Consider the following 57,671-nt stretch of genomic DNA (forward strand, 5'->3'; position numbering starts at 1 on the left):
TGATAAAAAAGAAAAGTTTTTGGGTGTCGCCTTTTTTTCAAAAAGGCGGCGTTCTTCGAAGCTTTTTGAAAAAGCGTCACCAGAAACTTTCTCTTACGTCCCGAAATAGTTCTGGCGCAGTTCACGCCGCACGAAATCAAGGAAAAACCGCGTGCGCGAGGGCAGGTGCGCGCGCGAGGGATAGACGGCATACAGCGTCACGTCCTCCCATGCATAGGTGCTGAGACATTCGATCAGACGACCGCATTTCAGGTCATCGGCAATATCCCAAAGTACCTTCAGCGCAATGCCCCGCCCGTTTACCGCCCAGTCATGCACGACCTCGCTGCTGGATGTGGCAAGCCGGGGTGTGACGTGGATTTCCTTGCGCACCTTGCCGTCCAGATAGGCCCATTCATTGAATATGCGCTGGCGGCGGATCAGGCAGATGCAGTCATGTTTCAGCAGGTCATGCGGTGTGGCGGGCAATCCCTTGCGCGCGACGTAATCAGGGGACGCGCACACCACGCGGCGGCTGTTGATCAGGCTGGTGGTCATGACTTCCTGATCCGATGGCATGCCGGGGCGGATGGCAATATCCAGACCATCATCGATCACATCCAGTCCCGCATCCGACAGGGTCAGGTGCACGGTGACATCGGGATACTGCCCGACAAAGGCGGCCACCACGCCAGCCAGCAGCTTGCGCCCGATTTCCGATGGCACGCCCACGCGCAGCAGGCCGTGCGGGATACCGGCGCGCGCGGTCAGTTCGGCCTCGGCTTCCTCCACTTCCTGCATGATCCTGACTGCGTGCTCATGCAGGCGCTGGCCTTCTGCCGTCAGGGCGAAATGGCGCGACGTGCGCGTGACCAGACGCGTGCCCAGACGGGTTTCCATGGCGCTCAGGCGGCGGCTCATGGCGGCAGACGACATGCCCATGGCGCGTGCGCACCCGGCAATACTGCCCGATGCGGTCAGGATGCAGAAAAACTTCAGGTCACTGATTTCATCCGGCATAAGGCGTCCCATGATTGCGTCTGGCGTACGGTTGGCGTGCAATCGTATGCCCTACACGAAGATGTGCAGATCCGTATCCTGCGCACTCTTCAACTGTTATCGCAATATCGGGTTCTTATGTCGGATACAGTCCAGTCCACCTGTCACACTTCCCTCAAAACAGCGCTGTCAGGCAGGGAACTTCTGGATTGTCCAGTTCTGAACAAGGGGAATGCATTCGACAGCCGTGAACGTGACCTGTTTGGATTGCATGGCCTGCTACCCGCACGCATTGCAACGCTGGAAGAACAGGCCGACCTTGCCCGTGCGCGGCTGGCGGCGCTGCCGGACAACTTTTCGCGACATATTGCGCTGCGCGAAATCCAGGACAGGAATGAAACGCTTTTCTACGCCATTATCGATCAGGCGCTGGAGGCGTGGCTGCCCGTCATCTACACACCCGCGATTGGCCGGGCCTGTCGGGAATTCAGCCATATCTGGACCCGCCCGCGCGGCCTGTTCCTGAATTACACGGACCGGGGCCGCATTGCCGAAATCCTGTCAGACCCGCAATGGGACGGGGTGCGCGTGATCGTGGCCAGTGATGGCGGCAGCATCCTTGGCATTGGCGATCAGGGGGCCAATGGCATGGGCATCCCCATTGGCAAGCTGTCGCTCTATACCGCCTGCGGCGGCCTGGACCCGGCGCGCGCGCTGCCCATCTTGCTGGATGTCGGTACGGATAATGCCACCTTGCTGGAAGACCCGGAATATATCGGCTGGCGGCACAAACGCGTGCGTGGGGCGGATTATGACGCTTTCATTGCCGAATTCGTGGCAGCCGTTAATGCGCGCTGGCCCGATATTGCCCTGCATTGGGAAGACCTGTCGGGTGCGGACGCGCTGCGGATCCTGCGTCGCTATCGTGGCGGGATGTGCACCTATAATGACGATATCCAGGGTACGGCCGGGGTGACGGCGGGTGCGCTGCTGGCCGCGATCCGTGCCGGTGCGGCCCCGCTGGCGCAGCAGCGGATCGTCATTTTTGGCGCAGGTGGCGCGGGTTGCGGCATTGCCGACCTGCTGGCGCAGATGATGGTGACTGACGGCATGACGCCTGAGGAGGCCAACGGCCGTTTCTTCATGGTCGATATCAATGGTCTCGTGCGCACGGGCATGGACGGCGTGACCGAAGGCCAGCGTCCCTTCGTACAGCCTGCTGATATCGCGGCAACGTGGAATGTGGCTGATCCCGCCCATGTCACGCTGGCCGAGGTGATGGAAAATGCCCGTCCCACCATGCTGATCGGCACATCGGGACAAGGTGGCGCCTTTACGCGTGATATCGTAGCCCCCATGGCGCGGCAGTCGGTGCGTCCGGTCATTTTCGCCCTGTCCAACCCCACCGCCAATATCGAGGCAACGCCCGCCGACCTGCTGGAATGGACGGGGGGACGTGCGATCATCGGCACAGGTGGTCCATTCGCCCCGGTGGAGTATGATGGACGCCAGCGTCCGGTGGACCAGATCAACAATTCCTATGTCTTTCCCGGCGTGGGTCTTGCGGTAGTGGCAGGTGGCATCACGCGCATGACGGATGGCATGTTCCTTGCCGCGGCCCATGCGCTGGCGGGGCTTTCGCCCGCCACCGGGGCGGATGATCAGGCGACAGCGCCCCTGCTGCCGCCCGTATCCGAACTGCGCACCGTGGCCATGGCCGTGGCCCGGGCCGTGATCCGGCAGGGACAGGCGGAAGGGGTTGTTGCCCCCCAGGCATCGCCCGAAACGCTCGAGGCCGCGCTGAATGATGCCGTGTGGACCGCACGGTACCGCCCGTATGAAAAGGCGCCCTCTGCCCGCTAGGCCTGCCTGAGACAATTTTCATGGGCAAACGGCTTCCATAAGGGGAAGTAAAACGTGTCCGCCATGCCATGACGGGCAGGATCAGATGAATATTTCCCGTTTCATGCCCGATCCGGTCATGCGCTGGCCGGTGGGTAGGGACATGCTGCGCTGGCTGTTCTGTCCCACGCCACAGGCGGTGGCGTTCGCGCTGCGCAATACCATTGCCTCCATCGTGGCGCTGGCCATTGCGCTGTGGATGGAACTGGACAGCCCGCAATGGGCGGTCGCCACCGTATGGTCGGTGGCGCAGGTGCGCCGGGGCGAAAGCATGTCCAAGGCGCGATGGCGTATCGTAGGTACGCTGGTCGGTGCTGTCGCGGCCGTGGTGTTCATTGCCGCCTTTCCACAGCAGTCATGGCTGTTCTTTCCCGCCGTGGCGACATGGATCGGGCTGTGCAGTTTCCTTGCCACGTTCTGCCTGAACTTCCGTTCCTATGCCTTCGTGCTGTCGGGCTATACCTGCTCGATCATTGCGGTTGCGGCGGCATCCGCACCGGACAACGTGTTTTTCATCGGCATTTCACGCGCCACCTATATTATCCTTGGCGTGGTGTGCGAGGCGGGGATGGCCATGCTGTTCACCGTCAGCCTGTCCACGCGCGCTCAGGCCACCATGGTGGCGCAGGTGGAAAACGTGCTGCATCGTCTGGGCACGCTGCTGCGCGAAATCGTGTTGCATGACCGTGACACGCTGGTCCATGCCGGTGAGTTTTCGGACATGGTGGTATCGGTCCATCAGGGGCTGGAATTCCCGGCCATCGAAATGGGGCGGCAGGTGCATGCGGGCGATCACGCGCGCGCCGTACTGGCGGAGGTCTCGATCCTTGTCACCCGCCTTGTCGGCCTGTCCGGCGGGGCGGAGCGCGCCATGCTGGCCGATGACGGAGTGTTGGCGGATACACGGGGGCAATTGCTGCATCTATGTGACCGGCTGGCGGCCTGCCGGTTGAAATCCGGAGCGCTGGACGGCGTGCAGGCGCAGGTCACGCACCTGCGCACCCTGTTTGAACGGCGCGCGGCGTATGGTGAACAGGAAACGGCCCGCATTACCCATGGCGTACTTGCGGCCACGATGGATGATCTGGAAACGGCGCTGGATCACTGCCACGCCATTTTCAGCCCGCCAGCGCATGACCGTTTCCGCTTCCATCTGGGTGGCCACCGCGATATCCGGCTGGCGTTGTATAACGGGTTGCGTGGCGCCGCCGCCATCATGCTGGCGGCTTTCGTTTACGAATGCACGGCGTGGCCCGGCGGCATGGGGTTCATCGCCATTACCACGCTGGTCTGCGGGCTGTTTGCCACGCGTGAAAATCCGGTTGTGGGCACGACGCGGTTTCTGTCGGGGGCGGTATGGTCGGCTGTTGCCGCGGGCACCCTTGACCTGTGGATCCTGCCTTATCTTACGGATTACGAGGAATTCGCCTTCGTGCTGGGCATATTCCTGTTCGTGGGCGGGCTTGCCAAATGTAACCGGGGCACGGCGGGGGCGGCTGCGGCCTATGGACTGCTCATGCCCAACCTGCTCATGCCCGGTAACCAGAGCCGGGTGGATGAAATCACATTCTTGAATGGTGCCTTCCACACGGTGCTGGCGGTGGGGCTGAGCGTGCTGGTGTTCCGGCTGGTCCTGCCATTCCGCGCGCGGGACGAACGGCTGCGTTTTGGCATGCATATACGTGGTGAACTGCGGCGGCTGTGCCTTGTGCCCCTGCCGCCATCGCCACAATGGTGGATTGGCACCAGCGTAGACCGGATCGGGCGCATGGTGCGCCATGCCGCACAGGAAAGGGACCGCAGCGCTGCCGCCGGGATCCGGCTCATGCTCATGTTTTCTTCCGTCGGGCTGAATATCCTGCTGCTGCGCCAGCTCAAGCGGCAGCGACGCGATACGGTATCGGACGTCATTACCGAACTGTTGCGTGTGCTGGTGCGCTACCGGCCGGTCAGCCCGCGCGGCATCGCCATGGTCCGGGCCACGCGCAGGCGGCTGGCCCATATGGAAAAGGCCGATCCCGGCAATGCCAGGCTGCTGGAGGTGCTGGCCTGCCTTGACGGGATCAGCCGCACGGCTTCGGCCTGCGTGACCGCCATGGCGGCGGGAGTGGAATAATGCCTGTTATATCCGGGAATGATAAAGGTTTTCTGGGTGTCTCCTTTTGTCAAAAAGGCGGCCTTCCTGGTAGCTTTTTGAAAAAAGCTTCACCAAGAACGTCTTTGTTTTTCAGCCTTTTTTCCGGCGTGGCTGGGGCAGGGGATAACGGCTTTCCCATCCACCGCCCAGCGCGCGATACAGATGGGTGACGGAAGTCGAGACCGCGACATCCGCCTCGACCAGGCGGGACTGCGTATCGAGCAGCCGGTCCTGCATTTCCAGCACATTCAGGAACGCAGCCGAACCTTCGGTGTACTGGCGCTGCGCGGTGCGCACGGCAATCTGGTTCTGCTCCACGGCGGCGGCCAGCCGGTCGCGCTGGTTCTGCGCTGATGACAGGTCGGCCATCGCGTCATCGATTTCCTGCCATGCCTTGAGCATCGTGCGCTGCAGCATGATGGCGGCTTCCTTCTGCTGTGCCTTGCGCAGGCGCAACTGGCCCGTCAGCCGACCGCCCTCGAATATGGGAAAGGTCGCGGTCGGGCCAAAACCGTACTGGCGCGATGCCCAGCTTCCCAGCCCGCTGAACTGCAGCGCCTGCACATCAAGGCTGCCCGACAGCGTCACGCGCGGGAAGAAATCGGCAATGGCGACGCCAATGCTGGCGGTGGCGGCATGCAGCCGTTCTTCCGCCATGCGAATATCGGGCCTGCGCTCCGCCAGTTGCGATGGCAGCCCTGCCGGAATTTCACGCGGCACCGGCGGCACGCCGCCGCCAGGCCCAAGGTTCTGGGTCAGTGCGCCGGGTTCGCGGGCGACCAGAAAGCTCAGGGCGTTGAGCAAATGCGTTTCCTGATCCTGCAGCACCGGAAGGCGGGAGCGGAATTCCTCGTACTGGCCCGATGCATCGGCCACGTCCATGCGGGTCGCGGCCCCTTCGTCCAGGCGGCGCGTGGTCAGGTGCAGCGTATGGCTGGCCAGGTCGATGTTCTGCCGGACAATGGCCATGCGTGCCTGTACGCCGCGCAGGTCAAGGTAATCCTGCGCCGTTTCCGCCATGAGTGAGACCATAAGCCCCCGGCGCATGTCCTCGGTCGCGTGCATGGCGGCGGTGGCGGCTTCGACCTGACGGCGCACATGTCCCCACAGGTCCACTTCCCACGCTGCATTCATGCCGTACTGCGGCAGGTTGAAGGACGGATTGCCGATCGAACCGGGCATGGCCGTGGGACCAAAGCCCTGCGTGCCGCTGGCGATCGTGCCGGCGCCCTGCTGCTCCATGGTGCCCAGCAGGCCCAGTATGCCATTGGTGCTGGCGCGTTCGCGGGCATAGGAGGCATTGGCTTCGGCATGGGGAAACTGGGCCGCACTTGCGATACGGCGTTCGGCCATGCTCTGGGCAAAGCGCCATGATGCGGCTTTCAGGTCAAGGTTGTCCTGCGCCACCTGTGTTTCCAGCGCGGTCAGGGTGGCGTCATTGAAAATGGTCCACCACTGCGCGTCTGTCTTCGCATCAGTGACGTGGCTTTCGGCAGGCGGCAGGCTGTCATGCCATGTCGCAGGCGCTGGCTGGGGTTTGCGGTGATAGTTGGGGCCAACCGTGCAGCCGGTGGCAATCAGTGCGATCATGCCAAAGGTCAGCAGGGCGCGCGGATGGCGTGCGGCGTGCGGGATGTTACTGCCAGACATAGCGGGCCTCCGTCGCGTGGGGGCCGTCAGGCGGGGTTACGGTATCAATGCGGGCTTCGACCGACATGCCGACACGCACCAGCCCCGCCAGCGTCTGTCCGGGGTCGAACACCAGCTTGACGGGAATACGCTGCACCACCTTGGTGAAGTTGCCGGTGGCGTTGTCCGGCTGGATCGGGGCGAAGGCAACGCCGGTGGCGGGGGCCAGGCTGTCCACGTGGGCATGCAGCGGGTGGCCGGGAAAGGTATCGACCCATATGGTCGCGCGCTGCCCGGTGCGGACATGGGTCAGCTGCGTTTCCTGAAAATTGGCCAGCACGTAGGCCGCCTGTGTCGGCACCACCGCCAGCAGGGCCGTGCCCGCATGGACATAGGCCCCCACGCGCACGCCACGTTCACCCACCACGCCTTCGACCGGGGCGGGGATGGTGCAGTAGGACAGGTTCAGTGCTGCCGTATGTTCGCGCCCGCGTGCCTGTTCCAGTGCGCCCTGTGCATGCAGCAGGCGCGCGCGCAGGACCGCGACCTGATCGGCTTCAGCTTCGACCGCGGCGTTGTCGTGGTCAAGACGGGCCTGCGCTTCCAGCAGGCGGGCGGCACTGTCCTGGTTCTGCTCCTGCGTGCCGGACCCGTCCGCCGACAGGTTACGGTACCGCCGCGCATTCTGCTGGGCAAAGATAAGCTGCGCCTGATCTGCGCTGACGCTGGCATGCGCCTGCGCGATCAGGGCCGACTGGCGCACCAGCTCGGCCTCAAGGTTCGCAACGTCGCCCTGTGCCGCTTCCCGCTCACCCCGTGCTGTCTCCAGCGCGGCCCGGTAATCCTCGTCCTCGATATGGGCCAGTTCCTCGCCGGGGTGGACGGCCTCGTTATCCTGCGCGATCACGCGGTCGATGCGGCCGGGCACCTTCGGCGCCACGGTGGTGAAATCCGCCGTGACATAGGCATCATTGGTATATTCGCTGGTGCCGTTACCCGATACAAGCCGGTCGGCGGTCCATGCGGCCGCAACCAGGACAATGACCGTGGCGCCAGCCAGGATGATGGGTTTCTTGTGGGGCATTGCTTTGGACCCGATCATTCAGTGTGCGGCAGGTGCGGGGACCGGCGCACGCGGGGGGTAGATACGTCCGGGCAGGATTGCCGTCAGGACAAGGAAAAAGGCGCAGATCCACATGACCAGCAGATAGATGTCCGCCAGCGCCAGCACGGTGGCCTGTTCATGTACGTAGGTATGGAAGATCTGCAGCGCGTTGCGCGCCACATGCCCCGCATCGGGCGACGTGGCCGCGATCTGCCCGGCAATGGGGTCGCCCATGCCCGACAGCGCCGTGCCGTGTGTGCCATGCAGGTCCAGCAGCATGGTAGAATGATACTGCTCGCGCCGGCGCAGCATGACTTCGAACAGGGCGGTGGCGATGGCGTTGGCCATGCCCTTGAGCATGTTCACCATGCCCGAGATCATCGGCCCGTCCGCAGGCCCCAGCCCCAGCGCTGCAAGCATGAGGGTGGGGATGACCACCATCGGCTGCCCGAAGACCTGCAGGATCTGGATGACCATGAAATTGTCGCGCACCCAGTCCGGCGTCAGCCACGTGCCCAGCCATGCCGCAACACCAAGGCAGATTAGCCCGATGGCCAGCACGTACCGGCAGTCCACCGCGCGGAGATTGCACAGTGCCGCCGTCAGCGGCAGCAGGATTAGCTGCGGCAATGCGACCACCAGCGCCACGGGTGCTGCCTGAATGGGCCGGTAGCCACGGATATCGGCAAGGTAGGTGAACGGGATTTCCGTCATCAGCCCGCAGATCATGAGTGACGCCACCAGCGTCAGCAGGGATGCGGCGATATTGCGGTTACCCCAGAACTGGATGCGGAAGAACGGGCTGTGGTGGAACCATTCATGCGCCAGGAAGGCAATGAACAGCGCCCCGCCCCAGAATGTCAGGTGCGTGATGACGGGGGAGCGGAACCAGTCCAGCCGGTCGCCCTGATACAGCACCGTCACCACGCACATGATGGCCGGAACCCCCAGCATGAACCCACGCCAGTTGAAGTTGCGGAACCGTTCCCAGTGCGACGGATCGCGCGGCAGCCCCCAGCCGATCATCAGCACCGCCACCGCGCACAGCGGCAGCGTTTCCCAGTACAGCCACCGCCAGCCGACATGTTCGAACCACATCGCCTCCAGCGGGCCGCCAAGGTTGGGGCCAAAGGTCGCACTCATGGCATACCCGCCAATGCCGAACACCCGCAGCGGGGCAGGCAGGTATTTGAGCATGACGGTCATGAGGATGGGCGGCAGGCACCCCGCCGACAGCCCCTGTGCCGCGCGCAGGATGCACAGCGTGGTCATGTCGGGCATGTAGGGTGCGGGAATGGCCAGCAGTCCCAGCAGCGCCGTCATGAACAGGGTAAAGCGGTAGATGGAAAACGTGACGTAGAACCACGGCGTGAACGCCATCGCCGCGATGTTGAAACATTCATAGATGGAAATGAACCACGTGCCTTCATCGTGGCCGATATGCATCGCCCCACGGATATCGGGCAGGCCGATTTCCGTGATGTGTTCATTGAAACCGGCGACATGCACGGCCAGCAGAACCCCAAGGCACCCCACGACCGTGCGGATGCCAAAGGGCGGGATATAGGAAGGGGCGGCGTGGGCGGCGTTCACATTTATCTGTCCCGATGGGAAAACAGACACATGATCGGCGCGGGGGGCGTGCGCGAATACCCATGATCGCGTAAGGTGACACTTTCATTTTGCGGATTGGTCAAATCCGTTTTTTCAGGATAATCGGGACGGCTGCATTCCGGTTTCAGTGTAGGGAAGACACGCAGGGTCATGAGGAAACGCTACGATCTCGACCTACTGCGCAGTCTTCAGGCCCTGATCGAGGAAGAAGGCGTCTCCCACGCCGCGCGCAGGCTGCAGGTGAGCGAGGCCGCCATGAGCCGTACCCTCGCCAAACTGCGCGTGGTCTTTGGCGATCCCATCCTGGTGGCGTCGGGGCGCAGGCTGGTCGCCACCACCTTTGCGCTGGGGATCCGTGAACGGGTGCAGGCGCTGGTCGAAGGCGCGGATTCCCTGCTGGAGGAACAGAATGCCCCTGACCTTGCCGGTCTGTCCCCCCATTTCACCCTGCGGGCGAATGACCTGATCGTGGGGGCGTTCGGGGCTGCCATCCTTGCGGCGTTGCGGGCCGAATGCCCCGGCTGCACCATAACCTTCGCCCCGGAAACGGATGAGGAACCCAGCAACGACCTGCGGGAAGGGCGGATCGACCTCTATCTTGGCGCATCTGATGACATGCGGTCGGAAATACGCCGCCAGAGCATTTTTCCCACGTCCTTCCGCGCACTGGTGCGCGCGGGCCATCCCATCCTGACCGAGGGGATTACGCCCGCCTCGGTCGCGCGGTACGAACACATAAGCGTGTCGCGCCGGGGACGGCCGCACGGACCGATCGATACGGTGCTGAAGGAACGCTTCGGGCTGAAGCGGCGGGTGGTCATGGTCGTCCCCACCTATTACGCCATGGTGGAAACCCTGCGCATGACGGACATGATCCTGCCGTTGCCGGGTATCGCCATTGATTACCTGCCCATACGGTCCATGCATCTTGAAGAGTTCGAATTTCCCTTCGAACTGCCCCCGGTGCATTCATTTCAGGCATGGCACCCACGGCGTGACAGCGATCCGGTGCATCGCTGGCTGCGCAATACGGTCTATCAGGTCGTGCGCCAGCGCGGGGATGTCCTGCCGGATGGGTTTTCCCCCGCCACGGTGGCAGCGGGGAATGGGACATAAAGGCCGGTCGCAAAACCCGTCTTTGAGATACAAGGCAGAATATAAAGAAGTTTTTGGTGAAGCTTGTTTCAGCAAGCTTCAGGGGACGCCGCCTTTCTGAAAAAAGGCGGCACCCAAAAAACTTTTGTTCTCAAACTGTTTTTACTGCCCGTAGCGCACCACGCCCAGATCCTCGTACGGGATGTCGGGCATGCGGTTCGACATGATGTCAGCCAGCACCCGGCCCGACCCGCAGGCCATGGTCCAGCCCAGCGTGCCATGCCCGGTGTTGAGGAACAGGTTGTCATATTTCGTGCGGCCGATGATGGGCGTGCCATCGGGGGTCATCGGGCGCAGGCCGGTCCAGAATTTGGCCGCTGCGATATTGCCGCCACCGGGGAACAGGTCGGTCACCGAATGTTCCAGCGTCTCCCGCCGCGGCGCGCGCAGCTTCGTGCTGAAGCCTGCCAGTTCTGCCGTGCCACCCACGCGGATGCGTTCGCCAAGGCGGGTGATCCCGATCTTGAACGTCTCATCCATGATGGTGGAAACCGGGGCCTGCTTTTCATTCACGATGTCAGCGGTCAGCGAGTAGCCCTTGACCGGATAGATCGGCAGGTCCAGCCCAAGGCGGCGCACCATGGCTGGCGAATAGCTGCCCAGTGACAGGACATAGGAATCCGCCACCATCTGGCCGCGACTGGTCTCGATCCCGGTAATGCGGCCACCATCATTCGTCATGGTGCGGATGCGGGTGTCGTAATGGAAGGTGACGCCAGCCTTCGCCGCCATGGCCGCAAGGCGCTGGGTGAACAGGAAGGCATCGCCCGTTTCATCACCCGGCAGGCGCAGGCCGCCCACAATCTTGTCCGCCGATGATGCCAGACCCGGTTCGGCCCGCACGCAGCCTTCGCGCGTCAGGACTTCATAGGGGACATTGTACTGTTCCAGCACGCGGATATCGCCTGCGATGGCATCCATCTGCTTTTGCGTGCGGAAAACCTGCAGCGTGCCCTGCTGGCGGTCATCATAGGTGATGCCGGTGCTGGCGCGCAGGTCGCGCATCACGTCGCGGCTGTATTCCGCGATACGCACCATGCGGCCCTTGTTGCGGTCATAGGCGGCTGTCGTGCAGTTTTCCAGCATCTGCACCAGCCATTTCCACAGATGCGGGTCAGGCATGGGCCAGAATACGAAGGGACGATATTTCATCAGCAGCCACTTGATCGACTTCAGCGGCACGCCCGGCCCGGCCCAGGGGGATGAATATCCCGGTGAGACCTGCCCCGCATTGGCGAAGCTGGTTTCAAGGCCTGCTTCGGGCTGGCGGTCCACCACAGTGACCTCATGCCCTGCCTGCGCAAGGTACCATGCCGATGTCACACCGACGACACCGCTACCCAGAACGATGATTTTCATTACACAGATGCCTTCTCTGGCGGGTGGAAACGCATCACGCCGCCTGTGTCAGGTACGCGCGATGGAAACGGGAACCCAGCGCCGTCAGCACTTCATAGCCAATGGTGCCAGCGGACCGGGCGACATCATCCACACTGCGGCGCGGGCCGATCATGTCCACATGCGTGGCCTGCGCCAGCACGTTTTCGGGCACGTCGCTTACGTCGATGGTGGTGGAATCCATGGAAATGCGGCCAAGGATCGGCAGCCGGTAGTCCCCCAGCCACGCACATCCATGGCCATCGGCGCCGTGGCGCAGGAACCCGTCGGCATAGCCGATGCCCAGTGTGGCGATCCGGCATGGTCCCGTGGCGCGCCATGTCAGGCCATAGCCCACGCCGTCTCCCGCGTTGATGGTACGGCGCTGGACAATACGCGCGCCCAGCCGCACGGTGGGGCGCAGGGGGTTGGGCGCGTCGTCATTGGGCGCCAGGCCGTAGAGGGCGGCACCGGGACGCACAAGATCGAAATGGTAATCAGGCCCAAGGAAGATCCCCGATGAGGCCGAAAGCGCCAGCGGGGCCGCAGGCAGGCGGGCGGCCATGGCGCGCAGGCGGTCGCGCTGCATGGTGTTGGCGGGGCTGGCCGGGGTATCGGCGCAGGCAAGGTGGCTCATCACCAGTTGCGTGTCGAGTCCATCCAGCAGGTCCGGGTTTGCCGCCAGTGTGGTGACATCCTGCCCGGACAGGCCGAAGCGGGACATGCCGGTATCAACCTGCAGGGCGGCGGGCAAGGGCTGTTCCATCCTGCCCGCATGCATGCGCCATCCGGCCACCTGTTCCATGCTGTTCAGCACCGGCAGCAGGGCATGGCGCGTGAACTCGGCTTGTGTTCCCGGCATCGGGCCATGCAGGACAAAAATGCGTGCGGTGGGGGCGACATGCGGCCGCAGGCGGATGCCTTCTTCCAGATGAGCGACAAAAAAGGTACTCGCCCCGGCCTGTTCCAGCACGGGGGCAACCCGGTGGGCACCCAGCCCGTAGGCATCAGCCTTGACCACTGCCGCGCAGGTGGTGTTGCCCGTGCGGGTATTGAGCAGACGGTAATTCGCCGCGATCGCATCCAGGTCAATTTCCAGCATCGCACCCGCACCCGGTGCGGCCCAGCCGGTAATGTGCGGGAAGGAAGGCAGGTCAGACATGGGGCGTGTACTCCATCGGGCTGGCGGGACAGGCTGATCGTACGCTGACTGAAACAAAATGTCCTGTCGTTTAACGCAATTTTATGCAATTAAGAATTGTCTGTACGCAATCATATACGAAAATAAGCGGAAAATTCACCATGGCATTCGATCGTCTGACAGACGCCATATTGCGCAACCTTCGCCATGACGGACGCATGAGCAATGCCGAACTGGCGCAGAAGGTCGGCCTGTCCCCCTCCGCCTGCCTGCGGCGGGTGCGTATGCTGGAAAAGGACGGGGTGATCCGGGGCTATCGCGCGCTGGTGGATGAGCGTTCGGTCCATGGCATGACCACCGTGATCGTACAGATCACGCTGGAACGCCAGACGGAGGAATGCCTGCGCCGGTTCGAGGCCCGCGTGCGCGAATGCGCCGATGTGCGCGAATGTTACCTGATGACGGGGGATGCCGATTATCTGGTCCGGGTCGAGGCACGGGATGCCGCCGATTATGAACGCATTCATAAGGAAGAACTGTCGCGCATGCCCGGTGTCGCCCGGATACAGAGCAACTTTGCCATCCGCACCGTCGTGCAGCGTTAAGTATTAATAAGAAATGAACAAAGTTTCCGGGTGCCGCCTTTTTTCACAAAGGCGGCGTTTCACGAAGCTTTTTGAAACAAGCTTTATCAAAAACTTTTGTTGAATTGGTTATCCGGGGCGCGGACCATTCTGGGTCTGCCCCGTGATGAAACGTAACACCGCCGGGATGATCCGGCGGTGCGAAAAGGAAGGTTATGGGACCGGGGGAAGCACCGCGCCGGCGTGACGCGGAATGAACGGACGGATCAGGAACTGGTAACAGCCCGCACCAACCACGCCGCCCAGCAGTGGACCAGCAATTGGCACCCACCAGAAATTGTCCGCCGAAGGCAGTGCGGAACCGCCCCATCCGGCCAGGAAACAGAACAGGCGCGGGCCGAAGTCACGGGCGGGATTGATGGCCCATGCCTCCAGATAGCCTGAACACGCGCCAATGCTGGCCACCAGCAGGCCGATGATCAGCGCGCTGGAATTGGCCTGCGGTGCGACGGTGTTGTACTCGCAGGTGATCGCGAAGATGCCGCCGACCAGCAGCGCCGTCAGGATGGTTTCATCCATGAAGGCATGGAGCGGCGTGATGAATTCGCCCGGATGGGTGAAAAATACCCCGGCCGCCCCGCCATCGGCGCGGCTTATGCCATGCAACTGGTTGTAATGGTCTATGACCGGCTGGTACAGCGTATAGACAAGGGCCGCACCCAGCATGCCCCCCAATACCTGTGCCGCACAGTAGGCAGGCACCTTGCGCCATGAAAAACCACGGTAAAGCGCCAGCGCCACCGATACGGCCGGGTTGGCATGGGTGCCCGATACGCTGCCGGTCACGTAAATCGCGATGGTCACGCCCAACCCCCATACAATGGAAACCCCCCAGTATGAGAGCTTGTAGGGGCTGGGATCATACAGTGTGTACATGGCTGCCACGGAATCACCGATCAGGACAATGATCATGACCGCGATGCATTCTGATATCAGTTCGCCCAGAAACTGTCGGTTCTTTAGCATTTTAACCCACTTTATTCTTTTATTATCATTCGATGGGAATGGGCTGTCCGCCTTGTGGCGGGTTTCCGGCCCTGCCATGTTCTTAAACGAACATATCTGGGTCGGAAAGGGGGACGTGTGCTGGCCGGGGGGAAAGTTTCTCCTTTTTCCTTTTATTTCATTATATTTCATGAAACCTCTCCAGCCTGGCAGATTCGGGGGCATGCCGCGCTGGTGTGTGTCAGACAGCAGCGGGGGCGGGGCGGTGGCTCATACTGCGCGTTTTCGCACATGCACAAAAACCGCCCACACACATAAATACCTGCATATGGCGAATTTATGTCTAAAACCGGCAATATTTATGCATGAAATATTTCACGGAATACCATGGCTGATGTGCGCTTTCCCTATTGAAACGCGCACGATGTTCGTTTACGAACATGCGTATCAGGAGGAACATCTACCATGGCGTCCAAGGACGAAACATTCCGCACCCCTGCGGCACAGGGCGGCCCGCTCGACCTGCTGGTCGTTGGCGGTGGGATCAACGGCACGGGCATCGCGCGCGATGCCGCAGGGCGGGGCGCGTCCGTCCTGCTGGTCGAGCAGGACGACCTTGCCAGCTACACTTCATCAGCCAGCACCAAGCTGATCCATGGTGGCCTGCGCTACCTTGAATATTATGAATTCCGCCTGGTGCGTGAGGCGCTGATCGAACGTGAGCGCCTGCTGCGCATCGCGCCCCACATCATCTGGCCGATGCGCTTCGTGCTGCCCTATACCCCGCAGGCACGGCCCGCATGGATGCTGCGCCTTGGCCTGTTCCTGTATGACCACCTCGCGCCCAACATGACGCTGCCCAAGTGCAAGTCGCTTGATTTCCGCACGAATTCGGCAGGCAGGCCGCTCAACGGCACGCTGGCGCGTGGCTTTGCTTATTCTGATGGATGGGTGCAGGACAGCCGCCTTGTCGTGCTTAACGCCATGGATGCCAAAGTGCACGGGGCCGATATCCGCACCCGCACCCGCCTTGTGCAGGCCCGCCGCGTTAACGGCATATGGGAAGCGGTGATCGAGAACACGCGCGATGGCAGCCAGACGACCGTGCAGGCAAAGGTACTGGTCAATGCCGGTGGCCCGTGGGTGAGCGAGGTGCTGCGTAAGCGCGCGCAGGTCGATTCCGACAAGAACGTGCGCCTGGTCAAGGGCAGCCATATCGTGGTGCCGCGCCTGTTTGACGGGCCGCAGGCCTATATCCTGCAGAACCCGGACAAGCGAATCGTTTTCGCGATCCCCTACGAGCAGAAATTCACCCTGATCGGCACCACCGACGTGCCGTGGACGCAGGCCCCCGGCCGGGTCGAGATCTCGCCCGAGGAAATCAGCTACCTGTGCGAAAGCGTCAGCCGCTATTTCACCAAGCCGGTCACGCCGGATGACGTGGTGTGGAGCTACGCCGGCGTGCGCCCGCTCTATGATGACGCGGCCAAGAACGCCTCCGCCGTGACGCGTGATTACGTGCTGGATGTGGACACGCAGGGCAATCAGGCGCCGATGCTGTCCATCTTCGGTGGCAAGATCACCACGTACCGCAAGCTGGCCGAACACGCGCTGGAGAAGCTGCAGCCCTTCCTGCCGGTCCTGTCCGCGCCGGGCTGGACCGCGGATCAGGTGCTGCCCGGCGGTGACCTGGGCGAGGGCGGGTTTGATGGCGCGGTCAGCCGCCTTGCGGCAAAGGCCCCGTTCCTTGATGCACAGCTGTGCTGGCGTCTGGTGCGCAATTATGGTTCGCGTGCGACTGAAATCGTGGGTGATGCGCGCAGCATGGCTGATATGGGCGAGCAGTTTGGCGGTGGCCTGACCGCGCGTGAAGTGGAATACCTGATCGCGCATGAATGGGCGCAGACGACCGAGGATATCCTGTGGCGCCGTTCCCGCATGGGGCTGCATGTGACCGATGAGGACGCAGGCCGCCTTGACACCTACCTGCGTGGCCGCCAGCCGGTCGCTGCAAAATCGGCTTCGTGACAAACAGGCCGTGGGCGTAACATCGTCCACGGCCAGAACCGCATCCGCCCGTCAGGGCAGGAGAAGATAATGAACAAGAAGAACAGAATTCTCGCTATCGATCAGGGAACGACCTCGACCCGCAGCATCGTCTTCGATCGTGACATCAATGCGCTTTCTGTCGCGCGTACCGAATTTGCCCAGCATTACCCCAATCCGGGCTGGGTCGAACACGATCCGGAGGAAATCTGGTCCAACGTCCTGTCCACCGCGCGTGAAGCCATTGAAAAGGCCGGTGGTCCGGGTACGATCGCGGGGATCGGCATTACCAACCAGCGCGAAACCGTTGTCGTGTGGGACCGGGAAACGGGAAAGCCCATTCACCGCGCCATCGTCTGGCAGGACCGGCGCACGACGCCTGTCTGCGCGCGCATGCATGAACAGGGGCATGAACCGCTTGTGCGCGAACGCACCGGGCTGCTGCTGGATCCCTATTTCTCGGCCACGAAAATCGCGTGGATCCTTGATAATGTCGAAGGTGCGCGCGTGCAGGCCGAGCAGGGAAAGCTGGCCTGCGGCACGATCGACAGCTTCCTGCTGTGGCGGCTGACGGGTGGGCGGGTGCATGCCACCGATACGACCAATGCATCACGCACGCTTCTGTTCAATATCCATACCTGCGCGTGGGATGATGACCTGCTGGCGCTGTTCAACGTGCCGCGCGCCATCCTGCCCGAAGTACGCACCAACAGCGAAATCTTTGGCGAGACCCGGGCCGAGCTGTTTGGCGAACCGTTGAAGGTCGCGGGCATGGCGGGTGACCAGAATGCCGCCATGGTGGGGCAGGCCTGCTTCAGGCCCGGCACGGCCAAGGCGACGTATGGCACGGGCTGTTTCGCGCTGCTCAATACCGGGACCACACCGGTCCAGTCCGAAAACCGCATGCTGACCACCATCGCCTACCGCATCGGTGCCGAGACGACATACGCGCTGGAAGGGTCGATTTTCGTGGCCGGCGCCGCCATCCGCTGGCTGCGTGACGGGCTTAGCCTGATTACCCATGCATCCCAGACCGATGACATGGCGACCCGCGTGCCGCACAGCCATGGCGTCTATATGGTGCCCGGTTTTGTCGGCCTTGGCGCACCGCACTGGGACCCGGATGCCCGTGGCCTGATCTGCGGGCTGACGCTGGATGCAACGGCGGCCCATATCGCCCGCGCGGCGCTGGAATCGGTGGCGTATCAGACGCTTGATCTCATGGATGCCATGCATGAGGATGGTGGCGAGGAACTGAGCGCACTGCGTGTTGATGGCGGGATGTCGGTCAATGACTGGTTCTGCCAGTTCCTTGCCGATATGCTGCGCACGCCGGTGGAACGGCCCAAGCAGGTCGAGACGACGGCCCTTGGCGCCGCTTTCCTGGCCGGGCTGGCGACAGGGGTATGGAGCAGCATTGCGGAAGTCGAGGGCACCTGGAGCCGCGGGCAGCTGTTCCGCCCCACAATGGACAAGGCCCAGCGCGACAGCATGGTGGCAGGGTGGCATCTGGCGGTGCGCCGCACGCTCAGCGCCACCATTGCTGCGTAACCGACGAATTATAGCAAGAAAACAGGAAAAGAGTGTTTCATGACCTCCACCCGGCATAATCCCTATCAGGTTACGGATCGCAACCTTGCGCTTGAACTCGTCCGCGTGACGGAAGCGGCCGCCGTGGCCGCGTCGGCATGGACAGGCCGTGGCCAGAAGAACGAAGCCGACGGTGCGGCGGTGGAGGCCATGCGTCGTGCGTTCGACACGGTTGCCATCAACGGCACCGTGGTCATTGGCGAAGGCGAGATGGATGAAGCCCCGATGCTGTTCATCGGGGAAAACGTGGGTGCGGGCGGCCCCGGCATGGATATTGCCGTGGACCCGCTGGAAGGCACCAACCTGTGCGCCAAGAACCTGCCCAACGCGCTGACGGTTGTGGCCCTGGCGGAAAGCGGCAACTTCCTGCATGCACCCGACATCTACATGGACAAGATCGTTGTCGGCCCCTACCTGCCCGAAGGCGTGGTGGACCTGGACAACAGCATCGAGACCAACCTGAAGTCGCTGGCGGCCGCCAAGAAATGCGACGTGTCCGAACTCATGCTGTGCACGCTGGACCGTGAACGCCATGAGGAACTGATTTCGCGCGCCCGCGCCGTTGGTGCCCGCGTGACGCTGCTCAGTGATGGTGACGTGGCGGCTGCCATTGCCGCATGTCTGGATGATAGCGAAATCGACATTTACGTGGGGTCGGGTGGCGCGCCCGAAGGTGTGCTGGCCGCCGCGGCCGTACGCTGTGTGCATGGGCAGATGCAGGGTCGCCTGCTGTTCGAGGATGACGGGCAGATCGAGCGTGCGCGCAAGATGAACCCCGGCGCCGACCCGTCGCGCAAGCTGGCGCTGGAAGACATGGCGCGGGGCGATGTCCTGTTTTCGGCCACTGGCGTTACGGGTGGGGCGCTTCTGCGCGGTATCCGCCGCAGTGGCCTGCGCACGGTCACGCATTCGCTGGTCATGCGTTCCAAGTCCGGCACCATCCGTTTCGTGGAAGGTCATCACGACTACCAGACCAAGACCTGGTGAACATTTTATCCGTTGCATAACAACAATAACAGGCAATAGAGAAACGACATGACCGATACAGCGAACGCGGTTTCCCACCGTCTGGGTCTGAAGCCCGGTGTGGTGACGGGTGCTGATTACCGCCGCCTGGTTGAAACCTGCCGGGACGAAGGCTACGCCCTGCCTGCGGTGAACGTCGTGGGCACGGACAGCATCAACGCCGTGCTGGAAGCCGCCGCCCGCAACCGTGCCGATGTCATCATCCAGCTATCGAATGGGGGGGCGCGTTTTTACGCGGGCGAAGGCATGAAGGACGCGGATCAGGCCCGCGTGCTGGGTGCCGTGGCCGCGGCGCGTCATGTCCATACGGTGGCGGCCGCCTATGGCGTGTGCGTGATCCTGCATACCGACCATGCCGACCGTAAGCTGCTGCCGTGGATTTCCGGCCTGATCGATGCGAGCGAAGAAGCGGTGAAGGAAACCGGCCGGCCGCTGTTCTCCTCGCACATGATTGACCTTTCGGCGGAACCGCTGGAGGACAATATCGCCGAATGCGCCACCTTCCTGCGCCGCATGGCCCCGTTGGGCATCGGCCTTGAAATCGAGCTTGGCGTGACGGGTGGCGAGGAAGATGGCGTAGGCCATGACCTCGATGACGGCGCGGACAACGCCCATCTCTATACCCAGCCCGAAGACGTGCTGAAGGCGTATGAAGCGCTGTCCCCGCTCGGGTTCGTGACCATTGCCGCGTCGTTCGGCAATGTGCATGGCGTCTACGCGCCCGGTAATGTCAGGCTGCGGCCCGAAATTCTGCGCAATTCGCAGGCGGCGGTGGCAAAGGTTACGGGGCGGGGTGAAAAGCCGCTGGCGCTGGTATTCCATGGTGGTTCGGGGTCCGAACAGTCCAAGATTACCGAAGCCGTGTCCTATGGCGTGTTCAAGATGAATATCGATACCGATATCCAGTTTGCATTCGCCAGCAGCATTGGCCGCTACGTGCATGAACATGCCGAAGCCTTCAGCCACCAGATCGCACCCGGCACCGGCAAGCCGACCAAGAAACTGTATGACCCGCGCAAGTGGCTGCGGGTTGGCGAACAGGGGATCGTGGACCGTCTGGAACAGTCCTTTGCCGATCTGGGGGCCACCGGGCGCACGGTTGCGCGCGCGATCTAGGTTTTGGATGACGCAGTGGAGTAACAGGCAACGTGTCAGCTGAAGAACGCCACCATGAAATTATCACACTGGTGCGCACCCAGGGTTACGTCTCGAACGAGGAACTGGCCCAGAGGCTGAATGTTGCGGTCCAGACCATCCGCCGTGATGTCAACCTGTTGGCCCGGCGCGGGCTGGTGGCGCGGCATCATGGCGGGGCGGGGCTGGCCTCGTCGGTCGAGAATATCGCCTATTCCGAACGCCAGGTGCTCAACCGCCGCGCCAAGGAAGCCATCGGCCACCTTGCCGCCCGGCAGATACCCGACAATTCATCCCTGTTTGTCAGTATCGGCACCACCACGGAAGCCTTTGCCAAGGCATTGCGGCGGCACAAGGCGCTGCGTGTCATCACCAACAACCTGCATGTCGCCACCCCCCTGTCCGCGCAGACGGATTTCCAGGTGATCGTGACGGGGGGACTGGTGCGGTTTTATGACGGCGGGATTACCGGTTCCGCCGCCAGCACCTTTATTGAACAGTACCGTACCGACTTCGCAGTAATCGGCATAAGCGGGATCGAGGAAGATGGTACGCTGCTGGATTTTGATGCAGATGAAATCAGCGTGGCGCAGGCCATGATGCGCAATGCCCGGCGTGTCTACCTGCTGGCGGACCAGACCAAGTTTGGCCGCAGGCCCATGGGACGGCTGGGACACCTGTCGCATGTCCATGGTTTCTTTACCGACCGGCAACCATCCGAACGCATATGCGCGCTGCTGCGCGAACATGACGTGGAACTGCATATCGCCTGATGGACGGGGGCGGGCGTGACCGCCTGCCCAACGTTCATGGCGTTACTGCGCCAGATACCCGCCATCAACCGGCAGGACCGCGCCAGTGATGAATGACGCGTCATCGGATGCCAGGAACAGGATCGCGCTGGCGATTTCCGCAGGCTTGCCCATGCGTCCCATCGGGTGCATCTCGACCACCTTGCGGATGGCGTCCGCATCCATTTTAGCCACTGCCGGGGTATCGATCGTGCCGGGTGCCACGGCATTGACACGTACGCCCTTGTCCGCAAGGTCGATGGCGAGATGCTTGGTAATGCCCGATGCCACGAACTTGGCCGGTCCATAGACCGCCTGTCCTTTCTGCCCGGCAAAGGCGGAAATGGAGGACAGGCAGACAATCGCACCCTGTCCGGCATGCACCATCTCGGCGGCGGCGTACTTGCAGCTCAGGAACATGCCGCGTGCGTCCACCGCCATGGTATGGTCCCACAGATCCGCCGTGGCGGTGGCCAGGTCGGCTTCAGGAATGACGCCCGCATTGGCGACAAGAATGTCGATCCGGCCGAAATGCTTCATGGTTTCATGGACCACGCGCTTGATATCCGCCTCGCTTGTGACATCGGCGGGAACTGAAATCACGGGCACCCCGCTTTTTTCAAACTGGCTGACCAGCTCATCCAGCGCATCGGTATTGAGGTCGGTCAGTGCCAGTCGCGCGCCCTCTGCCGCGAAGCGTTCGGCCGTGGCCCGACCGATCCCGCTTGCGGCACCGGTAATAAGGGCGACCTTGTCCTGAATGCGTCCATGTGGGGTGGCGGTCATGGTTTCTCCTGCTGTCCTGTCATTGATTTCAGTATGTTGGCATAGCTGTTGCGTCTGCCGTTATGCGGGCTAACGTCGGGAATGGATAGATGTTGCCCGTCATGTCCGCTGCTCGGGGCTGCTGCGCGAGGGACGGGGGTGAGGGGATCTATGACGCCCCGATGCAATAGATCGGGTTCTTTTGATCGCCTGTGCCGATATCCCGTTTTTCCGCGCTCTGGCGCGAAAAATGGGGGGCGTGGATGACAGGTTGTTGCGCCTTCGTATCTGAATCCGTGCCAGCGCATGTTTCGGGCACGGGCTGGATTGCCTATAATCCCGTCAACGTGGTTTGTATGGATGTGGCGTATCGGGGTTTTCCATGTGGGGGCCGGAGCGCCGTGCGAGCGGGTTTGGAGCATTATCGAGATGGCACAAAAGTTTCGGATCGTTATTGTAGGCGGTGGTGTGGCCGGGCTTGCGCTGGCGACACGGCTGGGCAATTCGGTCGGACGCTCGGGGCGGGCGGAGATCACATTGGTGGACAAGAGCTTCGCCCATGTGTGGAAGCCGATGCTGCACTGCTTTGCCGCCGGCACGGCCGCGAATGAAAATGACCGCATAAGCTTCATGTCACAGGCCAGCCGCCATCATTTCGAATTCTGGCCTGGTGAGATCACGGCCCTTGACCGTCAGGCCAAGACCATTTCGCTAGCCCCCATCAAGGATCCGCTGACCGGTGAGCAGGTGGTGGACGCCCGCACGCTGGATTATGACGCGGTGGTCCTGTCCATCGGCAGCCGGGCGAATGATTTCGGCACGCCAGGTGTGGCCGAACACTGCATGTTCATCGACAATCTGGTGGATGCGAACGGTTTCAATGACCGCTTTCGCATGGAACTGCTGCGGGCGTTTGCCAATCATCAGGAACTGGATATCGCCATTGTCGGCGGTGGCGCCACTGGCACGCAGCTGGCGGCGGAACTGCACAAGGCGCTGGATCTGGCATCGCTTTACAGTTTCGGCCAGAAACCGCCCAAGCTGCGCATCACCCTGCTGGAGGCCGGGCCGCGCATCCTGCCGGCATTCCCTGAATCCGTATCGGATGCGGCCGTCAAGCAGCTTGAGGCTATCGGTGTCGATGTCCGCGCGGGTGCCATGGTCAGTGGCGCGGATGAAAACGGCTTTATCCTGAAGGACGGTAGCCGTGTTCCGGCAACGCTGCGGGTTTGGGCTGCGGGCGTGAAGGCACCGGATGTGACAAAGCAGTTTGGCGGGCTGAAGCTGTCGCGTTCCGGCCAGCTTGAGGTCAGGCCGACGCTACAGGTCATGGAAGATGACAACATCTTTGCCATGGGCGACTGTGCCTTCATTGCTGAAAAACCCGTCGCCCCGACCGCGCAGGCCGCCCGCCAGCAGGCGCACCACCTGGCCAAGGCATTGCCTGCATGGATGATGAGCGGCCAGCCGCTGCCCGCCTTCACCTTCCATAACAAGGGGGCTGTCGTGGCGCTGGGTGATTATAATGGCTGGGGCACGTTCCCCGGCGGTACGGTGTTTGGCGGTGGCTGGCTGCATGGGCTGTCGGCGCGGATGGTACATCTCATGCTGTATCGCCAGCATCAGTTTGAACTGTATGGGCCGGTGCGTGGCACGATTTCGTGCCTTGTGGACTGGCTGGATGTATTCGTGCGCCCTTCCGTCCGGCTGGACTGATTGAAAATCATGAGAAGTTTTTGGTGACGCCTTTTTGAAAAAAAGGCGGCGCCCAAAAACTTTTATCTTTTAGAAAATAGCAGTTTATATCGAAAAATTGGCCGGACTGCCGGGCGGGCGCTGCAGGCCACGTGTTTCGGCCTGCCGCACGAAGTCATGCAATGTGACCTTGCTGTATTCGTGGGTCAGAAGACCTTCCATCTGGTCCAGAAAGGGCCGGACAACCGTATTGAACAGCGTGCCCTGACGTCGTTCGGCCGGGGCGTCGTCATGCATCGCGGCCCGGTATATATCCGCCAGCAGGATTTCACCTGCCGGATGGCCCAGCCGGTAGCCCCCATGCGGGCCACGCACGCCCTGCAACAGGCCGGACCGGGCAAGGGATTGCACGATGGGTTCGATCCCACGCCGTGCCAGACCAGAGCGGTCCGCAATATCGATCGTGCTGACCGGCCGACCGGCAATGCTGTAAAACGCCACGTCCAGCATGATGATCAGGGCAGTGGCGGTCCGGTCACGTACGCTGTGCATGGGCATGGCCCCCTGTCAGGTATGGCGCAGGTGATTGGAAATTGCGTTCCCGATAGTTTGTAGCAACGCGACAAAGACAATCAGGACCAGTACCACGAGCGTCATGATTTCCGTATTGAAACGCTGGTAGCCGTAACGGATGGCGACATCACCCAGTCCGCCTGCCCCCACCGCCCCGGCCATGGCCGATGCCCCGGTCAGCGTAATCAGGGTAACGGTCAGGCCCGCGACAAGTCCGGGCAGGGCTTCGGGGATCAGGACATGGCGGACGATCATCCACCGGGTACCGCCCATGGTCCGTACCGCGTCAACCAGTGCCGGGTCCACTTCGCGCAGCGAGACTTCGGCAATGCGGGCGAAATACGGTATGGCCGCAAGCGATAGCGGCACGATGGCCGCCGTAGTCCCAAGCGACGTGCCCACGATCATGCGAGTGACGGGAATAAGGATCACCAGCAGGATGATGAAGGGAATGGCGCGCAGCATGTCAATGACCAGCCCCAGCAGGCGCGCCACGGGCGGGCAGGGCAGCAGGCCGTCCCGGCGGGTGGCCACCATGACCAGCGCCAGCGGCAGGCCGCCAATTACGGCTACAAGCCCCGATATCAGCACCATCTGCGCTGTTTCCCACGTTGCGCGCAGGATCAGGTCAAAGATCAGCCGGGACATAACCAAGAACTTTCAATGAGGGGTCGAGGCCATGGAGGAAATCGTGGATTTCGGCTGGATAATCGCTCAGGCACACAATCATGTCGGTAAAGGGCTGACCCGCGATTTCGCTGGTCCCACCCGCCAGTATGGTGGCGTCCACCCCGAAACGCCGTCCCAGGGTGGACAGCACTGGTTGCCCCGCCACTGCTCCGCCCATGCGCAGGCGTATGACAATGCGCGCGCCGGCGCAGTCTGTATCGACCAGTCTGGCGCGGATGGCGGGGGGTACCTGCGGCTGTGTTTCCGACAGGAGCGCCTGTGTCACGGGCGAACGCGCATCCGCGCCCAGAATATCCAGCGTCGGGCCGTTTTCTACCACGCGGCCATGATCCAGGACGACCAGATGGGTCGCAATCCGGCGGATGACATCCATTTCATGGGTAATCATGATGATGGTCAGGCCCAGTTCGCGGTTGATGCGGGCCAGCAGGTCAAGGATGGATGTCGTTGTTTCAGGATCAAGGGCGGATGTCGCTTCATCACACAGCAGCAGGGCAGGTGCGTTGGCCAGTGCACGGGCGATGCCTACGCGCTGTTTCTGCCCACCCGATAGCTGCGCCGGCCATTTATGGCCATGATCCGACAGCCCGACGAGGGAAAGCAGTTCGGTAATCCGTGCCGCCCGCCGCGCGCGCGACATGCCCGCGATTTCAAGCGGCAGGCTGATATTGCCCGCCACCGTGCGGGAACCCAGCAGATTGAAATGCTGGAATACAAACCCGATCCTGCGCCGCAGGCCAATCAGTTGCGACAGGGGCAGGGTGGTCAGGTCGTGTCCCTCGATCATGATATGACCGGTATCGGGCCGGTCCAGCGCACCAAGGCAGCGCAGCAGGGAACTCTTGCCCGCGCCCGATCGGCCAATCACGCCCAGTATTTCGCCCTGTGCCACGGTGAAGCTTATGTCATCCAGTGCAAGGTGGCCGCCAAAGCTGCGGCTGATATTGCTGACCTGAACCAGTGCTACGTCCATGCTGGCACGACCGAACCGTGGAAGATCGTCTCGATCGCCGTGCGGGTGGACGGCTGGTGGACCGCATTGACCAGTGGCGTCACCCACGGTGCCTTCGCATCGGCCGCATTGACGGCAATGAAGTTGACGTACGGGTTGTCTTGCAGGGATTCCTGCCCGATTTTCTGTTTCTGCAGGTCAATTTCCGCCTTCAGCGCCCAGTTGGTATTGACGACGGCCGCATCCAGGTCGGGCAGGGAGCGCCCGACAATCCCGGCATCCAGTTCATGAAATGTCAGGTTGCGCGGATTGTCGGTAATATCCAGCGGGGTCGGCAGCAGGCCCGCAGAAGGTGCAAGCCTGATCAGTCCCAGCGTTTCGAGCAGATGCAGCGCGCGGCCTTCATTACTGGGATCGTTCGGCACCCCGATCACGGCGTTCCGTGGCAGCTCGGTCACCGACTTCCAGCGTGCCGAATACAGCCCGATGGGCGAAAAATAGGTATTTCCGACTGCAACGATGTCATATCCGCGCGCGGCGATCTGCGCCTGCAGGAAGGGGCCGTGCTGGAAGGCATTGGCATCAATTTCATGCTCGGCCAGAGCTTCGTCAGGGGTGTTGTAGTCGGAAAATGTCACGATGGAGAGGTCCAGCCCCTCCTTCGCGGCGTTGGCGGTGATGACACGCCACAGATCCTCATCCTCGCCCGCCATGATCCCGATGCGCAACCGTCTGGCATCCGCTGCCTGTGCTGCATGGATCATGGGCAGGCAGGTTACGGTCCCCAGCAGGGTAAGGGCGTGTCTTCTTGTGATGGGGGCGTTCAGTTTCATTTCATTCCTGATTCGGATGACTGTTTCTGCCGTGGAAAAACCGGCATTGCGTTTCATACGATGGCGTATGGCAGTCGCCATGGACTGATCCGGGTTTTAGGTAACGTTCCTGCCTGTTGGTGTGCGGATTGATGGGCGCATGAAAATACAATTTTTTATGATGGTCAACATTAATCACGAAATTATAAGTTAATTTCTTTCGGAAAAAGGCTGCTTCCTGATTGCCCAAAGGGACCGGGGCGGTGCCGTGATAGCCATGAATATCATGGCCTACCCATTGAAAATAAAAAATATCGTTATGTTGATGTCGGATTGTCCCGCAAAAAAACACCATCATACAGTGAATAATCTTGAGATACGCAAATGCCCCGTTTTCTATCCTGCCAGCATCCGGTCCGATCATATTTGATGTTCTGGTGTGGCGGGATAATCTGCGCACCATCATGGATCTGGCCCCCTGTTCTTGGGGCAAGAGCGCAGCAATGCGGGGCATCCGGTTCATGGTCTGCCCTTAATTAAGAGATCGTTTGAAACAACGCATGGATAACTAAAATGAAAGGTCTTGGATGTCCCTTTTTTTGCAAAAAGATTTACCAAAAAATTCTTTATAATTGATACGATATTGCAAAGGTTGGTTTTTCAAGCCGTCTCTGAACGGATGTGCGCGGGCCTGCTATAAGGGACGTTTCAGGGATCCATACCCACAGGAAAGAAAGGCGCATTTTATATCGTGGAATAATTCACGAATATGATCGTATGATAAGTCTGTGCCTTCGTTGTCACATACTTCTGGCATAGGGAAGCAGTATGGTTGTCCCTGCCGTTAACGAAGCATGGAGCGGATTGCATCCCGTACAGCCAGAATCATAAATATTCTTTTTATATCAATAGAATACAGGAAAATGTCATTCTGGCGCAGTACGCATGGTACCTGCATTTATGAATGTTTCCATCCCTTTTTGGGACAACAGGGATCTATGATCCATGGCCGATGATGGATACGGGTATATAGTACGATCCTTATCGTTTTATATGCGACAAAAATGTCTCCCGCCATTTTTATGTTCCATTCCAAAAATAAAATATAATGTTTTACAACAGATGGTTAATAGAAATTTTTCCGATATTCTACGTATTTTGAACGCTCACGAAGGGGAATATAAAAATACGTCATTGACGTGTTTTTAATTACATAATACGTAAATAAACAGTGCTTAATGAACCATGATGCCCAGCATATAGCGAAGTGGTATGTGACAATGTTGCCATCCCTGAATTCAGCCGCGACCGTTCGCTACCGTTCCATCCGCAGGAAGGGCGCCTGCACGCATTCCGTGCGGGACGGCAGGAAGGGGACAGATTTCCATGTCCTGGCCATGCTGCTCAGCCTGCCTGCGGGGATTGTTACCATGGGGCAGGGGGCACATGCGGCCGCTCCCGTTTCGGTCAATGCGGCAGGGACAGCCGTACCGGCAGGACAGGCATCACAGTCACAGTCTGAAAACGTGATTGTCCGTATCGGGCGGCGTCCCCCGATACAGGTCTATCCGCATGCCAACCCGGTGGGGCAGCCCCTGCGCATGAGTGGCGCGGAAAACCGCAAGAATGGCCATCAGTATGACTGGGGCGTGTTCAACCGGGGGAATGGGGAATCCGCAGGGTTCGGCCCGGTCGGGACGTATGGCGTGACACCGTGGGCCGAGGACTGGAGCAACCTGCGCGGCAGGAAAAACCATAATGATCCCTTTGACGTGCTGAAATACATCCCGCTGACCCGCAGCGGGAATGTATGGATCAGTTTTTCCGGCGAAACCCGCCTGCGTAACTGGTTTGAAACCCGTCCGCTGCTTGGTACGCAAAAGCCTAATGATTCCGGGCGCTTCGCCGTGCGCAATCTGTATGGTGCGGATCTGCATATCGGTTCGCACCTGCGCTTTTTCGGTCAACTGGTAAATGCCGATGCCGCTGGGTGGGGCGGGTACGGTTATGGTTCGACCTATCGCAAGCGTCTGGATGCGCAGCAGGCCTTTGTGGAAGTACGGTGGAATATGCTTGGCGCCAAAAGTGGCTTCATTTTTGGACGGCAGCAGTTCCTCGATGCGCCATCCTACATGCTGTATGCCCGTGAGACGCCGAACGTGCCGCTGTCATGGGACGGGTTCCGCGGTTACATGGTATGGAAGCGCATCCGTATCGACGGATGGGGTTTCGTGCAGACATATGACAGTGAAAACAAGATGTTTCATGATACTGAAAACTATGCTTCGCGCCTGTACGGTTTCAATACGACATGGGCGCCCCCTGATTTCACCTTCATGGGGCAGAAAGGGTATTCCTTTGTCGATGCCTTTTATATTGGCTACAAGCTGAATGGCGCGGCCGGGGCGATTGCGGGGCCGGGCGGTTCGGTTACCGGGTCCAACACGCGCAATAATTTTGGCATGCGCTGGCATGGCGTGGCGGGGCCGATTGAATTCTCGGTGGGCGGCATCTGGCAGGGGGGTGTATTCCGTCCGTCCGGGACCACGCTGGCGCGCAATGTCAGTGCCTATGCCATCAATTCCTCGGTGGGTTACCGTTTTTCCGAAAAGACGCTGAATACATTCGCCGGGATCCAGACGGATGTGTATTCGGGTGGCAATTCGTCTGACCGGACAGGGACGATTGGTACCTATATTGCCCCCTTCAACCCGCAGACCAACTACCTTGACACGACAACGTACATGACGGCGTCCAACCTGATCAGTTTCGCGCCGCTGGTCCGGATTACGCCATTCAAGTCTGTCAGCATCCAGTTCAAGTATCCACTGTTCTGGCGTGACAGTGTGAACGACCCCATTTACAAATCATCGGGTAATTACAAGTTTTCTGGTAATTTCCGTGGCAGGTTCATTGGCATGGCGCCCCAGGTATCGATTGCCTGGCAGATCAACACGCATGTGTCATGGACGCAGTATGCATCCCGTTTCATGACGTCGCATGCCCTTAATGCTGCTGGTGGTTCCAGTGGAACGTATTACCAGTCAAATTTTGTATTCCGGTTCTGACGATATGCGGCAATATGGATGGGTTACATTGGGAAACCTGTCATGTGCAACGGCCTGCAAATCATCGAGACTATTTAAAAACAACCAATTGATAAAAAACAATAAAAGTTTTTGGGTGCTGCCTTTTTTCAAAAAGGCGGCGTTCTTTTGAAGCTTTTGCAAAAAGCTTCACCAAAAACTTCCTTTAATTTTAAAGTGCTGTCATGTGCTGACTTTTCAAACAGTCTTATAAAGAAGTTTTGGGTGAAGCTTTTTCAAAAAAATCAGGGAATGTCACTTTTTTGGAAAAGTGGCATCCAGAAACTTTTATTATTTCATTCATTCATTATTTATTTCCAACAGTATTTGATAGATTCTTGAATAAAAGCCATCCGGCAAGCAGGCAATCCTGCATGCCATTATGTTATGGATGCATTGCAGTTATCGCCGTAATCGCTGCGTCATGGTGAACCGGGCGGGCGGGGGAGAAATGTGTCCCCCAACCATGCCAGCCCGACGGCATATCCATGGCACCCGGTGTCCTGTCATGGCATGCGCCATCATGTCCCATCCGGACAGCAGATACGAAAAATTAAATATTTTCCTGATTATATTATGGCTAACACACTGATATTTATATATTTACACCATGGTCCTTATGGCACCAGATGCACACCTCACGTTTACGTTACCTATTTTCGGGTTGCGGTCATGCTCCGCTCTATATATCGATGAATATAGATGGTGCCCCGGCAATGACCGGGGTATGGCCAGAGGGCGGTCCGGTTTGAAAGGGGATCATGTTCACGCGAAATGATTGCCGTGCGAACAGGACAGTCATCCAGACCAGATCCATGCCTATGTTTTGGGTTTAGTGTAAAAATCAGGAATGGCGCAGGGATTTAATAAATAATCATACGCATTCCTTCAGGTGTTCCTGATTGAAAAATAATTTCTGGAGTAATATTTCCATGCCGTCAGACAGTATCTCAGCAGCCCCCCCGTTCAAGGCCCGTTATGGCAACTATATCGGTGGCAAGTGGGTGGCTCCCGTTGATGGTCATTACCTGACCAACACTTCCCCCGTTGATGGCCGCGTGCTGTGTGAAGTTCCGGCTTCCACCGCAGCCGACGTGGAACTGGCACTTGATGCCGCCCACAAGGCCAAGGCCGCATGGGGTGAAATGGCCCCGGCTGACCGCGCGCTGATCCTGCTCAAGGCAGCCGATATCATGGAAAAGAACCTCGACCTGCTCGCCCGGGCCGAGACATGGGACAACGGCAAGCCCATCCGCGAAACCATGACCGCCGACATCCCGCTGGCAATCGACCATTTCCGTTACTTCGCTGGCTGCATCCGCGCCCAGGAAGGCACGCTGAGCGAGATCGACGCCACCACCATCGCCTACCATTTCCATGAGCCGCTGGGCGTAGTGGCCCAGATCATTCCGTGGAACTTCCCGCTGCTCATGGGTTCGTGGAAGCTGGCCCCCGCGCTGGTCGCCGGGAACTGCGTGGTCATGAAGCCCGCCGAAAGCACGCCCGCTTCCATGCTGGTGCTGATGGAACTGATCGGTGACCTGTTCCCGCCCGGAACGCTGAACATTGTCAACGGCCTGGGCAAGGACGTGGGTGCCGCCCTGTCCAACAGTGACCGTATTGCAAAGATCGCCTTTACCGGTTCCACCCCGACCGGCAAGATGATCGCGCACGCTGCCGCCGAACACCTGATCCCGGCAACGCTGGAACTGGGTGGCAAGTCGCCGAACATCTTCTTCGCCGACATCATGGACAAGGACGACGATTACCTGGACAAGGCAATCGAAGGCTTCACCATGTTCGCCCTTAACCAGGGCCAGATCTGCTCCTGCCCCAGCCGTGCGCTGGTCCATGAATCGATCTATGAGAAGTTCATGGAGCGCGCTCTGCCCCGCATCAAGGCGATCCGTCAGGGCAACCCGCTTGATCCCAACACCATGATGGGTGCGCAGAACTCCCACGGGCATCAGGAAAAGATCCTGTCCTACATCGATATCGGCAAGGGCGAAGGCGCTGAACTGCTGACCGGTGGCGGCCGTCCCGATCTTGGTGGGGACCTGAACAACGGGTGCTACGTGCAGCCGACCGTGTTCAAGGGCAACAACAAGATGCGCATCTTCCAGGAAGAGATCTTTGGCCCGGTTCTGGCCGTAACGACCTTCAAGACGGAAGAAGAAGCGCTGGCCATCGCCAACGACACCCCCTTCGGCCTCGGCTCGGGTGTGTGGAGCCGTGACGCCAACACCTGCTACCGCATGGGTCGCGGGCTGGAAGCCGGTCGCGTGTGGATCAACTGCTATCACGTCTATCCCGCGCATGCGGCATTCGGCGGATACAAGAAGTCCGGCATCGGCCGTGAAACCCACAAGATGGTGCTTGAGCACTACCAGCAGACCAAGAACATGCTGGTCAGCTACAGCGACAAGAAGCGCGGCTTCTTCTGATCCGCTGATGGGGTGAAAACCCCATAGGGCACAAGGCATGGCGCGGCGGTCGGACTGGTTTACCGGGTCGGCCGCCGCGGCATGTTACCCGGGTCACGCGCGTAGAACCCGGCACAAGGCAGTTTTCGGTATTTCAGGATATGCGACAGGGTTTTTCCCACGGGACCGGGACACTGTGCGGCAGTAGTAAAAAAGAGGCATAGGATGGCACAAAAGTTTCGGGTCGTAATTGTTGGGGGCGGTGTGGCCGGTCTGGCGCTGGCAACACGGCTGGGTGATTCAATCGGCAAATCGGGCCGGGCGGAAATCACGCTGGTTGACAAGAGTTTCGCCCATGTATGGAAACCGATGCTCCACTGCTTTGCAGCGGGCACGGCCGCTAACGAAAACGACCGCATCAGCTTCCTGTCGCAGGCCAGTCGCCATCATTTCGAATTCTGGCCGGGTGAGATTGCGGGCATGGACCGCAAGGCCAAGACCATTACCCTTGCCCCGGTTGTCGAACCGACGGGTGAGGTGATCCTGGATGAGCGCAAGCTGGAATATGACGCGCTGGTGCTGTCGATCGGCAGCCGCGCCAATGATTTCGGCACCCCAGGCGTGGCCGAGCACTGCCTGTTCATTGACAACCTTGTGGATGCCAACGGCTTTAACGACCGTTTCCGCATGGAACTGCTCAAGGCGTTCGGTAACAACGAACAGCTTGACATCGCCATTGTGGGTGGTGGTGCCACCGGCACGCAGCTTGCAGCGGAACTGCACAAGGCGCTTGACCTTGCCTCGCTCTACAGCTTTGGCAAGAAGCCGCCCAAGCTGAACATTACCCTGCTTGAAGCTGGTCCCCGTATCCTGCCGGCCTTTCCCGAAGCGGTCTCGACCGCCGCGCAGAAGGAACTGGAGAAAATCGGCGTGAGTGTGAAAACCTCCGCCATGGTCAGCGGTGCGGATGAAAAAGGCTTCATGCTCAAGGATGGCACGCGCATTCCCGCAACGCTGCGTGTCTGGGCGGCAGGGGTGAAGGCGCCTGATGTCACGCGCAAATTCGGTGAGCTGAAACTGTCACGCTCCGGCCAGCTTGAGGTCCGCCCGACGTTGCAGCTTGTGGAAGATGACAGCATCTTCGCCATGGGTGACTGTGCCTTCATCGCGGACAAGCCCGTTGCGCCCACCGCACAGGCCGCCCGCCAGCAGGCCCATCACCTGGCCCGTTGCATGCCCGCATGGATCAATGGCCGCCCGCTGAAGCCTTTTGCATTCCATAACAAGGGCGCGGTCGTGGCGCTGGGTGATTATAATGGCTGGGGCACTTTCCCCGGTGGCAAGGTATTCGGTGGCGGCTGGCTGCGTGGTATCAGCGCGCGCATGGTCCACCTGATGCTGTATCGCCAGCACCAGTTCGAACTGTATGGCACGTTCCGTGGCCTGATGTCCTGCCTTGTGGACTGGCTGGATGTGTTTGTTCGCCCGTCCGTGCGCCTGGACTGACGCGGCACAGGTTCCCTGATCGCTGCCTGCTGGCTCAGGCAGCGTCCTCTGGCCCGGCCCCGGCATGGTCGGGCCAGAGTGACGCCTGCAGTTCATATGTTTTCTGCAAAAGCGGCACCAGCGCGGGCCGCCCCTTCAGCCGGATCCATTCATCCAGCGCCGTACGGAAAATGGCGATTCCGCCACGTGCCATAAGGCGTGCGGCCATCCGGCGGTTCTTGCGTTCGGTAATCCGCTTCGCCAGCCCTTCCGCCAGACAGTCCTCCCACTTGCCATATTTCTGCAAGCTGACTGTCTGCAGCGAAGGCGTCTTTTCAATCAGATAGACAAAAGCATAGGTATCCTGCCGGTTCGCCGCGATGCGTGGCACCAGCGAGGTAAAGGCATGCATCATGGCGTCCGCCGGGTGCATGTCGGCGGGGCAGGTGGCCAGGGCGTCATTCAGCGTCTGTGTCATGCCCCGCGTCCATGCCAGCACGATATCGCCCTTCGTCTCGAACATGCGGAACAGGGTCCGGCGCGAGACTTCGGCCGCGTCGGCAATTTCATCCACCGTGGTCTGGTCATAGCCCTGGGCGGAAAACAGCCGCATTGCCTCGGCAATCAGAGTGGTGCGCGCACGTGCCTGCTTGCGTTCACGTAAACCCGGCTTGGGGGAAATGGTCGGGGCAACGGGCTTCATTCAATCTCCTCTTGTCCGGGTCATCATGCAGCAGCGCATCGTGAACATTCAAGACGCGAGAAAATGGTGGTTCATGGCCAGAACGGGCCGTTGTGGCCAGCATGCTGGCGGCATTGACAGGTAGGTAATGCGTTCTGCCACGAGTATCAGGCCATGTCGAGGCACGGACCAGACGGTAGCCTGTCATATCCCCTACATTGACCGATAGCGAAGCGGGCCATGGTGCGGTCGGTCTCAGTGTGTCAGGCGTTGTCGTTGCCGACAGGTGGCAGGCTGGTCGTTACGTGGATGGAGGGCATCGTCGATATCCCCGCATGTGACGCGCCGGGTCATGGATGGCAGCCACAGGACCGGGCAATGATCCCTGCGCCTGCCGGTCATGCCGGCCTGTACGGGGAAAGGGATATGTCTGGCGAAATGGTGTTTCATGACCGGGCGGGGGTCATGAAACATTCCCGTTATTTATGCACTGTCACGCTTTCGGGCTGCCAGCCCCCGCCCAGCACGCGGGCAAGCTGTATGGTGGCGGATGTGCGGGCGTCCTGATTGTCCAGCACGCTGGCCTGCGCATCCAGTGCCGTCATGCGTGCGCTCAGCACATCGCCAAAGGTACGCTGGCCGCCGGTGTATAGCCCCATCATGTCACTGGCGACCTGTTCGGCCTGATGCTGTGCACGGGTCAGGTCCGTATCGCGTGCATCCAGGCTCAGGCGGTTTTCATAACCATCCTCGACTTCTGCCAGTGCGTGCAGGATGCTGTTGTCATATCCCGCAACCGCGGCATCAAGCCGTGCACTGGCGGCATGTATGCGCGCCTGTATGCGGTTGGCCGTAAAGATCGGCAGGTAGGTGGTCAGCGCGATCAGGCCACCCGTGCCCGACAGGCCGGGAATGCCATCAAAGCGCAACCGTCCGTCCCCGCCAAAGAATTCCAGCCCGAAGCGGGGCAGCAGGTCGGTCTTGGCGCTTTTCAGCCGGTTGAGCGCCGCATCCACCTGGTCGCGTCGCGCACGGATGTCAGGACGGCGTTCCAGCACCGTGTCGGGCATCTGCCCCACGGGTGGCGCAGGCACGTAATAGGCGGGCGGCGGTGCAAGGGCAGGCAGTCCTTCGGGGGGCTGTCCCGACAGCACGGCCAGACGCCTGCGCACAAGGTCAAGATGTGCAACCAGCACCGGCCTGCGCGCCTTCAGGTCAGACAGTTTCTGGTCAACGCCCGTCAGATCCGCCGCCGTTGCCTGTCCTGCGGCAAAACGGGCCTGACCATACCGGTGCAACTGTTCAAGCATGCCAATGCCGCGATCGGTCAGGGCGATCTGGCGCTGTAGCCCCTGCGTCTGCAGGTAATCATTGGCGGCATCGGCGGCAATGACCATCTGTACGCCGTGGAAGTACTCTTCTTCCGTCTTCATGCCTGCTTTCGCAGCCTTTACATCCGCATGGCGACCGCCAAACAGGTCCGGTTCCCATGACGCGCCAATGCCTGCCAGATGCCCGTCGGTGCCGGGGTCATTGCTGGTCGGCAGGGTGCTGGGATTGCGCCAGTACATGCCGCCACCCATCATGTTCCCCGTTGCCCCAACGGTGGGGTATAGCGCGGATTTCGCGACCGTATGCATTGCACGGGCTTCCAGCACGCGGTCACGCGCGATGCGGATGTCGGGGCTGGCGGCAAGGGCCGTGTCCACCGCCTGCACCAGTGCAGGGTCATGCCATGCTTCCCACCAGCGCGTAAGGTCGGTAGCGGGTAGCGTTGTTGCGGACGTTTGCGAAAACTGTCTGGGCACCGTGACATGCGACGCCGGTACGCGCGTGCGGAATGGCGAACATCCCGCCAGCCCCACGGCCATTGCAACGCCCCCCATGCAGGCGACCCGTGCCAATCTGTTCTTCATTATTCCTGCCTTGCCAACATGGATCTGAAGCGCGCGAGCGCAAATACAAGAAATACAATTCCCGTCACGGTTACGGTCAGCAGGGGCTGGAGGATCGCACCCAGCCCCGCATCACGGTACAGGATGGCCTGTGACAGGTTGACGAACTGCGTGGTAGGCAGGAAGCGCACCACCACCTGCATGGCGGCGGGCATGCTTTCCACCGGTGTCGCGGCCCCCGACAGCAGGTAGGCCACCGCATAGACCGGCACCACCAGCAGCCCGAACTGCGGCATGGTGGGGGCGACCGTTGCCAGCATGATGCCCAGCGCCGTGGCCGAAAACAGGTACAGCAGTGAACATGCGGCAAACAGCGTGACCGATCCCGCCAGCGGTACCCCCAGCCAGACATGCACCACCAGCCACAGCGACACGATGGCCGCGACAAAGATGACCAGCCCGTTGGTGACAATCTTGGCTACCGCGATCTCACTGGCCGTGACGGGCATGACCAGCAGGTGCTCCAGCGTGCCATGCTCGCGTTCGCGTATGACCGCCGCCCCCACCAGCACGATGGACAGGATGGTGATGTTGGTCACGATCTGCATGACCGAGGTGAACCACTTCGATTCACTGTTGGGGTTGAAGCGGATGCGGCTGGGCGCGGTAAAGGGGATCTGGTCCACCAGTGCCGGCGCATGCAGCATGTCGTTGACTTCCCCCAGCATGATTTCATTCAGGTACTCTGTTCCCAGTCCCGCCTGTGTCATGGCGGTGGCGTCCACCCGCAACTGTACGGCGGGGGTGCGCCCGGCCTTGACGTCCGCTTCGAACCGGGGCGGGATGTCGACAACGAAAATGTAATCGCCTTCATCCATGCCATGCAGGGCCTGCGCGCGGTCCACCAGCACCGGGGGCTTGAAATAAGGGGGCAAAACCGCGTCGCGCATCCGGCGCGACAGGGCGGAATTGTCTTCGTCAATAAAGGCGATGGTGGCATTGGAAACTTCCACCTTCACCCCATTGGCCACCAGCAGCACGCCAGCGGTAAACGCAAATACGATCAGCCCCAGCAGCACGCGATCATGCACCAGGCTGCGCAGTTCCTTGCCGCACAGAAGACCAACATTGACCAGCCAGCGCATCATGCCGTCATGCTTCCTGTTTTTTCAGCAGCAGGCGCGCCGCCAGCATGTAGACCGACCCGAAGGCGGCCAGTGCGATGTACATGGGCCAGAAGCTGCTGGTCCCCAGCCCCTTGGTAAAGCAGCCAAGGCTGATCAGCTGGTACCATGAGGCCGGAAAGCCCAGCCCCACGATGCGGCTGATCCCCGTCAGGGTGGAAGCGGGATAAAGCAGCCCGGAAAAATTGACCGCCGGGATCAGGCAGATGATGGACGTGCCGAAAATGGCTGCGACCTGTGAACTGACAAAGGTCGAGATCAGCAGCCCCAGCCCCGTGGCCGACAGAACGAACAGGACGCCCCCGATGGTCAGCCCCAGCAGCGACCCCTTCAGCGGCACGCCCATGACGATCACGGACACCGCCACCAGCATGAAATAGCTGATCGTCGCCAGCGCCACATACGGCGCCTGCTTGCCCATCAGGTACTGCCCCACCGATGCGGGGGAGGCGTAGAGGTTGACGATCGATCCCACCTCCTTTTCCCGCACCACGCCCAGGGCGGTCAGCATGGTCGGGATCAGGATCAGTGCAAGCATGATGACGCCGGGGGTCATGGCGTAGATGCTGCGGAATTCCTGATTGTAGGAAAAACGCGGCTCGATCGTGATGGGGGTCGCGGGCTGCTGCGGCAGTTCCCGGCCCAGGGTTGTCGCATATCCCCCCAGCACGCCGGTGACATAGGCACGCACATTGGCCGCGAGGAAGGGCACGGCGCCATCAATGATCACGCCCACTTCCGGCCTGCGCCCTGCTTCCATGTCACGGGCGAAGCCTGCGGGAATATCCAGCGCCAGCTGCACACGGCCATTGCGGATGGCGCGATCCAGCGTATCGGCATCGGCCACGGGTGCGCGTTCATGGAAATAGGCCGAGCCACGGAAACTGTCGATCAGGTCGCGGCTGATGGTGGTCCGGTCATGGTCGCTGACGGTAAAGCCGATCCCTTCCACATCGAATGAAATGCTCGACGCCGCCACCACCAGCAGGATCAGTGGCCCGATCAGCGCAAAGGTCAGGCGCAGCCGGTCGCGCAGCAGTTCAACCGCCTCGCGCCGGGCAAAGGCCCATGCCCGTGGCAGCCAGCCGCCCCCCAGCCTGCCAAACCGGGTGGCCAGCCTGTTGCTGACGCCATGCCACCATGCGCGCGCGGGTGCTGCGGGTTTCGGTGGCGGGGCCTGCGCATCGGTTGCCGCCTCGGCATCTTCCAGATAGGCGATGAAGGCGGCTTCCAGGTTGGGCGCCCTGCGTTTTTCAACCAGTTCGGTCGGCGTGCCGACCGCCAGCACATGCCCCCGGTGCATGAGCGAGATCCGGTCGCATCGCGCCGCTTCGTTCATGAAGTGGGTGGACACGAAAATCGTCACGTGCCCTTCACGTGACAGGCGGATCAGGTGCCGCCAGAACATGTCGCGCGCCGCAGGGTCCACGCCCGATGTCGGTTCGTCAAGGATCAGGATTTCGGGATTGTTGATGCACGCCGCCGCCAGTTGCAGGCGCTGGCGGATACCCAGCGGCAGGGAAGCCGGGCTGACATCGGCATAGGGACGCAGTTCAAACGAATCAAGCGACTGTTCGACCGCCTGCGTGGCCTTGCCGGGGGGCATGCGGTACAGCCGCGCCTGCAGCATGAGGTTCTGCCGCACGGTCAGTTCCTCATATAACGAGAACGCCTGTGACATGTACCCGATACGCATGCGGGTTTTCATGTCGCCCGCCGTGATCTGTTCGCCAAACAGCTTGGCCGTGCCGCTGGTCACGTCCAGCAGGCCGGTCAGCATCTTCATGGTGGTGGACTTGCCGCAGCCGTTGGAGCCGAGGAAGCCGAAGATTTCACCCCGGCTGATGGTGAAGCTTACGTCGCTGACCGCCGTGAAACTGCCAAAACGGCGGGTCAGGTGTTCGGCCTCGATGGCGGGCGGGCCGCCGGGATTTGTATAGGGCGGAATGATGAAACCGCTGGCCTGCTGGCGTCTGGCATCCGGCAGCAGCGATATGTAGGCATCTTCCAGCGACGTGGTGTGCGTGCGTTCCAGCACGCTATGGGTCCGGTCACTGATCAGGACCCTGCCGCCATCCATGGCTACCAGCCACGCAAACCGCTCCGCTTCATCCATATACGCGGTGGACACGATGACCGTCATGGACGGCCGCTCCTTGCGCAGCTGGTCCACCAGTGTCCAGAACTGCTGGCGCGACAGCGGATCGACGCCCGTGGTCGGTTCGTCCAGGATCAGCAGGTCGGGGTCATGCACCAGCGCACAGCACAGGCTGACCTTCTGCTTCATGCCGCCCGACAGGTGGCCCGCCGCCCGGTCGGGGAAGGGGGCCAGCCCCGTGGCATCCAGCAGGCGCTGGATGCGTGCATCACGCGCCTGCGCATCCATGCCGAACAGGCGGGCGAAGAAATCGATGTTTTCCCATACCGACAGCGTGGGATACAGGTTGCGGCCCAGACCCTGCGGCATGAAGGCGACGCGCGGCAGGAACGCCTCCCGTGCGCGGCGGTCGCCCATATCCGATCCCAGCACGGACACCGTGCCCGACTGCAGCCTGCGCACGCCGGCAATCAGGCCCAGCAGGGTGGATTTGCCCACGCCATCCGGCCCGACAAGGCCGATGGTGGTCCCGGCGGGCAGGTCCAGCGTTACGTTGTCCAGTGCCGTGACCGCGCCATAGCGGTGGGTCACCCCCGTAATGGTGATGCCCGCCGGGTTATGCGGCATATTGGCGCTCATTGCGGGGCATCGGCCACATCAAGCGTTGCGGGCCAGCGGGTGGACAGGTCGGTGCGCACATAGCCATCGCCCGTCATGCCCGATTTCAGCACGTCGCCATAATGCCGGGCCGTTTCGGGGGAGACGCGCAGCTTCACGCGATAGACCAGCTTGTCACGCTCGGTGGCGGTTTCGACATATTTCGGGGTGAACTGCGCTTCGGGTGAAATGAAGGAAATCGTGGCCGGAATGACCTGCTGGTGCAGCGCGTCCAGCGCAATGCGCGCCTGGTCGCCCACGCGCAGTCGTCCCGCCTGCTGTGAGGGGAAGAAGATGGTCAGGTACATGTCCGTGGGGTCAAGCAGGGACGCCACGCGGCCGCCACCGGGCAGCACGGCGCCCTTTTCCACGATCCGGTATTCGATCCGGCCCGCCACGGGCGCGCGGATGGTCATGTCATTGGCTGCGGAGGCCGCTTCCGTAACCTGCGCCTGCGCTGCATCGGCTGCCGCCTGCGCCGCGTCCACGGCTCGGCCCGCCGCATCGGCGGCGGATGTCGCGGTATCGAGATTTGTCTGGTGCTGCGACAGTTCCATGTCGGACACCAGATGCTGGTGGAACATGGTGCGGGCGTGGTCAAGGTCAAGCTGCGAAAGATGCTGCGCCGACAGGCGGGCATCACGTTCGGCGCCCGCGCGGGCGACATCGGCCTGTGCCGCGCGCAGATGGGCGCGCGCCGCATCCAGTTGCGCCCGTGCGGTGGTGTCATCCTCGCGGGCAAGGACCTGGCCACCGGTTACGCTATCCCCTTCGTGGAAGTCCAGTTCCGTGATCCGGCCGGGATACTTGACCGCCACGTCGATGCGGGCCAGTTCCAGCCGCCCGTTGGCGCGCGCAAGGCCCGCAGGCAGGTCGCCACGGTGCTGTACCACATACCATCCGGCCCCGCCGGCCACCACGATTACGGCAATGCCCGCACCGATCGCTGCGTCACGCCACTTCATGCCGCCGGGCCTTCATGCTGTCCCGCGCAGGTCGTGTTAAAATGAAATGACGCGATCATGAATCTTTCCTCGTGGTCAACGCAGGCTGTCCTGCCGTCTGGGTGTATCTTCGATGGGAATGAAAGGTCATGCATTGATCCAGAGGCGGATATCTGAACTTTCCTGATAAAAAACGACGTCCTGCCGCGGATGAAAAAAAGCGGGTACGGACATCCCTTTAATATGTATACGCATAAGTGTATTTTAAATTTAAAAAGGAAAGCAACCCACAAAATATCCGGTTCGGTGTATCTTATGTGTCGGCATATGTCTCAGGTGTGCATTATGCGTGGGCAGTTCATGGTGACCGGCTGCCTACACGCAGGGACTGGCCGCACGATCACGAGGAAAGCAGCAACAGGATGCCAGAGAAGGAATACCCCAGGCCTGCCCGCATGGGCCGTCCGTCCGTAGCGGAGGCAGCGACGCTGTCCGAGAGGATTCTGGAGGAAGCCGGGCGGCTGTTCTTCGACCTTGGGTTCCGGGGTACCAGCATGGACATGGTGGCGGAGGCGGCAGGTGTTACGAAACGCACCCTTTACGCGCGATACCGCGGCAAGCCCCTGCTGTTTGAAGCCGTGGTCAGCACGACCATCGATATCCGGCTGGATGCGCTGGCACTGCTGATGCCGGCGGATGGGGATATCCGCTCACGGCTTGTGTCGATCTGCACGCTGCTGCTGGACTGGCTGCTGACGGATCGCAGCGTGGGAATGTACCGCGTGGTGTCAGCGGAAAGCCGACAGTTCCCCGCACTTGCGCGTAATATCCATTCCCATGGTGCGCGCAGGGCGGCGCAGTTGATCGGTCACGTTCTGCACGAGGGCGTGAAGAAGGGGGAAATCGCAGTTGGTGATATCGCCTTTGCGGCGGATTACCTGACGGCTGCCGTGATCCAGTATCCGTTCCAGCAGGCTGTTCTGGGCCTGATTGCGGCGAGGCTGGATGACGCCATGCGCCGTCATATCGATCAGGCGGTGGAACTGTTCCTGAACGGGACGCGGGTCCACCCATTGCAGGAACGGTAACCGGAAGGTCGGGCCGCGCCCCCGCAAAGGGGCATGGCCCGGTGCCTGCCTATTCCTGATCGGGAGCAGGGGCGGAGTTGAGCTGAATATACTTCTCGATCCCCACCTGACGGATCAGGTCGAACTGACGGTCGAGGAAATCTTCATGCTCTTCCTCGTTGACCAGGATCCTGAGCAGCAGATCGCGGGAGACGAAGTCGCGCACGCTTTCGCAATACGCGATGCCCTCGCGCAGGTCGCCAATGGCCTTTTCCTCAAGCTTCAGGTCGCATCTGAGGATTTCCTCCACATCCTGTCCCACCAGGATCTGGTTGTAGCGCTGCACGTTAGGCAGGCCGCCCAGATACAGGATGCGCTCGATCAGCCAGTCGGCGTGCTTCATCTCCTCGATTGATTCTTCGTATTCCTTCTTGCCCAGCAGGGTCACACCCCAGTGGCGCAGCGTGCGGGCGTGCAGGTAATACTGGTTGATGGCCGTCAGCTCGTTCGTCAGCTGCGTGTTCAGGTGTTCGATAACCTTGGGGTCTTTGATCGGCATGGCGTGACTCGCTATGATAAACTATGGCAGGATTGGATATATTTGACTTGATAGGGATTTGTAAATAAAAAATCATTGCATATCAGTGCATTAATAATGATAATTCTTATTCTCAAATATAAGGTATGCATTTTTTTCATCCACCTGTTATCGCACCTATCCCGCATGGGGGAGTGGCGTGCGCCATTATCAGGGCCATCCATGCCGCGTGGCGGCCGGCATCATTATTCATGTCCGTTTTTTTTCACTGCCTCCATCCGTAAGCCACGGGATAATCAAACTGTATGCTCGCGACCATTATTGCCGCCATGTTGCCTCTCGTCGTGGTTTTCCTGCTGGGCTACCGTGCCGGATGGCATCATGATTTCAATGGGGAGCAGGTTTCCGTCCTGAACCGGATGGTCATGCTTTATGCCTTTCCCCTCAATCTGTTCGTGGGCATTGCGGGCATGCCGCGCACCATCCTTGCGGGGCAGTTGCCGCTGGCGGCGTCGGTATTCGGGATCATGTGTGGCAGTTTTGGCGTGGCATATGTCCTGTCGCGCCATGTGTTCCGGCGGGGGGCTGCGGCCTCCACCCTGCAGGGACTGGCCATGGGGGCGCCATCGGTGCCCTTCATCGGGTCGGCCATGCTGCCGGTACTGGTGGGGCATGCCAGTACGTCCGTGGCCATTTCGGCCGCCGTGTTCGCCATGGTTCTGGTCCAGACGCCAGTCTGCATGGTCATGCTGGCCAAAAGTACCCATGTGGGATCGCCGGAACAGGCCCGGCTCTGGCCACAGATCATCGCATCCTGCAGGGAGCCTATTGTCTGGGCCCCGATTGTCGCGACCCTTCTGGTCGTGGCAGGTGTCCACATACCTCCATCGCTGCTCAGGTCGGGGGAACTGCTGGGCAATGCGGCTGCGGGGGTCGGTCTGTTCGCATCGGGGATCGTGCTTTTCCTGCAGCGGGTTTCAGTGACGTTGCCAGTGGTGGTGACGGTCACCGTGCGTAATATTGTCATTCCCGCCCTGTCCTGGCTGCTGCTGACCATGCTGGGTCTGCCGCATGAGGTGATCCGTACTGCCGTGCTGGCCCTGTCCATTCCGGTGGGAACGGTTGTCGTCATCCTTGCGGTGCGTTTCGGGACGGATGAGCAGGAAGCGGCATCGACCCTGTTTCTTAGCGCCGTGGTGTCGGTTCTGACGATGGCGCTGTTCATTGCCTGTGTAGGATAGGGATGGGCTGTATCCGACCTGTTTTTAAAATGTCATGCCCATGCGGGCGGTCCGGGCCGCGCGGACAAATTATCTGGTAAGGGTGGATGGTCAGTTGCGCCTGTTTCGGATCTCTTCACGACGTAGGGCGCGCAAGTCCATGCCTGCCGTCTCATAACCGATTTCCGCTACCCGAAGGGGAACGATGGTGTCCGCCGGATGCTCACGGCCTGACCAGTTTCCCCACAAGACTTCCGCTGTGAATTTGCGGCCGCGGCATTCGACTTCCACGAAATCACCGACCACAGGAACCGGCCCGTCAAAGCGGTTCTCATTCGTACGAAGCTCGCGCTCGGTCACGATTTCGCCCGATCGAAGCATGATCCGTTTTATCCAGTAGCCCATATCTGAACATGGCAGCCTGCCTTCATCCCTCAAGCCACAAGAGGCTGTTTGAAAAGTCAGATCTGGCAACATCGTGAAATCAGAAGAAAGTTTTTGGCGAAGCTTTTTTCAAAAAGCTTCAAAGAAATCTGCCTTTTTGGAAAAGGCAGTGCCCAAAAGCTTTTATTTTTTTATCAATGAGTTGTTTTTGAACATATTCTAAAGGTAGTATATAATAACAAAAAACTATTATTATATTTTCAATATAAAAATATAAACAAATGATTATTTATTATAGTTTTATTTTTTGTTTTCATTCACGTAGCATACAATTTCACCAAATATTCATATTATATGTCGCGTGCTGCCCTATACCTTTCCATGCCTATGATCTGAATAGGCGTCTGGACAGGAATGGACATCATGAAACAGGATTCCGAACCGAAGTCGCCGCATATCCATGAAGAATGGCAGCCTGCGCTTGTCCTGGTGTGGAAAGACACAAGGGGACAGGCAAAGCGGGCGTTACCGTCCACCCCACCTGAAATGATGGAAGAAGACGAAGAGTATATTCATGACGAATTCTGATGTTCTCCCTTCCATTCATGATAAGGAAACCAGACGGAGATGACCCCCGACATGACCGAATTGCCCGGCAGTGACAAGGCATCATGGGAACGCAACCGCCTGCGTGCGGAAGTTCTGGACGATATTGATGAAGAAATAGAACTTGAACTGGATGATGCGCGTCTGGGTTCGGACAAGGACAATGGCACGCCTGATTTCAGACGGGCCTATTTTCGTGAACTGCTGTCCCTGCAGGGCGAACTGGTCAAGTTGCAGGACTGGGTTAAGGAAACCGGGCACAGGCTGGTGGTGATCTGTGAAGGACGGGACGCGGCAGGCAAGGGGGGCGTGATCAAGCGTATTACCCAGCGGCTGAACCCGCGCATATGCCGTGTCGCGGCATTGCCCGCCCCCAATGACCGGGAGCGCACGCAGTGGTATTTCCAGCGTTACGTCAGTCATCTGCCGGCGGCAGGGGAAATCGTGCTGTTTGACCGTAGCTGGTATAACCGCGCGGGCGTTGAACGGGTCATGAATTTCTGCACTGATGATGAATACGAGGAATTCTTCCGCTCGGTTCCCGAATTTGAACGCATGCTGGTGCGTAGTGGCATACAGATCGTCAAATACTGGTTTTCCATTTCCGATGATGAACAGGAACTGCGCTTTCGTGCCCGTATGGAAGATCCATTGAAGCAGTGGAAACTCAGCCCCATGGACCTGGAAAGCAGGCGGCGGTGGGAATCCTATACGCTGGCCAAGGAAATCATGCTGGAACGTTCAAATATTGATGAAGCGCCATGGTGGATTGTTCCGGCTGATGACAAGAAGAAGGCCCGGCTTAATTGCATAAGCCATCTTCTGTCGCAGGTACCCTATCATGATGTCAGCAAGCCCGAAGTGCGGCTGCCCGAGCGTGTCTACAGCCCTGATTATATCCGCCAGCCCGTGCCCGATACCATGATCGTGCCGCAGAAATACTGAATGTGGAAATAAATAATAAAAGTTTTTGGACGCCGCCTTTTTTTAAGGCGGCGTTTTTTTTAGATTTCTGAAAAACAGTTCCACCAAAATTTTTATGATTTACATGATTTATTGCAGGTATTTTTATGAAACTGTCTGCAATATCATACCATTATTTATATAAAAACCGGGACCACATACCATGTGGTCCCGGTTCTTTTTTTGCGGAATATCAGACAGGATCAGGCATTGAGGATATAGAACAGTCCGGCCGCGATCGTGATGGTGACCGGCAGGGTGCAGACCCACGCCAGGGCAATCTTGACCAGCATGCCACGGTTGATGCCCGAACCGGACCCCAGCATGGTGCCGGCAATACCGGCGGTGATGATATGTGTCGTGCTGACCGGCAGGCCGGTATAGCCCGCGGTGGCGATCAGGCCCGCGCCCACCAGTTCGGCCGATGCACCCTGCGCTGGCGTCAGGTGCGTATTGCCGATCTTTTCACCCAGCGTATGCACGATCCGTTTGTAACCGATCATGGTGCCGATTCCCAGGCACAGTGCGCTGAGCAGGCGCACCCACCACGGCGCGTATTCCACCACCGGGCGCATCTCGTTACCCAGCACCTTGGCCTGTGCGCGTTCGTGGGTCGAGGCGGCAGGATTGGCTGAAACCACCTTCAGCCCCGCGACAACTTCATACATATCCGCACGCAGGACAGAGGGGACAATATGCTCCGCATCGGTCCGGGACAGGCGGCTTACCGCGGCAATCGCCTCGTCACGCAGGCCATCATGGTCGTACTGATCGATCAGGGGGGCTGCACTGGTGGCGTATTCCGCAATATGGGGAATGCGCGGCGTGCTGTCGGGGGCCAGGGCAAAGGTGGCGGGCAGGATGCCGATGATGGTCAGCATGATCAGGCCGATGCTTTTCTGTCCGTCATTGCTGCCATGGGAAAAGCTGACGCCGGTGCAGGTCAGGATCAGCAGTCCCCGGACCCAGCCGCGTGTCGGCCTGTCACCCTGCGGCGGCTGGTACAGTTCGGGATCATGGACAAGGTGCTTGATAATGAAATACAGCCCGCCCGCGCCAACCAGACCCAGCAGGGGCGAGATGGCCAGGGCGCGCAGGATTTTCCATATCTGTGACCAGTCAACGCTGTTGCCCAGGTCACGCGTATGCAGAAGCGCATCGCCAATGGCGATTCCGATCAGCGCGCCGATGACGCAATGGGAACTGGAGTTCGGTATGCCAAACCACCACGTAAACAGGTTCCATGCCAGCGCCGTGCCAAACAGCGAAATCAGCATCGGCACGGCGGGGTCGCCATTGGGGGGGGACAGGACATCCGCCGGCAGTAGCTCAACCAGCCCGTAGGCCACGCTGATGCCGCCCAGCAGCACACCGACAAAATTCATGCACCCCGACCAGATGACGGCGGTGCGGGGTTTGAGTGACCTGGTATAGATGACGGTCGCAACGGCATTGGCCGTATCATGGAAACCGTTTACGAATTCAAAGACGCAGACAAGCGCAAAGCATATGACCAGTGCGATGATGGAGAAAGCCGAATATGGCGCGAAGTGGAGCATGAAACAATACACCAGTAAGTTATTGTTATGCGCACCATAAATAAGAATAAATTAAAATATAAGATGAACTGTATTTGTTTAATATAATATTCATATTTGCAATGGAATGCGAAAATATTGCCTGCGATCCACGCGGGGTGGGGTTTCAGGCCCGCAGGCGTGTGGTTTCCATCGCGCGCGGGGCCTTGGTGCGACCAAGCCGGAAGCGGCTGCGGGCCTGTGCCACGGCAGCTTCGAACGTGGGCAGGATGTCCCCGTCCATCTGCGTTACGCGTTCATGCATGGCGCGGAATTCATACGGCTCATCGGGACCGTTGTGGAAGACGATACCAACAAAGATCCCATCGATTTCGATAACGCTGGATTCAAACATAAGGCTGTTTCCTGCCTGTTTTTCCGTAAGGGGTGATGTATGCAACACCGTCCCGTTGCGGGTGCTATGCAGTAGTTCGCGTGCGCGGGCAACCGGAAATAGATGAACTTTCTATGACAGGCGCAAATATACACGCGTATGTGCATGTAATGGCTGGTGTCATAAAAACTTCATACAAAACAGATCAGGTTATTATTGCCATTGCTCACCATGGCGGCCTAGTTCTGCTGTTGTGACATATACATCAGGAATTACATGATGGAACTTCCATCCACCATTACGGCCGGCGATGGCGCCGCAATGGACAAGAATACGCGCGGGCGGTTTGGCGATCTGGTTTTTGGCATGATCGCCCGCCTGGCGGGATGGTTCATCCTGCTGGTCATGGCGGGTATTGTCATTGTGCTGGCCAGCGGGGGATGGCGGGCATTTTCCACCTTTGGTCCCGGTTTTTTCACCAGTACGGCATGGAACCCGATTTCAGATCATTTTGGTGCCGCGACCTCCATTTTCGGTACCCTGGTCACCACCCTGATCGCCCTTGTCTTTGCCGTGCCGTTTGCATTTGGCGTGGCGTTCTGGCTGGTGGAAATGGCGCCACCGGCACTGGCGCGGTTTATTGAAACCGCCGTGCAACTTCTGGCGGCCGTGCCCTCCATCATATTTGGCATGTGGGGTTTTTTCATCGTGGTGCCGTTCATGGCCCATTACATTGAACCCATGGTGACGCATTACCTGGGCCACGTGCCCGCAATCGGCCTGCTGTTCCGTGGCGCGCCCTATGGCACCGGGTTGCTGACTGGCGGGCTGATCCTGGCCATCATGATTACGCCATTCATCTGTTCGGTCATGACGGATGTATTCGTCTCCATCCCCGCCGTGCTGAAGGAAAGCGCCTTCGGCCTTGGCGCCACGCGGTGGGAGGTGATGCGTCAGGTGGTCCTGCCGTGGTCGCGGCAGGCAGTCATGGGCGGCATCATGCTGGGGACGGGGCGTGCGTTGGGTGAGACAATGGCCGTGACCTTCGTCATTGGCAACAGCAACCGCATGGGCTGGTCGCTGTTCGCGCCGGGCAACACCATTGCATCACTGATTGCGCTGGAATTTCCCGAAAGTTCGGCAGGCAGCCTGAAACTGTCGGCCCTGCTGGCCCTTGGGGCGATCCTTATGATCATTTCGTTCATTACCCTGGCCTGCTCGCGCATTTTCCTGCAGCGCGGCACGTCAAGTTGAGGAAGTCCATGATGTCGGCTCCCCAATCACAATCCACTGACGCCGGTGGATGGCAGCGTGGCGGCGCGCAGGCCGTGCGGCGCAGGCTGGTTGAACGGTTTGTCAGCCTTTTGTGCAACATGGCGACGGTTGTCGTGCTGTTCGTGCTGTTTTCAATTTTATGGACACTGATCACACGTGGGGCAGGGGGGCTGTCGCTGCCGACCTTCTTGCACAGCACGGCGGCCCCCGGCAGCGGTGGCGGTCTGGCGAATGCCATTATCGGCAGTTGCGAACAGACCGGCCTCGCCGCCCTGATCGGCACGCCGATCGGCATGATGGCGGGGATCTACCTGTCCGAATTCGGTCAGGACGGGCGGATTGTCTCACTGGTCCGGTTTGTTTCGGACATGCTGCTGTCGGTGCCGTCCATTCTGGTGGGGCTGTTCATCTACCTGATCATTGTGGAACCGGCGGGGCATTTTTCCGGCATGGCAGGCACGCTGGCGCTGGCGGTGCTGTTCATCCCCATCGTCGTCCGCACGACGGAAGACATGCTGCGCCTTGTCCCCCGCGCCATGCGCGAAGCGGCCTATGCGCTGGGTGCGCCGGGGTGGCGGGTGATCCTGAATGTCTGCCTGCGTTCGGCGCGGGGCGGCATCATGACCGGCATCCTGCTGGCACTGGCGCGGATATCGGGTGAGACGGCGCCTTTGCTTTTTACCTCCCTTGGCAACCTGAACTGGTCCACCAACCTCAATGCGCCAATGGCCAGCCTGCCGGTCACGATCTACCAGTACGCCGGTTCGGCCTATGATGACTGGGTGCAGATGGCATGGACCGGGGCATTGCTGATTACTGTCGCGGTGCTTGCGACAAACATCCTCGCCCGCTGGTGGCTGACGCGTAATGGATCCGCACAACAATGAACAAAATCATCATGGATGACACGATTGGCCGCGACACGGTTCTGCCGGCGCTGGCGATACGCAACCTGAATTTCTGGTACGGTAGCAACCATGCGCTGAAAGACATATCGCTGGATTTCCCGATCCATCAGGTCACGGGCATGATCGGGCCGTCAGGCTGTGGCAAGTCAACGCTGCTGCGTATCCTCAACCGCATGTATGACCTTTATCCCGGCCAGCGCGCGACGGGGGAGGTGCTGTTTGACGGACGCAACATCCTGTCCCCCGGTCTGGATGTGAACGTGCTGCGTTCGCGCATTGGCATGGTGTTCCAGAAACCCACGCCGTTTCCCATGTCCATTTATGACAACATCGCCTTTGGCGTGCGGCTGCATGAACGCCTGTCGCGCGCGGATATGGACCAGCGTGTGGAAGGCGTGTTGCGGCGCGTGGCGCTGTGGAACGAGGTCAAGGACCGGCTCAATGCCTCCGCCGCCGCCCTGTCGGGCGGGCAGCAGCAGCGCCTGTGCATTGCCCGCACCATTGCGACACGACCCGAAGTCATCCTGCTGGATGAACCGACCAGTGCGCTGGATCCGATTTCCACTGCCCGGATCGAGGAACTGCTGGATGAACTGAAGCAGGAATTTTCCATCGCCATCGTGACGCACAACCTGCAGCAGGCGGCCCGATGCGCGGACCGTGTCGCGTTTTTCTACATGGGTGAACTGGTGGAGGTGGATACGGCGGACAAGATGTTCACCGCCCCCCATGCCAAGCGCACCCAGGATTATATTACCGGCCGCTTCGGCTGACAGCGAAAGCAGTAACGATGCCACATGAATCCGTACACACGGTCCAGAGTTATGAACAGGAACTGGAACAGCTCCGTTCGCTGGTAAACAAGATGGGTGGCCTGGTGGAACGGCAGGTGGCGCAGGCCATTACCGCCGTGGTCGAACATGATGAGGAGGCGGCCCTCGACGCGCCCGAAATGGACCCGCAGGTTGATGAACTGGAACGCGAGACCGAGGCGCTGGTCATTCGCCTGCTGGCGCTGCGCGCACCCATGGCGGGCGACCTGCGTGAGGTCGTGGTCGCGCTGAAAATCTCGGGCGACCTTGAACGCATCGGGGATTGCGCGGCCTCCATCGCACGGCGCGCCATGCGCAACGAACTGCTGTCATGTCCCATTTCGCTGACAGGACTGCACAGCATGGGGCGTCTTGTGCAGGAAAACCTGCGGTGTACCATTGATGCGATGGACCAGCGCGACCCGGAACTGGCGCGTATTGTCTGGCATTCGGATACGGCGGTGGATGAACTCTATGTCTCCCTGTTCCGTGAACTGGTGACCTACATGATGGAAGACCCGCGCAATATCGGCCCCTGTGCCCATCTGCTATTCATTGCCAAGAACCTTGAACGCATTGGCGACCATGCCACCAATATCTCCGAACGCGTCTATTACGCCGTAACCGGCAACATCCTGCCAATCGTGCGGCCGCGTGGGAAAACATTCGACTGAAAACCATCCCTGTCGTCGCCCTGCTGCCTGCGGGCGATGGCAGTATGGATTCAACTATACCGCGTGGGGATCTGACAGGCCGTGCATGGATCAATGCCCCATCACGGTCATGCCCGTCGGTGGACATCTGTTCATGACGGTAATACGGGGTAATGCATTGTGGTGGTGGACAGGGCGGTTTTTCCTGCCTGTGTCGTGCGGAGCCTGTAACGCGGTCGCACCGGTTGGCATGGTCACGGGGGCATGTGTTATGACAGTGCCATTGTGCTGTTTCCAGACCGGATGATTTTCCTGAATGACCGATTGCCCTTCTTCCCCCGCTGATCGTCTTGATGGCGTGCTGGCCACCTTGTGTGAAAATGGCCTGGCGGCGCGTATCAGCACCTCCCCCTCCGTGCTGGAAGCCCATAGCCATGGGGAGGCCATGGATGCTGCCTGCCTGCCCGCCGCCGTGGTCTTTGCGGAATCGACGGATGATATCGCAGCCGTATTGCGGGCCTGTCATGCCCACCGGGTGCCTGTCGTGGCCTTTGGGGCCGGGACATCGGTGGAAGGGCACGTCACCCCGGCGGAACATGGCATAAGCCTTGACCTGTCGGGCATGACGGACATCGTTGAACTGAACGCCGAGGACCTTGACTGCCGCGTGCAGGCCGGTCTGACCCGTCAGGCCCTGAATGCGCAGATCCGCGATACGGGCCTGTTCTTCCCGGTCGATCCGGGTGGGGAGGCCACTCTGGGCGGCATGTGCGCCACCCGTGCATCGGGCACGGCGGCAGTGCGCTATGGCACGATGAAGGAAAATGTCCTTGGGCTGACTGTCGTGCTGGCGACGGGGGAAGTGATCCGTACGGGGGGGCGCGTGCGCAAGTCATCCACCGGATATGATCTGACATCGCTGTTCATCGGGTCGGAAGGCACGCTGGGTATCGTAACCGAGGTCCAGCTGCGCCTGCACGGGCGGCCCGAAACCATTTCCGCCGCCGTCTGTCAGTTTGCCAACCTGAATGACGCCGTGCAGACGGCCATTGAAATCATCCAGTGCGGCATTCCCATTAGCCGCGTTGAACTGCTGGATGATGTGCAGATGGCTGCATCCATCCGTTATTCCGGCCTGACGGGGTATGAACCGCTGACCACGCTGTTCTTTGAATTCGCCGGTGCGCCGGCGGCGGTGGCTGAACAGGTGACCCAGACCGAGGCGATCGCCCTGTCCAATAACGGCCTGTCCTTTGCCTGGGCTGACACGGCGGAGGACCGCACACGGCTGTGGAAAGCCCGGCATGACGCGTTCTGGGCGGCGAAGGCGATCGAACCGACCGCGCGCGTCATTTCCACCGATTGCATCGTGCCCATTTCCCGTCTGGCGGAACTGATCGCGGGCGTGCGGGAAGATATTGCCCAATCAGGACTGCGCGTGCCCCTGCTGGGGCATGTGGGGGATGGTAATTTCCATGCCCTGATCATTACCGACCACACGCCCGAGGGATATGCCCGCGCGCTGGATCTGGACCGCAAGATCGTATTCCGCGCTTTGGCGCTGGGTGGATCGTGCAGCGGGGAACACGGCGTGGGCATGGGCAAGCTGGAATTTCTGGAAACCGAACATGGTGGTGGCACGCTGAGCGTCATGCGCGCGCTGAAGAACACCATGGATCCCCACCATATCCTTAATCCCGGCAAGCTGCTGCCACCGGGGCGTGTGTATCAGGGGTGATGCAGGCTGCCGCCCTTTCCCTGTTCCGGGGAAGGGTGGTAGAGGCCATATTTAACAATATTTTTTGTGAAATTAAAAAGCACTACACAATCGTATAATTCCATATAACTACAAAAATAGTTGTATTAATATTATTTTCCTTCATGATGCAGGGATTGGGTGAGGCCGTTTCGCCCGCCCATTGCATGAAGGATCGGCGCGTATGCCCGCCAATGTCATTCCCTCCGCATCCGTCCCGTGGCCCGGGCGTACCGTGCTGCGTCATGTGGACGCGCACGCCCTGCTGCGTTATGTCTCTCCGGTCATTCTGGTGCTGATGTGGCAGGGGGCATGTTCCACCGGGATGGTGTCCACCCGGCAGGTGGCGTCCCCGGTGCAGGTGATCATGACGGGGTGGGGCCTGCTGCGGGATGGCACGCTGGGTGCGAACCTTGGCGTATCCCTTGCCCGCGCGGCGACCGGCCTTGCCATTGCAGTAGTGCTGGGGGTGGGATTTGCGCTGATATCGGGCCTGTCGCGACTGGGCGAGGATATTGTCGATGCCCCGCTGCAGATCCTGCGCACGCTGCCCGCCCTTGCCATGGTGCCGCTGTTCATCTTGTGGTTCGGCATTGGGGAGATACCCAAGATCGCCCTTGTCGCACTGGGGGCGACCTTTCCCATCTATCTCAACCTGCACAAGGGCATCCGTTCGATTGATCCCCGCCTGCTGGAAATGGCCCGCACGCTGGGCCTGTCACGCATGCAGACCATCCGCGACGTGATCCTGCCCGGTGCGCTGCCTGACCTGCTGGTGGGGCTGCGTTTTGCGGTGGGCATGTCATGGCTCATGCTGGTGGTGGCGGAACAGGTGAATGCCGAAAGCGGTATTGGCCACATGATGATGGAGGCGCAGGATTTCCTGCGCACGGACATCATCATGGTGGGACTTGTGATCTACGGCCTGCTGGGCCTTGTGTCGGATCAGGTCGTGCGTCTGATGGAGCGTGTGTTCCTGTCATGGCGGCCGGTTCACCAGCGGGGACAGGGGGTATGAACGCCGCGGTCATGACGAATGGGACGCGTGACGTGTCTTCCCCAAAGAATGGCGTCGTTGCCATAAATGGCCTGACACGCCGTTTCGGGCGCGGGGCTGCGGTGCTGGACAGGCTTGACCTGACTATTGCATCGGGGGAATTCGTGGCCCTGCTGGGCCATAGTGGTTCGGGCAAATCCACCCTGCTGCGCACGCTGGCGGGGCTTGATCCGGTGCATGAAGGTACGGTTGCGCGCCCTGATTCGGTTTCGGTCGTGTTTCAGGACGGACGCCTGCTGCCATGGAAGCGGGTATGGGAAAATGTCGTGCTGGGGCAGGCGGGGGCTGACCGCCGCAGGCGCGCGATTGCGATGCTGGAGGAAGTCGGCCTGGGCCACCGTGTGGATGCGTGGCCGCTGACCCTGTCGGGTGGGGAAACGCAGCGTGCCGCACTGGCGCGCGCGCTCGTGCGCAGGCCAGCCTTTCTTATGCTGGATGAACCTTTTGCCGCCCTCGATGCGCTGGCACGACTGAAGATGCAGCGGCTGGTGGCGCGGTTATGGGCGCGCCATGGCTGCGCGGTGCTGCTGGTCACGCATGATGTGGATGAAGCGCTGATGCTGGCTGACCGTGCCATTGTGCTGGATCGTGGCCGCATCCGCACCGACATCACCATTGCCCTTGAACGCCCGCGCCATCATGCCGATCCGGGTTTCATCCACCTGCGTGGCGTATTGCTGGATGCGCTGGGTGTGCATGATGATTAGGCGCGCCCGCATGTTGACACCACCTTCCAACCATACAGGCCTGACATGACCAAAGCCCCTGACCGCGTATCCGATACCCTCGTGGACCGCCTGATCCTTGATCGCTGGTCCCCGCGTGCCTTCACGCCCGCCCCGATTGATGAAGCGACGCTGCTGTCCTTCCTTGATGCCGGACGGTGGGCGCCATCCGCCTATAACGCGCAGCCGTGGCGCTTTATTTACGCCCGCAGGGATACGCCGGACTGGGAGCGTTTCCTGTCATGGCTGATCCCGTTCAACCATGCCTGGGCGCAGAATGCGTCGGCGCTGGTCTATGTTGCATCCCACACCGTGACCGGTGGTGGTGCTGCCGAACCCGTGCCCGCACCTACCCATTCATTCGATGCGGGTGCCGCAACGGTGCTGGTGCAACTCCAGCTCAGCAAGGCAGGATGGGCGGCCCATCCCATCAGCGGGTTTGACCATAGACAGGCGCGTTCCGGTCTGGAACTGCCTGATGATTATGCCCTGAATGCGGCCCTTGTCATCGGACGGCAGGGGGAGGTGGCCAGCCTGCCTGAATCCCTGCGTGCCCGCGAAGCCCCTTCCGCCCGCAGGCCCCTGACGGAAATTGCCTTTGCCGGGCGCTTTCCTGAATCAGCATCCTGAAATGACGGGCATGGGTTATGCTGACCTGTAAACCAATACTGGCCGTGTTTTTCGTAAGGACAGTGGCGGCGGAAATATGAACCCCGCAATGTCCCTGCCGGATCATATCTGACACCTTCATGCCGGTTCCCCGACACATGCTGTCGGGGGTGAGTGATCCTAATCCGTATCCACCTGATCGGGCGTAACGGGTTTTTCCTGCCAGATATAATCTGTTTTCCTGCTATGCGCATGGACTGCGGAATATAGTTGGAAATACGTTAAGTTGATTGTGAACCCATACTCGGCATTCTGGAATGGTATGCCAGCCGGGGCAGATTTGCAGCCCAGGCCTCTGAGCTTTTCATTCGCCGCTTCCGGATTGCGCGCAGGGGGATCGCCCTGAAGACTGTAGGCGGATGATTTCGTCGGGCAGATAAGATCACCATTGCCTGACTGACCCATGGGCGCCCCGGTCAGATCGTTCGTTGCTGCCGGTAAATAAGGATCGTTGGCAGTCGTATTGCTGGATGACAGGACGTCATTCCTGAGATGACGGTTACAATTGATGATGGCCCCGTTCTGGTCAAAAGCACCGCTTTCGGCTGGTGGTGCATCCGCGACGCATCCGGACAGGATATGGATGGCCTGAACCTGTTGTGTACAGGAAAGATCTGTCACAGGGGGCAGGGAAGGCGGACCACCATATGGGCCTGTCAGTTCCCTGTATGCATTCCGGGCATCAGGACAAAGATCCGCAGCATGCGCAATACCGGTAATTCCCACAATGCCCATGGCAAGTATTAGCTTGCAATAATATCTCATTACCAATATTCCACTTAATATTATAATATATGAAATTGTAGCATGGAACATATGGTCATGACCATGTAATGCTGTTATTCGGTCATCGGGTGATTGTTTTCCTGGCGCGCAGGTGGAAAATCACGCTTGACCAGCATGCTGCTTAACCGGTGGATCACGTCGTCCCACATTCCGCTATGGATCTGGCGTATGATACGCAGGGTGGGATACCATGGACTGTCCGTACGGTCCGAAAGCCAGCGCCAGCAGTTATCGAACCGGTCCAGCAGGATAACGGGACATCCCATGGCACCGGCCAGATGGGCTACCGATGTATCAACCGAAACCACGACATCCAGCCCCGCGATCAGGGCAGCCGTGTCATCCATGTCCCGCACGCTTTCCATCGGGTCATACAGGCGCATGCCCGCGGGCATGTCGTGCATCTGTCGGGCATAGACGCCTTTTTGCAGGCTGACCAGATTTATGCCCGGTATTCCGGCCAGTGGTGCGAATTTACGCAGCGGGATCGAGCGCTTTCGGTCCATGGCGTGGGCTGCGGGCACATCGGGGCGGCTGGCCCCGCCCCAGACCAGTCCCACGCGCAGGTCCGTGCCGGTGGGCAGGAACGGCGCCCACTGCCGCACCAGTTCGGGACTGGCGCGCAGGTAGGGCACGTCCGTCCCCGTATGGCCGGGCGTGTTGCGCAGGACATGCGGCAGGCTGAGGAAGGGACAATGCCAGTCATGCGGGGGCAGCGATACCCGTTCACTGAATACGCGCCGTATGCCATCCATGCGCCGGATCAGGCCGTGCAGTGTCTCGGGCGCCTGGATGCTGACCTGCGCGCCCATGCCCACCAGCACGGGCACGAAGCGCAGCATCATCAGCATGTCCCCCAGTCCCCCTTCGCGCGTAATCAGGATGGACCGGCCACGCAGGTCGGCATCTGGCGGCAGGACAGGCAGCATCTCGTGTTCGGGCAGGCGCTGGCGACCGGGCATTTTTCGCCGCCATTCATATTCTGCCCATCCTTCGGCCATGCGACCACTTTTCAGCAGTGTCAATGCATGGTTCATGCGCAGGCGCGCATCATCGGGGCGCAGCGCCAGCGCGCGGGAATGGGCCTGCAGCGCCGCATCCAGCCTGTTCCATGCCCCCAGCAGATGGGCAAGGTTGGCCTGCGTCATGGCGCTGTCGGGATGGTGTTGCACGATGTAATGCAACA

General features: G+C 60.2%; 49 protein-coding genes (1 of these 49 running past the window's edge). 25 read left to right on the plus strand and 24 right to left on the minus strand.

All coding sequences use genetic code 11. The annotated features are described in order from the left end of the window. Positions 1-93: 93 nt before the first annotated feature. Complete coding sequence (locus AC1RQ9_RS09645) at positions 94-1,011, minus strand: LysR family transcriptional regulator (RefSeq protein WP_227672385.1); 918 nt, start codon at positions 1,009-1,011, stop codon at positions 94-96. 105 nt (positions 1,012-1,116) lie between these two features. Here AC1RQ9_RS09645 and AC1RQ9_RS09650 point away from each other — a divergent pair, with 105 nt between their 5' ends. Next, positions 1,117-2,841, plus strand: coding sequence for an NAD-dependent malic enzyme (locus AC1RQ9_RS09650; protein WP_485986682.1), 1,725 nt, complete (start codon positions 1,117-1,119; stop codon positions 2,839-2,841). A gap of 85 nt (positions 2,842-2,926) precedes the next feature. Continuing rightward, entirely contained in the window at positions 2,927-4,996 is a 2,070-nt protein-coding gene (locus tag AC1RQ9_RS09655) for an FUSC family protein (protein WP_485986683.1), read from the plus strand. Between the two features lie 111 nt (positions 4,997-5,107). Here the strand turns inward: AC1RQ9_RS09655 and AC1RQ9_RS09660 are convergent, their stop codons facing one another. Genes AC1RQ9_RS09660 through AC1RQ9_RS09670 form a run of 3 tightly spaced genes read right to left on the minus strand, consistent with a single transcriptional unit; the run spans position 5,108 to position 9,344 of the window. After that, positions 5,108-6,667, minus strand: a complete 1,560-nt coding sequence (locus tag AC1RQ9_RS09660; protein WP_485986685.1) for an efflux transporter outer membrane subunit — start codon at positions 6,665-6,667, stop codon at positions 5,108-5,110. Further along, positions 6,654-7,730: an HlyD family secretion protein gene (locus AC1RQ9_RS09665; RefSeq protein ID WP_485986686.1), complete on the minus strand. Its 1,077-nt coding sequence runs from the start codon at positions 7,728-7,730 to the stop codon at positions 6,654-6,656. The genes AC1RQ9_RS09660 and AC1RQ9_RS09665 overlap by 14 nt, the downstream gene beginning before the upstream one ends. Positions 7,731-7,748: 18 nt before the next feature. After that, positions 7,749-9,344, minus strand: coding sequence for an MFS transporter (locus tag AC1RQ9_RS09670; protein WP_193731505.1), 1,596 nt, complete (start codon positions 9,342-9,344; stop codon positions 7,749-7,751). A 171-nt stretch (positions 9,345-9,515) separates the two neighbouring features. Between AC1RQ9_RS09670 and AC1RQ9_RS09675 the strand changes: the two genes are divergently transcribed. After that, complete coding sequence (locus AC1RQ9_RS09675; RefSeq protein WP_485986687.1) at positions 9,516-10,481, plus strand: LysR substrate-binding domain-containing protein; 966 nt, start codon at positions 9,516-9,518, stop codon at positions 10,479-10,481. 141 nt (positions 10,482-10,622) lie between these two features. Here the strand turns inward: AC1RQ9_RS09675 and AC1RQ9_RS09680 are convergent, their stop codons facing one another. Both AC1RQ9_RS09680 and alr read right to left on the minus strand, forming a co-directional pair. Continuing rightward, a complete protein-coding gene (locus AC1RQ9_RS09680; protein ID WP_485986688.1) occupies positions 10,623-11,879 on the minus strand; it encodes a D-amino acid dehydrogenase in 1,257 nt (418 codons plus the stop codon). A gap of 34 nt (positions 11,880-11,913) precedes the next feature. Continuing rightward, the gene (alr, locus tag AC1RQ9_RS09685) at positions 11,914-13,059 is read right to left on the minus strand and encodes an alanine racemase (protein ID WP_485986689.1); all 1,146 of its coding nucleotides are present in this window, start codon (positions 13,057-13,059) and stop codon (positions 11,914-11,916) included. 140 nt (positions 13,060-13,199) lie between these two features. On the opposite strand from alr, the gene AC1RQ9_RS09690 reads away from it, so the two are divergent. Beyond that, complete coding sequence (locus tag AC1RQ9_RS09690; protein WP_019086029.1) at positions 13,200-13,643, plus strand: Lrp/AsnC family transcriptional regulator; 444 nt, start codon at positions 13,200-13,202, stop codon at positions 13,641-13,643. Positions 13,644-13,835: 192 nt separating this feature from the next. Here the strand turns inward: AC1RQ9_RS09690 and AC1RQ9_RS09695 are convergent, their stop codons facing one another. Then, entirely contained in the window at positions 13,836-14,648 is an 813-nt protein-coding gene (locus AC1RQ9_RS09695) for an MIP/aquaporin family protein (RefSeq protein WP_193731509.1), read from the minus strand. Positions 14,649-15,092: 444 nt separating this feature from the next. On the opposite strand from AC1RQ9_RS09695, the gene glpD reads away from it, so the two are divergent. The 5 genes from glpD to AC1RQ9_RS09720 all read left to right on the plus strand — a co-directional run bounded on the left by glpD (position 15,093) and on the right by AC1RQ9_RS09720 (position 21,196). Next, positions 15,093-16,655: a glycerol-3-phosphate dehydrogenase gene (gene glpD / locus AC1RQ9_RS09700; RefSeq protein ID WP_193731510.1), complete on the plus strand. Its 1,563-nt coding sequence runs from the start codon at positions 15,093-15,095 to the stop codon at positions 16,653-16,655. A gap of 69 nt (positions 16,656-16,724) precedes the next feature. Then, entirely contained in the window at positions 16,725-18,224 is a 1,500-nt protein-coding gene (gene glpK / locus AC1RQ9_RS09705; RefSeq protein WP_485986690.1) for a glycerol kinase GlpK, read from the plus strand. Between the two features lie 39 nt (positions 18,225-18,263). Next, complete coding sequence (glpX, locus tag AC1RQ9_RS09710) at positions 18,264-19,250, plus strand: class II fructose-bisphosphatase (protein WP_193731512.1); 987 nt, start codon at positions 18,264-18,266, stop codon at positions 19,248-19,250. A gap of 48 nt (positions 19,251-19,298) precedes the next feature. Next, a complete protein-coding gene (gene fbaA, locus AC1RQ9_RS09715) occupies positions 19,299-20,405 on the plus strand; it encodes a class II fructose-bisphosphate aldolase (RefSeq protein WP_193731513.1) in 1,107 nt (368 codons plus the stop codon). Between the two features lie 32 nt (positions 20,406-20,437). Continuing rightward, positions 20,438-21,196 carry a DeoR family transcriptional regulator gene (locus AC1RQ9_RS09720; protein WP_193731514.1) on the plus strand — a complete coding sequence of 253 codons (759 nt, stop codon included), beginning with the start codon at positions 20,438-20,440 and terminating at the stop codon, positions 21,194-21,196. Positions 21,197-21,238: 42 nt separating this feature from the next. On the opposite strand, the gene AC1RQ9_RS09725 is transcribed toward AC1RQ9_RS09720, so the two are convergent. Further along, a complete protein-coding gene (locus tag AC1RQ9_RS09725; protein ID WP_193731515.1) occupies positions 21,239-22,000 on the minus strand; it encodes an SDR family NAD(P)-dependent oxidoreductase in 762 nt (253 codons plus the stop codon). 408 nt (positions 22,001-22,408) lie between these two features. On the opposite strand from AC1RQ9_RS09725, the gene AC1RQ9_RS09730 reads away from it, so the two are divergent. Next, the gene (locus AC1RQ9_RS09730; protein WP_485986692.1) at positions 22,409-23,695 is read left to right on the plus strand and encodes an NAD(P)/FAD-dependent oxidoreductase; all 1,287 of its coding nucleotides are present in this window, start codon (positions 22,409-22,411) and stop codon (positions 23,693-23,695) included. 84 nt (positions 23,696-23,779) lie between these two features. Here the strand turns inward: AC1RQ9_RS09730 and AC1RQ9_RS09735 are convergent, their stop codons facing one another. The 5 genes from AC1RQ9_RS09735 to AC1RQ9_RS09755 are packed head-to-tail and all read right to left on the minus strand — an operon-like array spanning position 23,780 to position 27,224. After that, complete coding sequence (locus tag AC1RQ9_RS09735) at positions 23,780-24,226, minus strand: RrF2 family transcriptional regulator (RefSeq protein WP_485986694.1); 447 nt, start codon at positions 24,224-24,226, stop codon at positions 23,780-23,782. Positions 24,227-24,241: 15 nt separating this feature from the next. Continuing rightward, positions 24,242-24,895 (minus strand): methionine ABC transporter permease, encoded by a 654-nt coding sequence (locus tag AC1RQ9_RS09740; RefSeq protein ID WP_193731518.1) that lies wholly within the window; start codon positions 24,893-24,895, stop codon positions 24,242-24,244. Then, positions 24,876-25,910, minus strand: a complete 1,035-nt coding sequence (locus AC1RQ9_RS09745; RefSeq protein ID WP_485986695.1) for a methionine ABC transporter ATP-binding protein — start codon at positions 25,908-25,910, stop codon at positions 24,876-24,878. Before AC1RQ9_RS09745 ends, AC1RQ9_RS09740 begins: the two co-directional genes overlap by 20 nt. Further along, positions 25,901-26,722 carry a MetQ/NlpA family ABC transporter substrate-binding protein gene (locus tag AC1RQ9_RS09750; RefSeq protein WP_193731520.1) on the minus strand — a complete coding sequence of 274 codons (822 nt, stop codon included), beginning with the start codon at positions 26,720-26,722 and terminating at the stop codon, positions 25,901-25,903. Before AC1RQ9_RS09750 ends, AC1RQ9_RS09745 begins: the two co-directional genes overlap by 10 nt. 1 nt (position 26,723) lies before the next feature. Further along, the gene (locus tag AC1RQ9_RS09755) at positions 26,724-27,224 is read right to left on the minus strand and encodes a hypothetical protein (RefSeq protein WP_485986696.1); all 501 of its coding nucleotides are present in this window, start codon (positions 27,222-27,224) and stop codon (positions 26,724-26,726) included. Between the two features lie 757 nt (positions 27,225-27,981). Here AC1RQ9_RS09755 and AC1RQ9_RS09760 point away from each other — a divergent pair. The 3 genes from AC1RQ9_RS09760 (at position 27,982) to AC1RQ9_RS09770 (ending at position 33,716) form a co-directional block, all read left to right on the plus strand. Then, positions 27,982-29,769, plus strand: coding sequence for an alginate export family protein (locus tag AC1RQ9_RS09760; protein WP_485986698.1), 1,788 nt, complete (start codon positions 27,982-27,984; stop codon positions 29,767-29,769). A 950-nt stretch (positions 29,770-30,719) separates the two neighbouring features. Further along, entirely contained in the window at positions 30,720-32,231 is a 1,512-nt protein-coding gene (locus AC1RQ9_RS09765) for an aldehyde dehydrogenase family protein (protein WP_193731522.1), read from the plus strand. A 204-nt stretch (positions 32,232-32,435) separates the two neighbouring features. Further along, positions 32,436-33,716, plus strand: coding sequence for an NAD(P)/FAD-dependent oxidoreductase (locus AC1RQ9_RS09770; protein ID WP_193731523.1), 1,281 nt, complete (start codon positions 32,436-32,438; stop codon positions 33,714-33,716). Between the two features lie 34 nt (positions 33,717-33,750). On the opposite strand, the gene AC1RQ9_RS09775 is transcribed toward AC1RQ9_RS09770, so the two are convergent. From AC1RQ9_RS09775 to AC1RQ9_RS09795, 5 genes are all read right to left on the minus strand, one after another. Next, complete coding sequence (locus tag AC1RQ9_RS09775) at positions 33,751-34,398, minus strand: TetR/AcrR family transcriptional regulator (protein WP_485986699.1); 648 nt, start codon at positions 34,396-34,398, stop codon at positions 33,751-33,753. A 458-nt stretch (positions 34,399-34,856) separates the two neighbouring features. Further along, positions 34,857-36,293: a TolC family protein gene (locus AC1RQ9_RS09780; RefSeq protein WP_485986700.1), complete on the minus strand. Its 1,437-nt coding sequence runs from the start codon at positions 36,291-36,293 to the stop codon at positions 34,857-34,859. After that, positions 36,293-37,420: an ABC transporter permease gene (locus tag AC1RQ9_RS09785; protein ID WP_193731525.1), complete on the minus strand. Its 1,128-nt coding sequence runs from the start codon at positions 37,418-37,420 to the stop codon at positions 36,293-36,295. The genes AC1RQ9_RS09780 and AC1RQ9_RS09785 overlap by 1 nt, the downstream gene beginning before the upstream one ends. A 4-nt stretch (positions 37,421-37,424) precedes the next feature. Continuing rightward, entirely contained in the window at positions 37,425-40,181 is a 2,757-nt protein-coding gene (gene rbbA, locus AC1RQ9_RS09790) for a ribosome-associated ATPase/putative transporter RbbA (RefSeq protein WP_485986701.1), read from the minus strand. Between the two features lie 8 nt (positions 40,182-40,189). Further along, the gene (locus tag AC1RQ9_RS09795) at positions 40,190-41,176 is read right to left on the minus strand and encodes an HlyD family secretion protein (protein ID WP_485986702.1); all 987 of its coding nucleotides are present in this window, start codon (positions 41,174-41,176) and stop codon (positions 40,190-40,192) included. 434 nt (positions 41,177-41,610) lie between these two features. Here AC1RQ9_RS09795 and AC1RQ9_RS09800 point away from each other — a divergent pair, with 434 nt between their 5' ends. Further along, entirely contained in the window at positions 41,611-42,243 is a 633-nt protein-coding gene (locus tag AC1RQ9_RS09800; protein ID WP_485986703.1) for a TetR/AcrR family transcriptional regulator, read from the plus strand. 49 nt (positions 42,244-42,292) lie between these two features. On the opposite strand, the gene bfr is transcribed toward AC1RQ9_RS09800, so the two are convergent. Further along, positions 42,293-42,781: a bacterioferritin gene (gene bfr / locus AC1RQ9_RS09805; protein WP_193731529.1), complete on the minus strand. Its 489-nt coding sequence runs from the start codon at positions 42,779-42,781 to the stop codon at positions 42,293-42,295. Between the two features lie 284 nt (positions 42,782-43,065). On the opposite strand from bfr, the gene AC1RQ9_RS09810 reads away from it, so the two are divergent. Then, positions 43,066-44,001 (plus strand): AEC family transporter, encoded by a 936-nt coding sequence (locus tag AC1RQ9_RS09810; RefSeq protein ID WP_485986704.1) that lies wholly within the window; start codon positions 43,066-43,068, stop codon positions 43,999-44,001. Positions 44,002-44,091: 90 nt separating this feature from the next. Here the strand turns inward: AC1RQ9_RS09810 and AC1RQ9_RS09815 are convergent, their stop codons facing one another. After that, the gene (locus tag AC1RQ9_RS09815) at positions 44,092-44,340 is read right to left on the minus strand and encodes a hypothetical protein (RefSeq protein ID WP_485986706.1); all 249 of its coding nucleotides are present in this window, start codon (positions 44,338-44,340) and stop codon (positions 44,092-44,094) included. A 447-nt stretch (positions 44,341-44,787) separates the two neighbouring features. On the opposite strand from AC1RQ9_RS09815, the gene AC1RQ9_RS09820 reads away from it, so the two are divergent. Beyond that, a complete protein-coding gene (locus tag AC1RQ9_RS09820; RefSeq protein WP_193731561.1) occupies positions 44,788-44,952 on the plus strand; it encodes a hypothetical protein in 165 nt (54 codons plus the stop codon). A gap of 39 nt (positions 44,953-44,991) precedes the next feature. After that, positions 44,992-45,915, plus strand: a complete 924-nt coding sequence (gene ppk2, locus AC1RQ9_RS09825; protein WP_193731532.1) for a polyphosphate kinase 2 — start codon at positions 44,992-44,994, stop codon at positions 45,913-45,915. A gap of 221 nt (positions 45,916-46,136) precedes the next feature. On the opposite strand, the gene AC1RQ9_RS09830 is transcribed toward ppk2, so the two are convergent. Together AC1RQ9_RS09830 and AC1RQ9_RS09835 are read right to left on the minus strand one after the other, a co-directional pair. Next, positions 46,137-47,492 carry an inorganic phosphate transporter gene (locus AC1RQ9_RS09830; RefSeq protein ID WP_485986707.1) on the minus strand — a complete coding sequence of 452 codons (1,356 nt, stop codon included), beginning with the start codon at positions 47,490-47,492 and terminating at the stop codon, positions 46,137-46,139. A 145-nt stretch (positions 47,493-47,637) separates the two neighbouring features. Beyond that, positions 47,638-47,865: a hypothetical protein gene (locus AC1RQ9_RS09835; protein WP_485986708.1), complete on the minus strand. Its 228-nt coding sequence runs from the start codon at positions 47,863-47,865 to the stop codon at positions 47,638-47,640. 255 nt (positions 47,866-48,120) lie between these two features. Here AC1RQ9_RS09835 and pstC point away from each other — a divergent pair, with 255 nt between their 5' ends. From pstC to AC1RQ9_RS09875, 8 genes are all read left to right on the plus strand, one after another. After that, complete coding sequence (gene pstC / locus AC1RQ9_RS09840) at positions 48,121-49,098, plus strand: phosphate ABC transporter permease subunit PstC (protein WP_193731535.1); 978 nt, start codon at positions 48,121-48,123, stop codon at positions 49,096-49,098. A gap of 8 nt (positions 49,099-49,106) precedes the next feature. Continuing rightward, positions 49,107-50,006, plus strand: coding sequence for a phosphate ABC transporter permease PstA (pstA, locus tag AC1RQ9_RS09845; RefSeq protein WP_193731536.1), 900 nt, complete (start codon positions 49,107-49,109; stop codon positions 50,004-50,006). Next, the gene (pstB, locus tag AC1RQ9_RS09850; protein WP_193731537.1) at positions 50,003-50,800 is read left to right on the plus strand and encodes a phosphate ABC transporter ATP-binding protein PstB; all 798 of its coding nucleotides are present in this window, start codon (positions 50,003-50,005) and stop codon (positions 50,798-50,800) included. The genes pstA and pstB overlap by 4 nt, the downstream gene beginning before the upstream one ends. A gap of 17 nt (positions 50,801-50,817) precedes the next feature. Further along, positions 50,818-51,513 (plus strand): phosphate signaling complex protein PhoU, encoded by a 696-nt coding sequence (phoU, locus tag AC1RQ9_RS09855; protein WP_193731538.1) that lies wholly within the window; start codon positions 50,818-50,820, stop codon positions 51,511-51,513. 295 nt (positions 51,514-51,808) lie between these two features. Further along, positions 51,809-53,230, plus strand: coding sequence for an FAD-binding oxidoreductase (locus AC1RQ9_RS09860; protein WP_485986709.1), 1,422 nt, complete (start codon positions 51,809-51,811; stop codon positions 53,228-53,230). Between the two features lie 202 nt (positions 53,231-53,432). After that, positions 53,433-54,266 (plus strand): ABC transporter permease, encoded by an 834-nt coding sequence (locus AC1RQ9_RS09865; RefSeq protein WP_485986711.1) that lies wholly within the window; start codon positions 53,433-53,435, stop codon positions 54,264-54,266. Further along, a complete protein-coding gene (locus tag AC1RQ9_RS09870) occupies positions 54,263-55,012 on the plus strand; it encodes an ABC transporter ATP-binding protein (protein WP_485986713.1) in 750 nt (249 codons plus the stop codon). The genes AC1RQ9_RS09865 and AC1RQ9_RS09870 overlap by 4 nt, the downstream gene beginning before the upstream one ends. Positions 55,013-55,057: 45 nt before the next feature. After that, positions 55,058-55,660: a nitroreductase family protein gene (locus AC1RQ9_RS09875; RefSeq protein WP_485986714.1), complete on the plus strand. Its 603-nt coding sequence runs from the start codon at positions 55,058-55,060 to the stop codon at positions 55,658-55,660. A 159-nt stretch (positions 55,661-55,819) separates the two neighbouring features. Here the strand turns inward: AC1RQ9_RS09875 and AC1RQ9_RS09880 are convergent, their stop codons facing one another. Both AC1RQ9_RS09880 and AC1RQ9_RS09885 read right to left on the minus strand, forming a co-directional pair. Next, positions 55,820-56,464, minus strand: a complete 645-nt coding sequence (locus AC1RQ9_RS09880) for a hypothetical protein (protein WP_485986715.1) — start codon at positions 56,462-56,464, stop codon at positions 55,820-55,822. A 74-nt stretch (positions 56,465-56,538) separates the two neighbouring features. Continuing rightward, positions 56,539-57,671, minus strand: the 3' portion of a protein-coding gene (locus AC1RQ9_RS09885; protein ID WP_485986716.1) for a tetratricopeptide repeat protein. It continues 466 nt past the right edge of the window; only the last 1,133 of its 1,599 coding nucleotides appear in the window; the start codon falls outside the window, past its right edge — the gene reads right to left on this strand; its stop codon occupies positions 56,539-56,541.

It is taken from the genome of Komagataeibacter ossonobensis (assembly GCF_057359305.1).

Coding starts and splice junctions, on each gene's coding strand:
- AC1RQ9_RS09835 (WP_485986708.1), bottom strand. CDS start 47,865: ATGTTTGAATCCAGCGTTATCGAAATCGATGGGATCTTTGTTGGTATC.
- AC1RQ9_RS09880 (WP_485986715.1), bottom strand. CDS start 56,464: ATGAGATATTATTGCAAGCTAATACTTGCCATGGGCATTGTGGGAATT.
- glpX (WP_193731512.1), top strand. CDS start 18,264: ATGACCTCCACCCGGCATAATCCCTATCAGGTTACGGATCGCAACCTT.
- rbbA (WP_485986701.1), bottom strand. CDS start 40,181: ATGCCGCATAACCCGGCGGGCATCACCATTACGGGGGTGACCCACCGC.
- AC1RQ9_RS09750 (WP_193731520.1), bottom strand. CDS start 26,722: ATGAAACTGAACGCCCCCATCACAAGAAGACACGCCCTTACCCTGCTG.
- AC1RQ9_RS09785 (WP_193731525.1), bottom strand. CDS start 37,420: ATGATGCGCTGGCTGGTCAATGTTGGTCTTCTGTGCGGCAAGGAACTG.
- bfr (WP_193731529.1), bottom strand. CDS start 42,781: ATGCCGATCAAAGACCCCAAGGTTATCGAACACCTGAACACGCAGCTG.
- AC1RQ9_RS09830 (WP_485986707.1), bottom strand. CDS start 47,492: ATGCTCCACTTCGCGCCATATTCGGCTTTCTCCATCATCGCACTGGTC.
- AC1RQ9_RS09725 (WP_193731515.1), bottom strand. CDS start 22,000: ATGACCGCCACCCCACATGGACGCATTCAGGACAAGGTCGCCCTTATT.
- AC1RQ9_RS09760 (WP_485986698.1), top strand. CDS start 27,982: ATGTTGCCATCCCTGAATTCAGCCGCGACCGTTCGCTACCGTTCCATC.
- AC1RQ9_RS09770 (WP_193731523.1), top strand. CDS start 32,436: ATGGCACAAAAGTTTCGGGTCGTAATTGTTGGGGGCGGTGTGGCCGGT.
- pstC (WP_193731535.1), top strand. CDS start 48,121: ATGATGGAACTTCCATCCACCATTACGGCCGGCGATGGCGCCGCAATG.
- phoU (WP_193731538.1), top strand. CDS start 50,818: ATGCCACATGAATCCGTACACACGGTCCAGAGTTATGAACAGGAACTG.
- glpK (WP_485986690.1), top strand. CDS start 16,725: ATGAACAAGAAGAACAGAATTCTCGCTATCGATCAGGGAACGACCTCG.
- AC1RQ9_RS09745 (WP_485986695.1), bottom strand. CDS start 25,910: ATGGACGTAGCACTGGTTCAGGTCAGCAATATCAGCCGCAGCTTTGGC.
- AC1RQ9_RS09680 (WP_485986688.1), bottom strand. CDS start 11,879: ATGAAAATCATCGTTCTGGGTAGCGGTGTCGTCGGTGTGACATCGGCA.
- AC1RQ9_RS09740 (WP_193731518.1), bottom strand. CDS start 24,895: ATGTCCCGGCTGATCTTTGACCTGATCCTGCGCGCAACGTGGGAAACA.
- AC1RQ9_RS09695 (WP_193731509.1), bottom strand. CDS start 14,648: ATGCTAAAGAACCGACAGTTTCTGGGCGAACTGATATCAGAATGCATC.
- AC1RQ9_RS09795 (WP_485986702.1), bottom strand. CDS start 41,176: ATGAAGTGGCGTGACGCAGCGATCGGTGCGGGCATTGCCGTAATCGTG.
- ppk2 (WP_193731532.1), top strand. CDS start 44,992: ATGACCCCCGACATGACCGAATTGCCCGGCAGTGACAAGGCATCATGG.
- AC1RQ9_RS09875 (WP_485986714.1), top strand. CDS start 55,058: ATGACCAAAGCCCCTGACCGCGTATCCGATACCCTCGTGGACCGCCTG.
- glpD (WP_193731510.1), top strand. CDS start 15,093: ATGGCGTCCAAGGACGAAACATTCCGCACCCCTGCGGCACAGGGCGGC.
- AC1RQ9_RS09665 (WP_485986686.1), bottom strand. CDS start 7,730: ATGCCCCACAAGAAACCCATCATCCTGGCTGGCGCCACGGTCATTGTC.
- AC1RQ9_RS09655 (WP_485986683.1), top strand. CDS start 2,927: ATGAATATTTCCCGTTTCATGCCCGATCCGGTCATGCGCTGGCCGGTG.
- AC1RQ9_RS09675 (WP_485986687.1), top strand. CDS start 9,516: ATGAGGAAACGCTACGATCTCGACCTACTGCGCAGTCTTCAGGCCCTG.
- AC1RQ9_RS09800 (WP_485986703.1), top strand. CDS start 41,611: ATGGGCCGTCCGTCCGTAGCGGAGGCAGCGACGCTGTCCGAGAGGATT.
- pstA (WP_193731536.1), top strand. CDS start 49,107: ATGATGTCGGCTCCCCAATCACAATCCACTGACGCCGGTGGATGGCAG.
- AC1RQ9_RS09645 (WP_227672385.1), bottom strand. CDS start 1,011: ATGGGACGCCTTATGCCGGATGAAATCAGTGACCTGAAGTTTTTCTGC.
- AC1RQ9_RS09865 (WP_485986711.1), top strand. CDS start 53,433: ATGCCCGCCAATGTCATTCCCTCCGCATCCGTCCCGTGGCCCGGGCGT.
- fbaA (WP_193731513.1), top strand. CDS start 19,299: ATGACCGATACAGCGAACGCGGTTTCCCACCGTCTGGGTCTGAAGCCC.
- AC1RQ9_RS09870 (WP_485986713.1), top strand. CDS start 54,263: ATGAACGCCGCGGTCATGACGAATGGGACGCGTGACGTGTCTTCCCCA.
- AC1RQ9_RS09690 (WP_019086029.1), top strand. CDS start 13,200: ATGGCATTCGATCGTCTGACAGACGCCATATTGCGCAACCTTCGCCAT.
- AC1RQ9_RS09755 (WP_485986696.1), bottom strand. CDS start 27,224: ATGAACCGGATGCCCCGCATTGCTGCGCTCTTGCCCCAAGAACAGGGG.
- AC1RQ9_RS09775 (WP_485986699.1), bottom strand. CDS start 34,398: ATGAAGCCCGTTGCCCCGACCATTTCCCCCAAGCCGGGTTTACGTGAA.
- pstB (WP_193731537.1), top strand. CDS start 50,003: ATGAACAAAATCATCATGGATGACACGATTGGCCGCGACACGGTTCTG.
- alr (WP_485986689.1), bottom strand. CDS start 13,059: ATGTCTGACCTGCCTTCCTTCCCGCACATTACCGGCTGGGCCGCACCG.
- AC1RQ9_RS09860 (WP_485986709.1), top strand. CDS start 51,809: ATGACCGATTGCCCTTCTTCCCCCGCTGATCGTCTTGATGGCGTGCTG.
- AC1RQ9_RS09735 (WP_485986694.1), bottom strand. CDS start 24,226: ATGCACAGCGTACGTGACCGGACCGCCACTGCCCTGATCATCATGCTG.
- AC1RQ9_RS09810 (WP_485986704.1), top strand. CDS start 43,066: ATGCTCGCGACCATTATTGCCGCCATGTTGCCTCTCGTCGTGGTTTTC.
- AC1RQ9_RS09650 (WP_485986682.1), top strand. CDS start 1,117: ATGTCGGATACAGTCCAGTCCACCTGTCACACTTCCCTCAAAACAGCG.
- AC1RQ9_RS09660 (WP_485986685.1), bottom strand. CDS start 6,667: ATGTCTGGCAGTAACATCCCGCACGCCGCACGCCATCCGCGCGCCCTG.
- AC1RQ9_RS09780 (WP_485986700.1), bottom strand. CDS start 36,293: ATGAAGAACAGATTGGCACGGGTCGCCTGCATGGGGGGCGTTGCAATG.
- AC1RQ9_RS09765 (WP_193731522.1), top strand. CDS start 30,720: ATGCCGTCAGACAGTATCTCAGCAGCCCCCCCGTTCAAGGCCCGTTAT.
- AC1RQ9_RS09730 (WP_485986692.1), top strand. CDS start 22,409: ATGGCACAAAAGTTTCGGATCGTTATTGTAGGCGGTGGTGTGGCCGGG.
- AC1RQ9_RS09820 (WP_193731561.1), top strand. CDS start 44,788: ATGAAACAGGATTCCGAACCGAAGTCGCCGCATATCCATGAAGAATGG.